The organism is Celeribacter baekdonensis, assembly GCF_900102315.1.
GTDB classification, from domain to species: domain Bacteria; phylum Pseudomonadota; class Alphaproteobacteria; order Rhodobacterales; family Rhodobacteraceae; genus Celeribacter; species Celeribacter baekdonensis.
In genome coordinates this window covers 1-56,659 of record NZ_FNBL01000008.1, presented here as the reverse complement: position 1 = coordinate 56,659, position 56,659 = coordinate 1, and the positions used below count along the sequence as shown (strand labels likewise).

Below are 56,659 nucleotides of genomic sequence, written 5' to 3'. Positions count from 1 at the left end.
TTTCGCACGCGTTTACCACATCTTGCGCCCGGTTCCACCCAACACTTCCGTGACCCAGCGCCGCAGTGGCGCGTTGCGCCAAAGACATCGCCGCTTTGCAATCGCCACGCATCACATGCGCCTCAGAGGCGTTGAGCGCAGCCATGGCGTCCTGGCCCGATTGCGCATAGGCGGAGGCCAGATGACGCAACAGCGCGGGATCATAGCCATCGCGGGCACGCGCCGCCTCAAGCGCCTTGATCGCGGCGGGGAGGTTGGCCTTGTTGGTGGTTGCCAAAAGCGCGCGGCCAAGCCCGGCCTGAATTTGCGCCTCGGAGGGTGCCATTTGCGCCGCCCGGCGATAGGCGGCGACAGCGGCGTCAAACTGACGGCTTTCCAATAGGATCTGGCCCTGAAGCTCGGCATAATAGGGGTCCTTTGGGCGCAGCGCGACGAGGCGGGCCATGGTGGCCATGGCCTCTTTCGGCTTGGGCACGCGGTGCAACGCCACGGCGCGGCGCATCAGCGCGATGTCGGAGCCATCCGAGGCGGACACCCGGCGCAGCGTATAGGCGGGCGGGCGGATGAACGCCTCCAACTTGCCGCGTGCACGGGCGTACCAATAGTTGGCCTCCGGGTCGGGATTGGCGGTGAGTTTCGAGGCGGCTGCATAGCCTTTGAGCGCGCGCAGACGCTCGCGGGTCAAAGGATGGGTGCGCGCGTAAGGGTCTTGGCGGCTTTCGGACAAGACCTCCTGGCCACGAAACATCTCAAGCACATCGAGCATCGCCTGCGGCGGAATGCCCGCGCGCGCCATATAGCGGATGCCGGCCTGATCGGCGGAAGCTTCCTCGGCGCGGGTGTGGCCAAACAGCACCCGCTGTGCCGATCCGGTGACCCCCATGGCGATGCCCGCCGCCGCCTCGCCATTGCCCGTGGCCGCAACCACCGCCCCGGAAAGCAACATGCCAAGGGCCGCCGCCGTCGAGGCGTTTTTCATATTGGCCTGACGCCTGATGATATGGCCGCCGGTGATATGGGCGACCTCATGGGCGATCACCGCCTGTACTTCGGCCGCCGTATCAAGGCGCAAAAGCAGGCCGGAATGGAGGAACACATGCGAGGTATCAGCGACAAAGGCATTCGGTTGATCGTCATGGATGATGACGATTTTCATCCGCGTGGCCGACAGCCCCGCCGCGTCAAAGATCGGACCGGCCAGACGATTAAGCGCATATTCAATATCCGGGTCGCGCAAAATCCCCTTGGCCCAGGCCGACAGCGGCAGGCAGAGCATCACCAAAACAGCCACACATATCGTCACCGCTTGGCGCATCATCTGCCGCATTGCAATTCCTCCCGGGCGCTGGCATTTCAGGCCCTAAACAACCACAGGATATGCCCGATGAAAACCTCCCGCCGCTCTGAAGTCGATCCTTTTATCGTGATGGATGTGATGGAGGCGGCGCGCGCGCATGAGGAGGCCGGGCGGCACATCATCCATATGGAGGTCGGTCAACCCGCCACGGGGGCACCGAAAGCCGCGCGGGCGCGTCTGGCACAGGCGATGGAGCAGGGGCCTTTGGGGTATACCGTCGCCCTTGGCCTGCCGGAGCTGCGCAAAGCCATCGCGGCACTCTATCAGGACTGGTACGGGGTCAGCTTGGATTGGCGGCGGGTGGTGATCACGCCGGGCTCCTCCGGGGCGTTTATTTTGGCCTTTACCGCGCTGTTTGATGCGGGGGCCAAGGTGGGGTTGGGCGAGCCGGGTTATCCGTCTTATCGGCAAATCCTGTCGGGCCTCGACATCACGCCGGTGGGCATTCAGACCCAAATGGAAAACCGCCTGCAACCGGTGCCAAGCGAGATCCCCGATGGTCTGGACGGGCTGATCGTCGCCAGCCCCGGCAACCCCTCGGGCACGATGTTGGACCGAGAGGCCATGGGCGCGTTGATCCAGACCTGTCAGGACCGGGGCGTGTCGTTCATTTCCGATGAGATTTATCACGGCATCCAATATGGCGCACGCCCGGTGACGGCGCTGGAGCTGTCCGACGATGTCTATGTGATCAATTCGTTCTCGAAATTCTTTTCGATGACGGGTTGGCGCGTTGGCTGGATGGTGGTGCCCGAGGATCATGTGCGGGTGATTGAACGCCTCGCGCAAAACTTTTTCATCTGCCCGCCGCATGCCGCGCAGGTGGCTGCCTTGGGTGCGCTTGAAGGCCGCGAGGACTGTCAGGCGCTGGTGGATGTGTACTCCGAGAACCGCCGTTTGATGTTGGAAGAGCTGCCGAAAATCGGCTTTGACCGGATCGCGCCGCCGGACGGGGCATTTTACATCTATGCCGATGTGTCGGAACTGACCGGGGACAGCCGCGCCTTGTGTGCGCGCATTTTGGATGAGGCCGGGGTGGCGGTGACGCCGGGATTGGATTTTGACCCCAAACGCGGCCATCAGACGATGCGGTTTTCCTATGCCCGCTCGACCGAGGACATCCGCGAAGGCCTGCGCCGCCTGTCTGCGTTTATGGCCGCCGAATTGGCACAAAAGTGATCGCGTCTTGGCGGCGCTGATGGCTGTTCAGATCGGCCTTCGGCGGTTACACTGCGCCAAAGGTCGGACACGCGGCCGGTTTTATGAGGTTTCGATGCAGGTTTTCAAAGCTCTGGCTCTTTCTGCGCTCGCCGTCTTTCCCATGGTCCACACAGCTGAGGCGCAAGACGGGCTGACCGCCTTGGCGCGTGCCGACAGTTCGGCCTCGGCGCTGGTCGATCAGGGGGACAGTCTTGAGATGATGCTGCGCCTGTCCCAACCTGTGCCGTTTCGGATTTTCTCTCTCGATGATCCAAGACGCATCGTCGTGGATTTTTCCGAGGTCGATTGGACCGGGTTTGACGCGCAGGCCTTTGACACGGCTGAGGGCGTCACCGACCTGCGGGTCGGCGGGTTTGTCCCCGGCTGGTCGCGCATGGTGATGGATTTGGCCGGTCCTTACGGGCTGGTCCATGCCGAAATGTCGCGCGATGAGGCGGGGGCGGTGTTGCGGCTCAACCTTGATCCGATTGCCTCTGACGACTTCGCTTTGGGGGCCGGGACGCCGTTGGAGGCGCAGCTTGTCCGCCGCTCCAAGCCGGACGATGCGGTGATCCCACGCAAAAAATTTGGCGAGGGGCCGTTGAAGGTCGTGCTGGACCCAGGCCATGGCGGCATTGATCCGGGTGCCGAACGCGATGGTGTGCGCGAGGCGGATTTGATGCTGAGTTTCGCGCGTGAATTGCAGGATGTGCTGATCCGCGCCGGTGGCTTTGACGTCACCTTGACCCGCAATGATGACACGTTCGTGCCGCTCGAAACCCGCCTGACCTTGGCGCGGGAGGCGGGGGCGGAGGTGTTTATCTCGCTCCATGCCGATGCGATTTCCGAAGGCCGGGCCGAGGGCGCGACGCTTTATACTTTGGCCGATCGCGCCTCGGATGCGGCGTCGCAAAAACTGGCCGAACGCCATGATCGGGCGGATTTATTGGCGGGCGTGGATTTGAGCGATCAAGACGATGTGATCGCCGGCGTGTTGATGGACATGGTCCGTAATGAGACCACACCGCGCACCGACCGTTTGGCCGAGGCATTGGTGACGCAGTTGCAAGCCAGCGTGGGGATGCACAAACGCCCGCGCTTGGAAGCCGGATTCTCCGTGCTCAAAGCCCCGGATATGCCCTCTGTGTTGTTGGAGTTGGGCTTTCTGTCCTCGCCCAAAGACCGCGCCAAACTCAATGACCCTGCCTGGCGCACCCGCGCCGCCTGGGCCATCCGCGACGCACTTTATGTCTGGCAGGATGAGGAACGGGTGGCGATGGGAAAATTGCGGAAATGAGGTCGCTTTATGCGCCTCGCGCCCCCGTAACTGAGTTTACGCGGCTCAGATGAATCGTTTCGCCCTGTCATTCCGCGCCGCTTCGCGTATGGAAGGGAGAACCCATACGGAGACATGAACGATGACAGCGTCACAGAGCGTGCCGGACCTGATTGCGGCGGCACAGGCCAAAGCAAAGACATCCGAAGACATCATCTTGGCAGGGCAGACTTCGTCCAACGCACAAGACCTTCGCGCCGCGCAAGTCGCGCTTGAATTGGCCGCCGTGGATGCCTTTACCCTGTTCGAGGCGCGGATGCAGCACCATTTCAAACGCGGCCCGTTTTCACGCAAACTGACCGCCGCGCTCAAAGAAGCCGGACGCGGGGATCTCGCTGAGCGCATCCACATCTATTATCTCGCCATCAACGTGCTCAAACACGGAAAAGGCGCAAGCTATCGGGAGTTGCTTGAAACGCCCACCGCGCTTGTCCATGTGAAGCCCGCCAAAAGCGCGACAACGCAAGACGAAAACGCGCCGTCAGACCTGATAGATATTGGCGTGCCGGGCTTTTTCGACGGCCTCGCCGACAGCCTTTTGGAGGCGCACGCGTTTCTTGAACATCGGTAGGTGTTTGGTGGGATGTCCGGTTTGAGGCCATTGTGCCGGATGCTGCGGAACGATTGAAAGTCGGCTATTGCGTGGTAAGCTATACTGGGATTGCCGTTCATTTGCCTTAACTAAGGACCCCTATGAAGATTGATCTTGAAGATGAAATCTGGAGTCGTCTGTATGGCCCTTACGGCAATCGCTCCGTCAACGTTCAATTGAAAAACCTTTTTAGGGAATGGGACATCTCCGTTGCAAAAGAACTCTTTTGGGAAGAATTGCACCATCAGGATGATGTCTACCCTGCGACTTATGCGTCCTTACCCTGGTTGGTGGCACTCTCACCTTCGACAGATGAAGCGTTCGAAGAAACGTATCTCTTTCTTTCCCACGTAATCCACTGTGCATGCAGCGTTGGCGGAACAGGTTGTGACGGAACAGGGCCAAGGGGGAAATACCGGGGGATATCCACGAAAATCGCTGATCACCAGCATTCGTGGATACCGGAGCGTGAATGGCTGACGGCCGAAGACCTATTGGTTCTTACCAAACTCGAACAGTGGTTTACAGAGAACCACCTGACAATCGCAGAACGTTGCCTTAGTCTTGCGACCTTTGACCTGATGCTTTCAGCCTATGCACTAGAGGGGTTTGCCACAGCAAATGGCAGCCCAAGAATAGCTCACTCCGTGCAAATGTTTGCATATGCTGAACCCGTTGATTTCATTTGTGGGGAATTGGGAGCGTTTGACAACCACGATTCATCGGTCGTGGCGAAGTTGTATCCGCATATCCACGAAGCCAGCCCTAAGTTGGCATCTTTTTTGCTGGACTATCCCGGATGCACCTTTGATCCGGACGATCCCCGACAGGGTAAGATGGGCTGACAGAAAACCGACATTGGCGCAACCGCAGAGAATGTCTCAAAAGTCCCGCTCTACCGACATCTGGCAGCCCCATCACCCCGCCAAACGCGCCATCCATACTGTGTGGAAATCGCATTCGGGGTCTTCGGGGACGTAGCGCAGCACTTCGATGCCTTGCTCAGTCATCAGGGCGCGGTATTCGTCGGGGCCAAGCGAGGCGTGGTAGATGTCTTCGCCTTCGACATTGCCGATCACTTCGCTGTCCTCAGGCCCGGAGGTGAACAACAACACGCCGCGGGGCGCGAGGTGGTGGGCGAAGGTTTTGAACATCGCCCGTTGGTCGTCTTTCGAGAGGTGAAAGAAACTGTCCCAGGCGATCACCGCATCAAAGGTCTCTTGCAGGTCGAGCCCGCGCATGTCCTCGTGAAACACCCGCACATTGGGCAGGTTCTCTTGGAACAAGGCGACCATGGCCGCCGCGCCATCGACGCCCGTGACCTCAACCCGGCGATCCACCAGATATTGCGCAATCGGCCGACCTGCGCCACAGCCAAGGTCAAGCACCCGGCGTTTGCCAGTGCTTTGCGGGGCGTGGGCCAAGAGCCGGTCCAGCCAGACCCGTTCAAACAGGGCCTTGCTGCGGTTGCGATCAAAGCCTTTGGCTTGGCGTTCGTAGGTGGGTAGGATGTTTTCGGGTGTCATAGTGATGAGCAGATAGGCGTGCAGACGGGGCAGGGCAAGCCTCACTGTGCAAGCGGCGATCACAAGCGGCGTCTTTCTGCTCACATTTGCGCGGGGGATGTTTTGACCCGGAGGCCGTGCCTGTATAAGGAGGAGCAAAGATCGGGCGTTGATGCGAGTCAGGGCCGGGTCAGGTGGTGGGAAAGGCAATCAAGTGCTTCGATTTATCCTCTCTTTTTTCGGGACGATTTTCTCGTGGGTGACCACGGGGGCCTTTCTGTTGGCTTTGGCCATTGGCGGGATTTTTTGGATGTATGGGCGCGATTTGCCCAATCACGAAGCCTTGGCGCAATATACGCCGCCGACGATTTCGCGGATTTATTCCGGTGAAGGCAAAATCATCGACGAATTTGCCAAGGAACGTCGCCTGTATACCCCGCCCGAAGAAATCCCCGATCTGGTGAAATATGCGTTTGTGTCGGCAGAGGATAAAAATTTCTTCACCCATCACGGCTATGATCTGCGCGGCATGGCGGCGGCGGCGCTGGATGCGGCCAAAGGCGGCGCGTTGCGTGGTGCGTCGACCATCACCCAACAGGTGATGAAAAACTTTTTGCTGTCCTCGGATCGCTCCGCCGAACGTAAAATCAAAGAGCTGATCCTGGCCACCCGGTTGGAGCAGACCCTGACCAAGGATCAAATCCTTGGGCTCTATCTCAACGAGATTGACCTTGGTGTGCGCTCCTTTGGGGTGACGGCGGCGGCACAGTCCTATTTCAACAAATCGCTCTCAGAGCTGACCGCGGAAGAGGCGGCGTTTCTGGCGATTCATCCGAAAGCGCCCTATTCCTATCACCCGGTGAAGAACTATGATGCGGCGCTCAAACGGCGCAATTTCGTTTTGCGCGAGATGTATGAGAACGGCTATTTGAGTCAGGCGGAGTACGAAACGGCGCGGGAAAAACCGATCAAATCGGTGCAAAACGGCGATTACGAGAGCTTCCGTGCAAGCCTGCCGCCGCGCGATTATTTCACCGACGAAATCCGCCGCCAATTGTCCAAGAACTTTGGCGAAGAGGAGTTCTTTGAGGGCGGCCTCTCAATCCGCGCCACCATGGACCCGGAGATGCAAACCAGTGCTGCGCATGCGTTGCAAAAACGGCTCGAAGAGTTGGACCGGGGCCGGGGCCAATGGCGCGGCACGGGCAAGTCGATTGATGTGGCCACGCTGGAGGATGGCACATGGGAAAATGCGCTTGAGGCTGTGCAAGTGGCGCGCGACGTGACGCTCGATGGCAAATGGTCGGTCGGCGCGGTCAACACCATTGGCTCCTCGGAGATGACGGTGATGGTCGAACAGGTCGGCGAAGTCACGGTGCCGCGTGAGGACATCAAATGGATCAAAGGCGGGTTCAGCGACAATTTTGAGCGTGGCGATGTGGTCCATGTCCGGCGCATGACCACCGGCAACAATGGTGAGGGCGATCTGATCCGCTGGAGCCTGCGGCAGGTGCCGCAGGTGCAGGGCGCGTTCATGGCGATGGACGTCAACACCGGCCGTGTGATCGCGATGCAGGGCGGCTTTAGCTATCAAAACTCGGTGTTCAACCGCGCCACACAGGCCACACGTCAGCCGGGCTCTTCGTTCAAACCCTTCGTCTATGCGGCGGCTTTGGACAGCGGGTTTACGCCCGCGACGATCATCGTGGACGCCCCGATTGAGATCAACACACCCCAAGGTGTCTGGCGGCCAAAAAATGCCTCGCGCACCTTTTACGGGCCAACGCCGCTCAGAACCGGGATCGAACAGTCGCGCAACCTGATGACCATCCGTCTGGCACAAGAGGTCGGCATGGACACGGTGGCGCGTTATGCCGAACGCTTTGGCGTTTACGACCACATGGGGCAATATCTGGCCTCGGCTTTGGGCGCCGAAGAAACCACCGTGTTCAAAATGGTCTCGGCCTATGCGATGTTCGCCAATGGCGGCGAGCGGGTGGAGCCGACGCTGGTCGATCGGGTGCAGGACCGTTGGGGCCGCACCATCTACAAACATGATCAACGCGCTTGCCCTGAATGCGAGGTCGCCACACTTGCGCCGGGCAAAGCCCCGACCATTACGGCCAATCGCGAACGGATGATGAACGCGATCACCGCCTATCAATTGACCTCGATGATGCAGGGCGTGGTCTCGCGCGGCACCGCCGCCGGCAGGGTGCATTTGAACGTGCCTGTTGCGGGTAAAACCGGGACCACGAACGACGGCAAAGACGCGTGGTTCATTGGCTTTACCTCCAATATCGTCGCGGGCTGTTACATTGGCTATGACACGCCGCGGGCGATGTCTGGTGCGTCGGGCGGCGGGTTTTGTGGCCCGGTGTTTGACGCCTTCATGCAAGACGCGGTCAAGAAATACGGTGGCGGCAAATTCAAAGTGCCACCGGGCGGGCATTTCATCAAAATCGACCGCTATACGGGGGCCCGTCTCAATGATGACGCCTCGGGTCCGAATGTGGTGGCCGAATATTTCCGCGATGGCGAAGAGCCGATCTTTGGTCTGATGTATGATGGCGGCTTTGCCATGGGGGCGGATTTGCCCTTGGTGTCGGGTGCGAGCGATGGCAGTGGTCAACGCGAGGTTCAGACCTCGACGGGCAAGGTGATCAAAGTGCCCGAAAAGGCCAAGATCAACTCGCTGTCCTCGGGCGGGCTGTATTAAACCCTTTCGCAAGATCCGCCTGTCCGCCCCCTTGTTTCTTGGGGGCGGTGCGCGTAAATCTCCACACAGGCTGAGCCCCTTAGGCGCTGAGCTCCTGAGACGCTTTGAACGTTGAGACAAGAATAAGGTAAGACACCCGTGCGCGCTGAAATCCAAAACACTGTGGCCAAAATCGAAAAATCCGTGGCACTGCTCAAGCAGCGACTGGATTGGGAAACTGCGCCGCATCGGCTTGAGGAATTCAACGCGATGATCGAGGACCCGACCCTTTGGGACGATCCCGAGCGGGCGCAAAAACTGATGCGCGAGCGCCAGATGTTGATGGATGCGGTGAACACCGCGAAATCCATCGAACAGGATATGAAAGACAACATCGAGCTTATTGAGATGGGCGAGATGGAAGAGGACCAGGAGGTCATCACCGAGGCCGAAGCGGCACTGATGGCGCTGACCAAAACGGCGGCTGAGAAAGAGCTTGAGGCGTTGTTGGATGGCGAGGCCGATGGCAATGACACGTTCCTTGAGATCAACTCCGGCGCGGGTGGCACCGAGTCCTGTGACTGGGCCTCGATGCTGGCGCGGATGTATGTCCGTTGGGCGGAGAAAAAGGGCTATAAGGTCGAATTGCAATCCGAGAGCGCGGGCGAAGAGGCGGGCATCAAATCCGCCGCCTATAAAATCTCCGGTCCCAATGCCTATGGCTGGTTGAAATCCGAGTCTGGTGTGCACCGCCTCGTGCGCATTTCGCCGTTTGATAGCGCCGCCAAGCGCCACACATCTTTTACCTCGGTCAAAGTCTACCCGGTGGTGGACGACAATATCGAGATCGAGGTGAACCCCTCCGACATTCGCATCGACACCTATCGCTCGTCGGGGGCGGGCGGTCAGCACGTCAACACCACCGACTCCGCCGTGCGGATCACCCACTTTCCGACCGGGATCGTGGTGACCAGCTCGGAGAAATCCCAACACCAAAACCGTGACATCGCAATGAAGGCCCTCAAATCGCGCCTCTATCAAATGGAATTGGACAAACGCTCCGCCTTGGTGAATGAGGCGCATGAGAACGCCGGTGACGCCGGCTGGGGCAACCAAATCCGGTCCTACGTGTTGCAGCCCTATCAGATGGTCAAAGACCTTCGCACCAACTTTGAAACCTCCGACACCAAAGGCGTTCTGGACGGCGACCTCGACGGCTTCATGGCCGCCACCTTGGCGCTCAACGTGTCGGGTAAGTCACGGGCGGACGCGCAGGGGGAGTGATCTCTGGCGGAAAGGGATGTCACGTCAAAGCCGCCATTGAGCATGGATGCAGCGAATGGCGGGGTTGAGCCCGAGGTGCTTGATGCTGTGGGAAGCACGAATGTTGGCTCTGTGGTGCCGCATGCACCTGCCGTTAATTGCATTATTCTAGTTTAAGAATGCTGGAAAGCTGCGGCAGATCTGACACATCAAGTAAAAGTACACCATTCTTATGGGCCAACTGCTTGGCAGATCGCGTGTATCCACTTTTCCCGACCACGACTGCGCTATCGCCGTCAAAAAAGGTCCGAGCGGCATCAACTTCTTGAACGGCTTTGTTGCCTACTGCGCTCTTGTACAGCTTACACTGAATGATGCATGTATGATCATGATATTTCGCAACCACATCAGAACCCTGATCGCCGCTGCCTTGAGTAGCTTGAGCGTCCCACCCGCTCTGACACAAAACATCAGCTGTCCAGTATTCAAATTCAAATGGATCGGATGGAATTGCATCCAGATCAACGCCTATTGGCTCCGCGTCTCCCACAACAGAATAGACTGCTGCCACAACGTATTGATAGAACTCCGGAAGCTGTAAGATGCCGCATGAAACATTCATTTCTGGTAGCAAAACATTATGGAAAAAGTAACGGATTTCTTTTTCAAAAGCTTCGAACCGAAGTTCACCATAATCGCCTTTATAGACCTTTTGTCGATGAAGCTTAACAAGTGCTTCTTTGTGTTGATCGACTATCGATAGCACCTGTTTCTGTGCTTCTTCCGCCTGTCTTTCGCCGTGCCGCTTAGACGTAATTTTCCAACCAATCAACAGTGCAATAGCGCCCGCTACGACTGCTATCACTGTAGGGTCCCCTTCAAATATTTTTTGGCCAATAAGGATTGGCCCGCCCACAATGAAACCCAGGATTATGAGGCCAAAGCCACCGCTACTGCGCCTTGCCATTGATCCAGTCTCCAGTTTAAGAAAATAAGTCAAATTTGCATCTTATAGATTTAAAACTAATTAGTGCTTTCAATGGAAGCAGTCATTCGAAAAAGAGGCGTGAAGGTCGGCAAGGTCCGCATTGCCGTCATCCATCCTTGCAGCCCTTAATGCCAGCTTTTCTTTCCGTAGGACTTTGCTTTAATCGCGGCTTCCGGGCCACCAACCGACGTCTGACCGCTCAAAAAGAACGCGCACTCAGCCCACAGTCCACCGTATCCCCCCACAAATCCCCCCATCACCCCTCTTATGTGACAAACTCACCGACAGCAGCGTTTGCGCTCGCATAGACTGGGCGCATACAAGCGGGAAACCCGCGTAGGAGGACATGCACAGATGACATATTGGGCTGATACCAAAGCCCCTCTTTCGGGAGGGCAGACAGAATGATCACGGAATTTTCGCCAACCGAGTTTACGCCATGGGCTTCGCTCATCGGTGGGCTTTTGATCGGCGCTGCCGCCGTGTTGCTGATGGCGCTTCAGGGTCGGATTTTTGGTGCCACCGGGATTTTGGCCGGGTTTTTGACCCCGGCGAACTCGTCGGATTGGGCGTGGCGGGCGATTTTGCTGGCGGGGATGGCTTCGGGGCCTTTGGCCTTTGCGGCGTTGACCGGGCATATGCCGGTGGTTGAGGTGCCGGTGTCGACACCTGCGCTGATCATCGGCGGGTTTATCGTTGGCATCGGCGTGAGCTACGGGTCGGGCTGCACCTCGGGCCATGGCGTGTGCGGCATGTCGCGGCTGAGCCCGCGCTCGATTGTGGCCACGCTGAGCTTTATGTTCGCGACGGCGGTGACGGTCTATCTGATCCGTCATGTGTTCGGCCAAGTGGTGGGAGGGGCGTGATGAAACATCTGTTGACCTATCTCACCGGGCTGATCTTTGGTCTTGGGATTTCCATGTCCGGCATGGCCAATCCGGCGAAAGTGTTGAATTTTTTTGACTTTGCCGGGACCTGGGACCCCTCGCTGGTGTTTGTGATGGGCGGGGCTGTGACGGTGAGTTTCTTTGGCTACCGCGCCCTGTTCAAACGCTATGAGACCCCGGCCTTTGAGCCGCGTTTTATCGTGCCGACGAGCCGGGTGATTGACGCCAAACTGGTGGGGGGCTCCCTGGTCTTTGGCGTCGGTTGGGGCATCGCGGGGTTTTGTCCGGGCGGCGCGCTTCCGGCACTTGGCGCACTGGATGCCAATGTCTGGGTGTTTTTTGTCGCACTTGTGGCGGGGATTTTTGTCGCCAAGTTTATGATGACGTTAACGGCGGCCAAGGCCGCAGGCCGGGCCAATTGAGCGTCCGCGTCGATTGAAATGAAAAGAGGAGAGAGAAATGGCATCGAATTATCCCGTCGATATGTCGGTCAACCCCGAGGTGAAAGCCTTTTTTGACCCGGAAACATGGACGATTTCCTATGTCGTCAAAGACCCGGCCTCCAACGCCTGTGCGGTGGTCGACAGCGTCATGGATATTGACTACGCCGCCGGGCGTATTTCCTACAAAAGTGCGGACGAGATCATCGCCTATATCGAGGAGCAGGGCCTGAAACTCGAATGGTTGATCGAGACCCATGTCCATGCCGATCACCTCTCTGCCGCGCCCTATATTCAGGACAAGCTGGGCGGGAAAATCGGCATTGGCGAAAACATCACCATTGTACAGGACGTGTTTGGCAAAGTGTTCAACGAGGGCACGGAATTCCAACGCGATGGCTCGCAATTTGATCGCCTGTTCAAGGACGGCGACACCTATCAGGTTGGCGGAATGACCTGTTTCGCCATGCACACGCCGGGCCACACGCCCGCCTGTATGACCCACACCATGGGCAACGCGACCTTTACCGGCGACACGTTGTTTATGCCCGATGGCGGCTCGGCGCGCGCCGATTTTCCGGGGGGCGATGCGGGCATCTTGTTTGACAGCATCCAAAAACTGCTGGCCTTGCCGGACGACATGCGCCTGTTCATGTGCCACGATTACGGCCCGAATGGCCGCGACATTGCGTGGGAAACCACGGTGGGCGACGAGAAGGCCCATAACATCCACGTTGGCGGCGGCAAAACCAAGGCCGATTTTGTCAAATTCCGTGAGGAACGCGATGCACAATTGGCGATGCCACGGCTGATTATTCCGTCTTTGCAGGTCAACATGCGCGCGGGTGAGTTGCCCCCGGCGGATAAGGATGGCAAGACATTCCTGAAGGTTCCGGTGAACGGGCTCTAAGACCTCTTTTGATGTCGTGGGGCGCGTTGCCGCTTTGTCGCCAAAAGGCCCGAGAAACGGGCAGGGCGGCCCCACGCACATCAGGAGATCAGACATGGATTTCAACAAGATCAACGACACTTTGACGGTCAGCAGCCAAATCACCCCCGACGAGGTCACACGTTTGGCCGAGAAAGGCTTTAAAACGCTGATCAACAATCGCCCGGATATGGAAGTCGAGGCGGGTTTGTCGTCGGATGTGATGGAAGAGGCGGCAAAGGCGGCTGGGCTGAGCTACCTCTATTTGCCGGTCATGCCGGGGCAATTCACCCCCGATCTGATCGCGGATATGGCACAGGCCTTGGCCGAACTGGACGGTCCTGTCTATGCCTATTGCCGCTCCGGCACGCGCTCTTGCACCACTTGGGCGCTGACCCAAATCGGCATCTTGTCCGCCGATGAGATTGTCGAACAGGCCGCAGGCGCAGGCTATGACCTGAGCGCGATGGTTGATTTTCTAAGGGGCTAAGACGCGCCCATTTGCGTCTCTGTCCCGGCTTTCACGACCCCGAACGGGGTATGTACGGTTTTGGGACAGGTCCGGGCGGGAGCCGGACTCGTCTTGCTTTGCGAGGAGACGCAGCATGGACATTAAAAAAATCACGGATGGATTGTCCGTGTCGGGACAGATTCAGGTCGATGACATGGCGAAATTGGCCCGTCGTGGCTTTCGGGCGGTGGTGTGTAACCGCCCGGATGGCGAGGCCCCCGATCAGCCGGCCCATGAGGAAATGCAGCGCGCCGCCGAGGCCGCAGGTTTGGCATTTCTTTATTTGCCGGTCACGCCGGGCATTGTCACCGAAGAGACGGCGGAGGCCTTTCGCGCCGCTTTAACCGAATTGCCCGGTCCGGTGTTTGGTTATTGCCGCACGGGCACGCGCACCACGACGCTGTGGTCTTTGGCGATGGCGAAAGAGAAATCCGTGGTCGATATTTTGGCCGCGACCAAAGCCGCAGGCTATGACATGTCGGGCGTGGCGCGGCGCATTGCCAATGGCGGGGTGACGCCGACGGACAGTGTCGAAGATGCCAAATTCGACGTGGTTGTCGTCGGTGGCGGGGCTGCGGGGGTGGCGCTGGCGTCGTCTTTGAAGGCGCGCAAACCTGATCTTGAGATTGCGATCATTGACCCGGCGGGCACGCATTATTACCAACCGGGCTGGACCATGGTGGGCGCGGGCGTGTTTGACGCGCAGACCACCGCCAAAACCATGGGCAGCCTGATCCCGCGCGGGGTGCATTGGCTCAAATCCGCCGTGGCGGCGTTTGAACCGAAAAACAACGCGGTGATCTTGGACGGCTGCCGGGTGGTGAAATATGATCGCCTTGTCGTCTGTCCGGGGCTGAAACTCGATTGGACAGGCATTGAGGGCCTGACCGAGACCTTGGGCAAAAACGGCGTGACCTCGAATTATCGTTATGATCTAGCACCTTACACTTGGAAATTGGTGCAGGAGTTGAAGGGCGGCAAGGCGATTTTCACCCAACCGCCGATGCCGATCAAATGCGCCGGTGCGCCGCAAAAGGCGCTGTACCTCTCGGCGCATGAGTGGGAAACGCGCGGCGTTTTGCCCAATATCAAGATTGATTTCATGAATGCGGGCGGCGTGTTGTTTGGCGTCAAAGATTATGTGCCCGCACTTGAGGGGTACATCGCGCGCTACGGTGCCAATGTGAATTTCTTCCACAACCTTGTGGCCATTGACGGGCCGGGCAAAACCGCCACGTTCGAGATCGCCAAACCCGACGCGGCAAAGGAGATGATCACCGTCGATTTCGACATGATCCATGTGGTGCCGCCGCAGGTCGCGCCGGATTTCATCCGCGTCTCGCCGCTGGCCGATGCCGCCGGATGGGTCGATGTGGATCAGGTCACGCTGCGCCACAAAGAGTATGACAACATCTGGTCCTTGGGCGATGTGATGAACGCGCCCAATGCCAAAACCGCCGCCGCAGCCCGGATGCAGGCCCCGGTGGTGGCCGACAATATTGCCGCCGACATCGACGGGAAATCACCGCAATCGGCCTATAATGGCTATGGCTCATGTCCGCTCACGGTTGAGAAGGGCAAGATCGTTTTGGCCGAATTCGGCTATGGCGGGGTGTTGTTGCCGTCTTTTCCAAAATGGCTTTTGGATGGCACGAAACCCACGCGTAAGGCTTGGATTTTGAAAGAACAAATCCTGCCGCCGGTCTATTGGAAAGCCATGTTGCGTGGCAAAGAATGGTTGATCAAACCCGAAAAAGTTCACGCGAAATAAACATTATGCCGGGCAGAATACATCATCTGCCCGGACGTCCTCCCCGATCCTGTGTCCAAGCGAAAGGACAGTCCCTTGTCTGTGACCCGGTCATTTGACCCGCGCAAACTGCGCCGTTACCTTCCCATCCTTGAGTGGGGTTCGAAATACACGCCCTCGACCTTTGCCAATGACGGCATCGCGGCGATCATCGTGACGATCATGTTGATCCCGCAATCGCTGGCCTATGCCTTGCTGGCGGGGCTACCGGCGCAGATGGGGCTTTATGCCTCGATCCTGCCGCTTGTCGCCTATGCCATCTTTGGCACCTCGCGCGCCTTGGCCGTGGGGCCGGTCGCGGTTGTCTCGTTGATGACCGCCGCCGCTGTCGGCAATATGGCACTGCAAGGCACGGCCGAATATGCCGCCGCCGCGATCACATTGGCGTTTATTTCCGGTGTGATCCTTTTGGTGATGGGGTTTTTCCGACTTGGGTTCTTTGCCAATTTCCTGTCGCATCCGGTGATTGCGGGGTTCATCACCGCCTCGGGCATCCTGATCGCGGCGTCGCAGATCAAACATATCTTTGGCGTTTCCGCTTCGGGAGAGACTTTGCCGGAGCGGTTGATCTCGCTCGCCCAACACCTCGGTCAGACCAATTTCATCACGCTGATCATCGGCGTGGCGGCGACGGCGTTTTTGTTTTGGGTGCGCAAAGGTTTGAAACCCTTGTTGATCTCCAAAGGCGTGGGCCCGCGCATGGCGGATATTGCGACCAAGGCGGGGCCCGTGGCCGCCGTTGTGGTCACCACGCTGATTTCATTCGTGTTTTCGCTCAATGATCATGGGGTGAAAATCGTTGGCGAGGTGCCGCGTGGCCTGCCGCCGCTCACGCTGCCATATTTCTCGCCTGAGATTTGGCGCCAGCTTTTTGGCTCCGCCATTCTGATCTCGATCATCGGTTTTGTGGAATCCGTCTCCGTGGCACAAACTTTGGCCGCCAAAAAACGCCAACGCATCGTCCCGGACCAAGAGCTCATCGGCCTTGGTGCCTCCAACATCGCCGCGGCGATTTCGGGCGGCTATCCGGTGACGGGCGGCTTCGCGCGCTCGGTCGTCAACTTTGACGCGGGCGCGGAAACCCCCGCAGCGGGGGCTTTTACCGCCGTGGGCATCGCGCTTGCGGCCTTGTTCCTCACGCCTTTGCTCTATTTCTTGCCCATCGCGACGCTGGCCGCGACCATCATTGTCGCCGTGCTCTCGTTGGTGGATTTCAAAATCCTCAAAACCACATGGGGTTATAGCAAGGCCGATTTCGCCGCCGTTCTGGCCACGATCCTGTTGACGTTGTGGTTCGGGGTGGAGACGGGTGTGTCCTCTGGGGTGATCTTGTCCATCGCGCTGCACCTGTATAAAACCTCGCGCCCGCATGTGGCCGAGGTCGGTCTGGTGCCGGGGTCCGAGCATTTTCGCAACATCAACCGTCATGACGTGTTGACGGTGCCGGAGATGGTGACGATCCGGGTGGATGAGAGCCTGTATTTTGCCAATGCGCGGTTCTTGGAGGATTATATTTTGGACCGGATTGCCGACAACCCGGTGATCAAACATGTGGTTCTGATGTGTCCGGCGGTGAATGATGTCGACTCTTCGGCGCTTGAAACGCTCGAAGAGTTGAACCGACGTCTGAATGACGCCGGGATCAAACTGCACCTCTCTGAGGTCAAAGGTCCGGTGATGGATCGTCTGCAAAAATCGCATTTGTTGCAGGATTTGAGCGGGCAGGTGTTCTTGTCGCAATTCGCCGCGATGAAGGCTTTGGGCGATGTGACAAAGCCTGTGCCGCCCGAGACCCAGTCCGACACAGCCGCCTAAAAAACGCCCGCCACATCCGGCGGGCGTTTTCTTTGGCTGAGATGGTTCAGGCCGGGTTCAGGCCGGGTTCATGCGGCGCGGGGCCTGCGCATATTGGCCCAGATAGACCGAGGCCAAAACCACAACCATGCCAAGCGATTGCAGCGCGGAGAGGTTTTCGCGGGCAATCACCACGCCCAAGATCACGGCGGTGAACGGGCTTAACAGGCCCAAGGGCGCAACGGTTTGCGGGTCCAGCCGGGCAATGCCACGAAACCACAGGAAATAGGTCACAGCCCCGCCGATCAGGCCGAGATAGACAAAGCCGATGATATTTGTGGCGCTTACTTGCGGCATCGGCGGATCAAGCATCAGCGCGATTGGCAAAAGCAACAGACCCCCGGCCACCAATTGCCAGGCCGTGACGGTGAGCGGCGTGGCGGGCAGGGCCCATGTGCGGGTCAAAACCGTGCCGATGGCCATGGACAGAGCGCCGATCAGGGCTGCGATGAGGCCAAGCGGGTCCAATGTGGCGGCGGGTGTGAGCACCAAAAGCGCCACGCCCAAAACGCCGGCAATCCCGGCAAATACCGCCAAGGGTCGCAGCGCCGCGCCCATCCAAACCCGCATCAAGATCAACACGATCAACGGCTGCATCGCGCCCAAAGTGGCCGCCACACCGCCCGGCAGGCGATAGGCGGCAATGAACAGACAGCTCCAGAACAGGGTGAAATTCAGCGCGCCCAAGACAAAGATTTTGCCCCAAAGCGCCAGCGGCGGCAGGCGGCGCAGGATCACCAGCAGCAAAAGCCCCGCAGGCAAGGCGCGTAAAAGCGCGACGCTGAAGGGGATGCCTTCGGGCAAAAAACGGGTGGTGACAAGATAGGTCGAGCCCCAGATGGCGGGGGCAAGGGCGGTGAGCAGGATATCGGAGCTGCGGGAGGAGGGATGTGGCATTGTGCGGCCTTTGGAGGAAACTGAATTTATCTTGACGTTAAGATAAATCGAGAAATCTTGACGTCAAGATGATTTTCTGCAAACTCTGTTGCATGAGCGATGACAGCATTCAGATTGACCACATCCGGGCGCAATGGGCGAAAGCCCGGCCCGATCTTGACACCGCACCGATGGGGCTGATTGGCCGATTGGGGCGGATCACCCGCGTGTTGTCGCGCGAAATGGAGGCGACCTTTGCCCGCCATGGCCTGAACCAAGCCAGTTTCGATTTGCTCGCCACATTGCGCCGCGCCGCGCCGCCGCATGCGCTCACAGCCGGGCAATTGATGGACAATATGATGATCACCTCAGGCACAGTGACCAATCGAATCAATCGGTTAGAGGTCAAAGGTCTGGTGGAACGCCGATCTGACAAAGAGGATGCGCGCCGGGCGATTGTCGGTCTGACGGAGGCGGGATTTGCCCTGATTGATCGGGTGATCGAGGATCATGTCGCCACCCAACATCGCCTGACCGCGCTGCTCACAGCACAGGAATTTGCTGCGCTGGATGCGAGTCTGGCGGGCTATCTGGCCAAGCTCGACGGGCGAGAGGCTGGTTAAATCCGTCGTTGCAAAACCTGCGCGCAAATTCGGGCGTGCTCCGGTTCAATCCCCCAACTGCACGCCACTTCCCAGGCGAGGGCTGCGGTTTTTTCCGTCGCGCTGGCGGTTTCGGGATCAGTGCGGATCAGGTCATAGGCGCGCAAATCCACCCGCGCCTCATCCCAATCTATCAACGCCGGACCGTGCGCGGTGTCGATCAGGTTGCCCGCGTTCAGATCGCCATGGATCACGCCAATCTCGCCTTGTGCCGCCTGCCACGCCCGGCGGCACAGCGCGATGATCTCGGCGGGCATGGCCATCAGATCGACATCGCCACCCGTGGTTGCCTCAATCAGGTCGAGACTGTTCAGAAAGCCCGGACGCTGCGGCAGGGCGCGGGTGTTGCGGTGAAACCTGTCGATCAGAGGCGCGATTTGGGGAATGTCTTCGGGCGCAAAGGGGCGGCCTTCCAGATAGGGTTCGCAGGTCCATCCCGCCGCCGATAAAGCGCCGTCCAACGCCGGGATGAGCCGGGGGACGGTGAACCCTGCGGCCTCGGCGGCGTCCATGACGGGCGTGAGCCAGCTCAGCGCCGCCTCCGTGCGGCGGGTCGATTTGAACACCAAATCGCGCTTGAGACCCGAGGTGCGGAACACCGCATTGCGATGGCCGCCACCGATCGGCTCCAAGGCGGCTTGAACCCCCCAAAGGGGGCTGGGCGGCAGTGCAGGCATCAATAAATCCACCGCACAAGGCCAAGGGTGAGCGCCGGGAAGGCGATCAAAATCCCAACGCGGATCAGGTCGGTGATCACAAAAGGCAGCGTGCCTTTGAAGGTCTCGGAAATTGGTGTGTCCTTGTCCAAGGCATTGATGATAAACAGGTTCATCCCCACGGGCGGGGTGATCAACCCAACCTCGACCACGATCAAGACGACGATGCCGAACCACAGGCCAAATTCGCCATGGGGCAGGCCAAAATCCAAACCCTCCAAGATCGGGAACAGGATCGGGATGGTGAGGATGATCATCGACAGGCTGTCCATGACACAGCCAAAGGCGAGATAAAGCAGCAAAACCGCCGCCAAAATCACCCATGGCGTCAGGCCCAAAGTACCGACCCATGCGGCGGCCTGCATTGGCACGCCGGACAGCGCCAAAAAGTTGTTGAACACTTTCGCGCCGATCAGAATCAGGAAAATCATGCCGGTCGAGGCAGCGGTTTCCAAAATCGCCTCGCCCGTGCCGCGCCATGTCAATCCGCCGCTCGCGAGCGCGACAATCCCGGTGCCTGCCGCGCCCACGGCGGCGGCTTCGGTCGGGGTGAAAATACCCAAATAGATGCCGCCCACGACCGCGACAAAAATCGTCAAAACCGGCCAGACGGCCACAAGCGCGGTGAGGCGCTCGGCCATCGGTGCCTTGTCGCGTTGCCCACAGGATTGGGGCCGGATGCGCACGTAGATCGAGATGCAAATCATATAGCCAAGCGCCGCCAAAAGGCCCGGTATGAAGGCCGCGACAAAGAGTTTGGCGATGTTTTGTTCGGCCAACATGGCGTAGACCACGAGGATCACAGAGGGTGGGATCAGGATGCCCAATGTGCCGCCCGCCGCCAGCGCTCCCGTCGCCAAACGCCCGGTGTAGCCGTATGTTTTCAACTCCGGCAGCGCAACTTTGCCCATGGTGGCGGCGGTGGCTAAGGACGATCCACAGATTGCGCCAAAACCGGCACAGGCGCCGACCGCGGCCATGGCGACCCCGCCTTTGCGGTGGCCGAGCCATGTTTCCGCCGCCTTAAACAACCCCGCCGACATCCCGCCCATCGTGGCGAAATGGCCCATCAACAAAAACAGCGGGATGATGGAAAACGAATAGGACGAGAATTCGCCATAGATCAAATGTTTGAATTGGCTCAACATCATCACGGAGTTGCCACTGAGGAGATAGGCCCCGCCAAAGCCCACGGCAAACATCGCGACCCCGATGGGGATGCGCAAAAAGATCAGCACCAAGAGGATGGGAAAAGACCAAAGGCCGATTTCAAAGCGGCTCATGCGTGGCCTCCGCAGAAGTGGGCTGTGATGTGGGAAAAAGCAGCGCATGGGTCGAGCGCAGCACAGAGTAGAGCGCCACGATCACCGCCACGACACAGGTCGCCATGGCGGCGCGATAGCCCCAGACCACCGGGATTTGCAGGATGAATGAGGTCTCGTGATAGGCCCCTTTGTCAATCATCCCAAGCCAAAGCCGCCATGCCACGAGAGTGGCAAAGCCCAACAAAAACAGATCACCGATCAGTTCCAACAGGCGATTGAGCCGATGCCCCATCAGCGGTTTGAACAGATCGACCCGAGCATGGGCGCGGGCGAATTGGGCATAAGGCATGGCGGAAAACACGGCAAATCCGATGCCAAATTCAACCAGCTCAATATCGCCGGGGATCGGGCCAAAGCCTACGCCATCCAAAGCCCGGCCCAGAATGGAAACGCAGGTCAACGCGATCACGGCCAAAAGGCTCAGCCCGCCAGCATAGGCGGTCAGCCGCGCCAAACGCGCGACCCAACGGGACAGGCTGTGATACATCGTGAGACCCTCGACTGTGGCAGATGCGCGTGATCGGTTTAGCGGGACGCAGGATCAGGTCAACGTAAAAATCAGAGATCGGGTGATGGGGCGTCCAAAGGATCCTGATAGTGCGGAATATCAAGACCGCTCATCCGTGGCCCTTTGGGGTCTTCGATGGCCTGAAGCGCGGCGCAGGCCAATGCCTTGCCAGCCTTGGCGACATCTTCATGAAGCGTCAGCGCCTCGCGACGAAACCGGGTCAAAAGCGGGGTTGCCTCCTTGGCGAAGGCATCAAAATCTCTGCCGATCACCCGTCCCAATTGCTCGGCTGTGTCAATGGCGGTGATGGCGCTCATCGGCGAGGAACAAAGGATGGCGTCAATTTCGGGGGTCTCTTCGAGGGCGGCGCTCACTGCGGTTTCAATCACTTTGGAGGCGCTGTCCGAGGTGGCGCCTTTGAGCCAGAGCGGCGTCATGCCATGGATCTGGCAGGCCTTTGTGATACCCTCAAGAATGTCCTGACCATAAAGCTGATCCAGAGGCGGGGCGACGATCAACACATGACGCCGCCCGCGCCGGGCCAAGGCGGCAATGCCCAGTTCGGCAAAGCGGCGGTTGTCAAAATCAAACCACGCGTGTTGATCCGCCCAGATCGTGCGGCCATGGGTGGCAAAGGGAAATCCCCGCTCCATCAAATAGGCGACGCGCGGGTCTTTGGGCATGGTTTGGTTGAGGATCACGGCGTCGGCGGAACGGGTGCCGATCATATGGCGCAACGGCCGCATCAGATCCTCATTCGGGGCATAGGGGGTGACGACCAGATGATAGGGCGTGCCGTGCAAACCGGAGGCGATAGAGGAAATCAGCTGCGCGGTATGGGACATGATGTCGGGTTCGGTGGGCATCAACAGCGACACGACATGGGTTTTGCCCGTGCGCAGGCGCTGACCGGCACGGTTCGGTTGATAACCGATGTGATCGGCGCATTCACGCACACGCCTTTTGGTCTCGACCGAAATATCCGGCGCATCGGAGAGCGCGCGGCTGACCGTGGCGATGGCCAGCCCGGTGATGCGAGACATGGTCTTGAGAGTGGGGCGCTCGCCCGGAGACAAGAGGGGCGTGGTCACAGGGGCCGTTTTTTCGTGCTCATCCTCACCTGTCATATCCGCTCCTTATGAGGACGTCAGATTCGCCCACCTTGGATCACAGCAGTGTCGCTTGTGCGGTCGCTGGGGTCGAGACAGAACGGTAAGACGTTTCGGGAAAATTTTCCAACATGGAAAAACGCATCGTCGGGCACCTCGGTCAATCACAGTGAAAGAATCGCTTTTGATGCGATACTAAAACGTTTTAGATAGAGTGTGGAGACCGGGATTGTGCTGGGAAGGCTTGTGGTGGAGGGATCATGGCGGAGAGATCATGGCGGAGGGATCGTGGCCGAGATTGAATTGACACAGGGGTGGCGGTTTGCGGATGCGCAGGGCGACTATGATCTGCCGGTCTCGCTGCCGTTTGACAGCGTGTCGACCGTGGTCAACGCGGGCCATGGGCCGGAGCCTTATGCCGGTGACACAGAGGCGGCGCTGCGCTGGATTGCCACGCGCGATTGGGTGTTACGCCGCACGGTCACGCTGACGCAGGCGGATGTTGAGATGGTGCTCTCAGGCCTTGATGGCATCGTCGATGTCTTGGTGAACGGGGTCGCTGTGTTGACCGCCGACAATGCGTTTCGGACCTGGCGGGTGGACCTGTCGCACTGTGCCCATGTGGGTGAAAACCAGATCGAATTGCGGTTCCGTTCGGTGGTCCACGCGGCAGAGGCGCTGCAAACATCCCAACCGTTTTACATCCCCTATCATAAGGGCAATTGCCCGATCTCCAACATCAACATGCTGCGCAAACAGCAATGCGATTTTGGCTGGGATTGGAACGCCGCTTTGGCGCCGTTTGGGGTCAGCGGGGGCGTGAGTATTTGTCCTGCAATGAAGACGCGGATTGCGCATTTACATGTGGCGCAGGAGCATCATGATATTGAGGCCGAGAGCGTGTCGGTCACGGTGACGGCGCATGTTGAACATGGGGACGGCGCGGTGGTTGAGATGCGCTTTGCGGATCGAACGCGTGAGGCCGTGGTCACGGATGGCGTGGCGCAGGCGGTGTTTTTTGTGGAGGTGCCAAGGCTTTGGTGGCCAAACGGGCAGGGCGATCAGCCGCTTTATCCGCTTGAGCTCAGGTGCGGTGAGGCGGTCGCGACGCGCCGGATCGGGCTCAGACGGATTGAGCATGTGACGGTTCAAGATGCGAAAGGCACCGGGTTTAAATTCCGGGTCAATGGCCGCGATGTTTTTGCCAAAGGGGCGAATTGGATTCCGGCGGATGCGCTGCATGGGCGCATTGAGCGCGACAACGTGCGCGATCTTTTACAATCCGCCGTCGACGCCCATATGAACATGATCCGGGTCTGGGGCGGCGGGCGTTATGAGCCGGATTGGTTTTACGATCTCTGCGATGAGATGGGGCTGATGGTCTGGCAGGACTTTATGTTTGCCTGCAATCTCTACCCGGCAGATCGGGCGTTTTTGGCCAATGTGGCGGCTGAGGTGCGTGAACAGGTGCAGCGGTTGCAGCATCACGCCTGTTTGGCGCTGTGGTGTGGTGACAATGAGCTTTTGGGCATGTTGCACGAATTTCCCGAGGCGCGGGCCAACCGCGACCGCTATCTGGTGATGTATGATCGGCTCAATCAGACCTTGGAACATGCGCTTTTTGACACGGACCCAGAGGCCAATTGGTGGCCGTCCTCGCCCTCGCTGGGGCCTTTGAATTTTGGCGATGCCTGGCATGAGGACAGCTCGGGCGACATGCATGTGTGGACCGTCTGGCACGAGAATATGCCGTTTGAGGCCTACCGCGAGATGAGGCCGCGGTTTGTCTCCGAATTTGGATTTCAGTCCTTTCCGTCCATGGCGGTGATCCGCCGGTTCATCGCGCCCGAGGACCGCAATATGGCCTCTGCGGTGATGGACGCGCATCAGAAAAACGCGGGCGGCAATGCGCGGATCGTGGGCACGATGATGCGCGATTTTCGCCTGCCGGAGCGGTTCGAAGACCTCGTATACCTGTCGCAGGTGCAACAGGGGCTCGCGATCAAAACCGCCGTCACCGCATGGCGCGCGCTGAAACCGCATTGCATGGGCACGCTCTATTGGCAACTCAACGACACATGGCCCTGCGCCTCTTGGTCGAGCTTGGATTATGGCGGCGGCTGGAAGATTTTGCACCATATGGCCGCGCGGTTTTATGCCCCGGTTTTGGTCACGGTCGTGCCGCAGGGCGATAAAGATGTGTTTAAACTTATCAATGACCTGCCGAAAGAGGTTGATGTGTCTATTCAGGTTGCCGCTGTCACGCCAAAAGGCGATGTGCGGCCTTTGGCGGAGGTCTGTGTCACGGCGATGACCCACAAAGCCTTTGATGTTTTGGAGTTGGAGCGTAGCCTGTTAAAACAGGATGAACTCTACGTCTTTACATGGCAGTATAAGGGGCAAAATGAGGGCGGCGAAGGCGGCGACAGTCATGCGCCACAACCGTTCAAGACTTATGATCTGATTGATCCTCAGATTGTGATTGAAACCAAGGAGTTGCGCGGAAAAGTTGAGATCACACTTGAGGCCAGAGCGCTCGCGCTTTTTGTCATGCTTGAGGCAGATCAGCCGGGGCGGTTTTCGGCCAATGCTGTGACGCTATTGCCAGACATGCCGCAAAAGATCACCTTTGTACCACAAGATGCAGATATGAAAGCGAATTTTACAGTTCAAAATCTCTATGAGGCGACCTTGGGAGGGGCCAGATGAAACGATCCATTGTCAACGAGATCATCCGAGAGTCGGATGCCTTTATGCGCTCTTTCGGCTTTGTCATGCCGCCCTTTGCCTATCTGACGCCCGAGGCGCTCAAGGCCCGCGTGGCCACAGATGGCGCGATGATCCGCGATCATATGATGGGCTGGGACATCACCGATTATGGTCAGGGCGATTTCGACAGTTTGGGCCTGTTCCTGTTTACCCTGCGCAATGGCAATGCCGCCAATGTGGCGCGGGGCATGGGGCCGCTCTATGCCGAAAAACTGTTGATCTCGAAGGAAAACCAACTTTCCCCGATGCATCACCATATCTACAAGACCGAAGACATCATCAACCGCGGCGGGGCAACGTTGGTGTTGCAACTTTATACCCGGACGGAGGATGGCGTGCTCAATGACACGGCCCCGGTCGAGGTGAGGACCGATGGTCAGATGCGGACCTTGAAAGCGGGCGAACATCTTGCACTGGCGCCGGGGGAAAGCGTGACTTTGGAACCGTGGCATTGGCATGCGTTTTGGGGCGAGGGCGGTAAGGTGTTGATCGGCGAAGTGTCGAATGTGAACGATGACCGCACGGATAATATTTTTCACCAACCGATCGGGCGGTTCAGCCAGATCGAAGAAGACGAAGCACCGCTGCACCTTTTGGTCAGCGATTATGACAGCTGGCTTTGAGCCAAAAGGAGGCCCCGATGACCTATACCCCCGCCAAAGACCGCTATGACACGATGGTCTACCGCACATGCGGTCACTCCGGGCTGAAACTGCCCGCCGTCTCACTGGGGCTGTGGCATAATTTCGGCCATGACACGCCGCATCAGGTCAAGCGCGACATCCTGCGCACCGCCTTTGATCATGGCATCACCCATTTCGATCTGGCCAACAATTACGGCCCGCCTCCGGGCAGTGCCGAAGCGGCCTTTGGTGAGATCCTCAAAACCGATTTTGCCGGACACCGCGACGAGATGATCATCAGTTCCAAGGCGGGCTATCGCATGCACCCGGGACCTTATGGCGAATGGGGATCGCGCAAATATCTGATGGCCTCTTGTGATGCCTCGCTCAAACGCATGGGGTTGGATTACGTCGATATTTTCTATTCGCACCGCTTTGATCCCGACACGCCGCTGGAAGAAACCATGGGCGCATTGGATAGCATCGTGCGGCAGGGCAAGGCGCTTTACGTGGGGATTTCGTCCTATAATTCCGCCCGCACCCGCGAGGCTGTGGCCATTCTCAACGCGTTGGGCACCCCCTGCCTGATCCATCAGCCGAGCTATAATATGCTCAACCGCTGGGTCGAACGTGACGGGTTGAAAGACACGCTCAAAGAGTTGGGTGTCGGCTCCATCGCCTTTACCCCCTTGGCGCAGGGCATGTTGACGGCGAAATATCTCAAAGGCATCCCCGAAGGCTCGCGCGCCACCCAAGGCAAATCCCTGGCCCCGTCGATGGTGTCGGATCGGGCGATCAAAAACCTCAATGCGCTCAATGACATCGCACATGCGCGCGGACAGACATTGGCACAAATGGCGATCGCTTGGGTGTTGCGCGATGAGGGCATCACCACGGCGCTCATTGGGGCGTCAAAGCCGTCGCAGGTTGTCGATTGTGTGGGGGCGGTGAGCAACTTGACGTTTACGGCGGAAGAATTGGCGGCAATTGATGAGGCGGCAGACGAGGAGAAAATCAACCTCTGGGCGCTGTCGTCGGAAAGCGATCAAGATTAGTCTAAGTGGTTGTGATTTAAGTCATTGGCGGCTTCTCTTTGAGGCTGTACTCTAGGTGCAAACACGCTCGGGAGGGGCCGCGATGACGAATGAGACAGCTCAATTTGGCGGGCTTGGCGGACTTGGCGGACTTGGCGGACAATGGACATCGCGTTTGATGATCTTTGACCTTGAGGATCGGATCAGTACGCCCGTGCTTGAAACCGATGTCGAGATTGCCGCGCCCAACTGGACGCCGGACGGTACGGCGTTGATTGTGAATGGCGGTGGCAGCCTGTTTTGGGTTGATCTGGATGCGCCGGAATTGTTGGAGATCGACACCGGGCTGTGCATCAATCTGAACAATGATCACGGCATCTCACCCGATGGCGCGACCCTGTATTTTTCGGATCACACCTATGGCCGCGGTGCGCTGATCTGGCGGCAATCTCTGGACGGCGAGGCCGACCCGGAACAGGTCACAGACAAGCGCCCGTCGTGGTTTCATGGCATATCGCCCGATGGCCAATGGATATGCTACACGGCGGTGCGCGAGGGGTTGTTTGGCATTTACGTGGCCGCAAGCGACGGGTCCGGCGAACATTGCGTGATCGAGGGCGGGCATCATTACGATGGCCCGGATTTCTCCGCTGATGGCGAGTGGATTTGGTTCAACTCGGACCGCACCGGGGCGTCCGAACTTTGGCGGGTGCGCCTCGATGGCTCGGGGTTGGAACGGATGACCCAGGACGCGATGGTCAATTGGTTCCCGCATCCCGCACCCGAAGGCGATGCGGTGGTCTATTTGGCCTATCCCGAGGGCACGGTGGGTCATCCGCCGATGATGCATGTGGAATTGCGGCTGTGGCGGCCGGGTCAACCGAGTGAAACTCTGGTGACGTTGACCGGCGGGCAGGGCACGATCAATGTGCCGTCATGGTCGCCCGATGGGGGGGCATTTGCCTATGTTGAATACGCGGAATAGGGCCGGTGTCTCGGCTTTGATTTTGGCCAGTCTGGCCAGCCCGGTGTTGGGATTTGATCTGCCCGCGCCGGTCACGGATAAAGATTACCTAACGGTCACCATGTCCGAGGTCACGCTGGGTCAGCTTTTGTTCTATGATCCGATCCTGTCGGGCAATGACAATATTTCCTGTTCCACCTGCCACCATCCAAAATTGGGCACCTCGGATGGGCTCTCTTTGGGCTTGGGCGAGGGCGGGGTCGGTCTTGGGCCGACCCGTGTGGCGGACCCGCAAAACCTGCCTGAACATCGCGTGCCGCGCAACGCGCCCGCGCTCTATAATTTAGGCGCGCATGAGTATACGCGGATGTTTCACGATGGTCGGGTCGAGGAGGTCGATGGCCATTTGCGCGTGCCGATTGAGGATGGGTTTTTTGCCACTGTGTCGGGCGTTTTGGCGACCCAGGCGGCATTCCCCGTGCTCTCACCCGATGAAATGGGCGGGCAAGTCAGCGAAAACCCCCTGTCCAAAGCGATCCGCAAAGGCCAGTTTTCCGGCCCCGGCGGCGCATGGGACATGATCGCGGGTAAGGTCGCGGCGATCCCCGCGTATCAACAGCGTTTTGAAGCGACCTATCCCGAAATCGCCTTTGGGCGCGCCATTGCCTTTGCCGATATTTCCAATGCGGTGGCGGCGTTTATGGCGTTTGAATTCCGCTCTGATAACAGTCCCTTTGACCAATACCTGCGCGGGGATCAGGCGGCTTTGAGCGATCAGGCCAAGGCGGGGATGGCGCTGTTTTACGGCGAGGCGGGCTGTGCCGCCTGCCATTCCGGCGCGTTTCAGACCGATCACGCGTTTCACGCCATGGGCCAGCCGCAATTTGGCCCCGGCAAGACGTTGATCTTTGAACAGGGCGCGCGCGACGAAGGCCGGTTCCGCGTCACCGGCCAGCCGCAAGACCTCTACGCCTTTCGCACGCCCGCCCTGCGCAATGTCACGCTGACATCCCCCTATGGTCACACCGGCGCCTACGCCGATCTGCGCGGCTTTTTAGTGGCGCATCTTGCCCCCTCAGAGGCGCTGATGACCTATGATCGCGCACAGGCTGTGCTGCCCGTTCTGCCGGTTGCGGATTGGGAGGTGATGGACACGGAGGCCGATGTGGCGGCGATCCTGTCGGCGATCAAAGTGCCGGACCGGAGCTTGCCCGACGATCAAATCGACGCGTTGATGACGTTTTTGAGCGCGCTTGAAGACAATCCAAATCGGCTGGGCGTACCGGAGACGGTGCCGTCGGGATTGGCGTTTGAGAAGTAGGTCGGGGGAAAGGCTGCTGTCCGCGCCATTTGTCATGAGCGGCCGATTTGAGGACAGGATAACATGACGCGGAACCCCCGTTTTGCTTCCCAAAAGAACAGTTCCCAAAGTGATAGGAAAATCCATGCCAGGGTTTTGTAAAGCCACAATTTTCGTCGAGGACTTTGATGAAGTCCCTGCGCACGATTTTCTTTGGGTTAAGATGTGGCTAGAAAAATGGAACGAAAACATAGCCGTATCGAAATATTCCACTGGGGGATGGGAGCACATCTGGGATGTTTTTGGCCCAAAAGAAGCCATTGAAGAAATTCCTGAAAATCTACTCTGCGGTAGTGACTGGGCCGGAATTTCAGGAAAAAAGACATGCTCGTCTCATTGTCGTACCTGCCGTTCGGTCCAGACATAAAGCCACGACGAAACTTGCGGTGATAGGCCGGTTTGGGCTCGCACAACGCCCGCACCTTACTCCCGCGCCAGCTCGACCCAGCGGTCAAACCGGGTCAGGTCTACCCAATCACTCTCAACGCCATCGGGCCAGGTGACCTGAACCTTCGCGCTCACCGCGTGACCCAGGCCAAAGTGCAACGGCACCGCCTTGCCCGATCCGTGCCCGCCGCCGATGCTCACCTCTTGCACTTGCAAGCCAAGGTTGGTCAGCACCGACACCACCGCACCGACAGCGGTTTTATTCGCGCCGGATTGCACCACGGAGACGTCCAGATATTGCCCGGTATTGGCGGTTACGTTTTCATAAAGCTCCATGTTGGAGCCGCGATTGACCACCACCAGATCGAGCTTGCCGTCACCATTCAAATCCACCAATCCCGCGCCGCGCGATTTTTCCAAGGACGCCACGCCCGCCGCAATCGAGACCTCGCGGAACGTCCCGTCCGGCCTTTGTTGCAACAGGTTGTTGGGGTCGCGCGCGGCGTTTGAGGGCATTTGTTCGACATTGCCTTTGGCGATAAACAGATCGGCGCGCCCGTCATTGTCGACATCGCCCCAATCCGCCTGCCAGCCGGTCGAGGGTCGTCCGTCATCGCCCAAATGCGGCCGATGCGCGTAGGTGCCAATGTCAAAAGGCGCGGCCTCATAATGGCCATCCGCACGGCCAAATTGCAGCAATTGATCGCCCATCGAGGTCAGCATCACATCCGGGATCGCATCGCCATTGATGTCGCGCTCGGCAATGCCCATGCCCCAAAGCGAGACCCGGTCCCAGCCATCGCTCTCATCTAAAAAGCGATTGTTTTGAAGGTCATAGACCTGCTCGTAACCGCCTTTGACATAGTAATGCCGATCATTCGAGAGGCGCAGGTTTTGCACCCCGCGCGCACCTTTGGAGATCAGGGCGGAGAGCGTACAGAACCCCGGCGACAGGATGGTTTTGTCCCATCCTGTCGCGTTTGGGCGGTGTAATTCGTTGGTGTCACAGGCCTCAAATGGCCCATCCGGGTTGTCGCGGTCGACGTAATTGCCGAAAAACAGCGTCGGGCGGGTGTTGTCGCCCTCCCACCCGGCGGCAAAGGCGGTGGTCCAGCGGTCGCCACCGTCAAAGCCCCAAGCCTCTGAGGCCTCCTCAAAGCTGCAATCGCCCAAGCCCTTTAACAGTAGATTTTTGCCGACCCGCAGAACCGCGAGATCAGTGATCCCGTCGCTGTCGATGTCGATCGGATAGGCCCCGGTGACGCCGGTGATCTGGGCGATCTCGCTACGGTCAAAGGCCAATGTCCCGCCACGCTCGGAGCGGTTCACCATCAGGCTGGCGGGGTTTTCACCGCCTGCGGCAAAGAGATCGGTCATCCCATCGCCATTGCAATCAAAGGACGCCACGCCGCCGCCGACAAAATGTTCCCAGCCGCCGCCGTAGACATGCGCGGGCAGGGCGTCGGAGCGATTTTGGAATTGCGGAATGGATTGCGCCATGAGGGTGGAGGGCGCGCAGAGCACACAGAGGGGGAACAAAAAACGGCGGGTCATCCCACAAGCATCTCCGTGGCCAGATCAAGCGCCAATGCGCCCGCGCCCCGCGCCCAGACCAGATCGCCCCAGGCGTGAATTTCCACCGGTGTCGGCGGGCGTCCGGGTTTGTGGGTCAACATGCGGGTCTCGTGCAGCACATCTTCGGCATAGAGAAAATCGTAGCGCAAACGATCGCCGGAGAGAAGGATTAATGCCGGGTCAAACAGGGTCACCACATTGGCCAGCCCTGCGGCCAAATAGCGCCCGGCACGCGAAAAAATCGTCCGCGCCAAGGCGTTGCCGTCTTTGGCCTGGCGATAGAGCGTTTCCAACATGTCGTCGGCGCTGCGGCTTTGCGGGCCGATGTTGAGCGCGGTATGGGCCTCGCGCACCAAGGCATAGTCGGCGACATAGGCCTCAAGACAGCCGCGCTGACCACAGCGGCAGAGCGCGCCATCGAGTTGCACTTTGGTGTGGCCAAGCTCCATCCCGTGCCCCATGCCACCACGGTGCAACTGGTGCCGGATCACAAGACCCATGCCCAGCCCGTGTTCGATCGAGACCACGGCAAAGTTGTCCAAGCCGCGCCCCGCGCCAAACCACAGTTCGGCCAGCGCCAGAAGGTTGGCATCATTGTCGATCCGCACCGGCACGCCCAAACGTTCGGCCAAGAGGTTGCGCAGCGGGATATCGGCGGCTTCCATGAAGGGGCACCACAGCACATGGCCGGCGTCGAAATCGACCATGCCGGGCAGGCCAAGGGCCACGGCGGTGGGGCGCGTGCCGGTCAGGTTCGCATCCTTGAGACCTGCCGCAACGATGACCTCGGCTTCGATCAGTATCTCGTCGGTCGAGCGTGCCATTGGGGGCGCGGGCAGGGTGGCCGAGCCCAAAAGATTGCCCGCCAAATCCAGCACCACGGCAGAGTTGGAGCGATCCGAGATTTTGATGCCGACGATGATGCCAGATGTGGTGTTGATTTTGAGTCCGACGCGGGGACGGCCACGGGTGGAGTCCGTGTCGCGCCGGGGCAATTCGGTTTCCTCGATCAACCCCGCGCCGATCAGATCCGAGGCGATTTGGGTGACGGTTGCGGGCGAGATGGCAAGTTGGCGCGCCAGATCAACGCGGGCAATGGCGCCCGCTGCGCGCACCGCCTCAAACACTTGGCGCTTATAGGGTTTTGCGCCGGTGTCTGCGCTTGGGAACAGGGGGCCGCAGCCCGCCTTCGGGTGGGGCTGGGTGAGTGGATCGGCCGGCGTATCCGTCGGGATGTCTGTTGTTACGTCAGGGATCATAAAAATTCGCCAATCTAATTTAATAGACGATTTACGCACCTTTTCGCCTAAGGTTTCAGCGATTAATGCATGGTTTATTTTGAATATCCATCAGAAAGTGAATGTTGGGCGTTATTATTATTTTGACACTCAAATTAAATATGCCATGATTTCGCCATCCCGACTGCGAGTCGGGACCCGTCGGCACTTATCTGTAGGAGGAGTGAGACCGGCGTGGTTATTTGGGAGGATATTCATGCGTAAATCCATGTTGATGGCGGCCACCATTGTGGCTGCTGGCTTTACAACTTCGGCGTTCGCCGCCGATCTCACCGTTGGTGTGAGCTGGTCCAATTTCCAGGAAGAGCGTTGGAAAACCGACGAGGGCGCGATGAAAGCAGCGCTTGAGGCGGCTGGGGCCACCTATGTCTCCGCCGATGCGCAATCGTCGTCGGCCAAACAGCTCGCCGATATTGAAAGCCTGATCGCACAGGGTGTGGATGCGCTCATCGTGTTGGCGCAAGACACCCAGGCAATCATTCCGGCCGTTGAAATGGCGGCTGACGAAGGCATTCCGGTCATCGCCTATGACCGCCTGATCGAAGATTCACGCGCCTATTACCTGACCTTTGACAACATTGAAGTCGGTCGTCTTCAGGCCAAAGCCGTGTTCGATGTTCAGCCGACCGGCAATTATGTCATGATCAAAGGTTCGCCGACCGATCCGAATGCCGACTTCCTGCGGGGCGGTCAGCAAGAGGTGCTTCAGGCGGCGATTGATTCCGGTGCGGTGACCATCGTGGGCGAGGCCTACACCGATGCCTGGCTCCCGGCCAACGCACAGCGCAACATGGAATCCATCCTCACCGCCACCGACAACAAAGTGGACGCGGTTGTCGCCTCCAATGATGGCACCGCAGGCGGTGTTGTGGCCGCTTTGGCCGCACAAGGCATGGCGGGCATCCCGGTGTCCGGTCAGGATGGCGATCACGCCGCTTTGAACCGTGTGGCTTTGGGCACCCAGACCGTGTCCGTGTGGAAAGACGCCCGTGAACTTGGCAAAAACGCCGCCGAGATCGCAGTTGAATTGGCGGGCGGCATGATGGCGGCCGATGTGGATGGCACCGTCGATTTCACCACTCCGGGTGGCAATGACATGAACGCCAAATTCCTGGCCCCGATCCCGATCACCAAAGACAATCTGTCGGTGGTTGTGGACGCCGGTTGGATCACCAAAGACGCGCTGTGTCAGGGCGTTGAAAACGGTCCGGCCCCCTGTAACTGATTGGTTTCAGGACTAAAATCCTCCCGGTTCGCCGGGCATTTAGGACTGTTCCTGCCGGGTTCGGCGGGGGCGGTCCGCCTCATCACATCTGCTGTCGCGTTATCCGACACGCGCAGGCAGAGCAGAGATCAAGACATAAAGATCGGGACATGAGGCACACGAGGCGCAGACCTCGTTCAGACCTAGGGGAAGGCGACAATGGCGGACCAATCACAGACAGCGGCGACACAGGCAGACACACAGGCGGGCCCACAGAGTTCCAGCAACAAAGGGTTTTTCTCCCTGTTGGAGATCGACATGCGGCTCTTGGGCATGGTGGGGGCGTTTATCCTCATCGCGCTGGCGTTCAATATGTTCACCGATGGGCGGTTTGTCACACCGCGCAATATCTTTAACCTGACCGTGCAAACCGTTTCGGTTGCGATCATGGCGACGGGCATGGTCTTTGTCATCGTCACCCGCCACATCGACCTCTCAGTCGGGGCTTTGTTGGCGATTTCCTCGGCCATTGGCGCGATGATGCAGGCGCGCTGGTTGCCACAGATCGTGGGTCTTGATTACGGCAATCCGCTGATCGCGCCGATCGCGATTGTGACCTGTCTGGCGGTCGGCACCCTCATCGGCGCGTTCAATGGCTGGCTGGTTGGCTATCAAAAAATCCCGGCCTTTATCGTCACCTTGGGCGGTCTGTTGATTTGGCGCTATGTCGGCTGGTACGTCACCGATGGTCAAACCATTGCGCCGCTCGATCAAACCTTTACCGTCCTGGGCGGGGCCGAGGGCACATTGGGCGTCACCCTGTCCTGGGCGGTCGGCATTTTGGCCTCAGCATTCACCATCTATGCCCTTTGGAACGCGCGCAACGCCCGGAAAAACCACGGTTTTCCGATCAAGCCGCTCTGGGCCGAAGTCACCATCGGCGGTGTCGCCGTGGTTGCGATCCTTGGCTATATCGCCACGCTCAACGCCTATGACATCCCGGTGGGCAAACTCAAACGCCTGTTTGAAGCGCGCGGCGAGATCATGCCCGCGGGCTATTCCGAGGCTTACGGCCTGCCGATTTCGGTGATCATTTTGATCGTCGTCGCCATTGCCATGACCCTTGTGGCCAAGAAAACCCGCCTTGGTAAATACATCTTTGCGACGGGGGGCAACCCGGATGCGGCGGAACTTTCGGGCATCAACACCAAACTTTTGACGGTTAAGATCTTTGCGTTGATGGGCTTTCTCTGTGGTCTCTCTGCGGTGATCGCTTCGGCCCGTTTGCAAAGCCACGCCAATGACATTGGCACGCTTGATGAGCTGCGCGTGATTGCTGCGGCGGTGATCGGCGGCACGGCCTTGTCCGGCGGGATCGGCACCATTCACGGGGCCATTCTGGGCGCTTTGATCATGCAATCCCTGCAATCGGGCATGGCCATGGTCGGTGTCGATGCGCCGTTGCAAAACATCGTGGTTGGTTCGGTTCTGGTCTTTGCTGTCTGGATCGACATTCAGTATCGCAAACGCCTTGGCATGAAAATTTAAGGGGGAATGAGCATGGAAAAGAGTGCAGACACAACCATGGGCAAGAACCCCAATACCGGCACGCCGCTGGTGGAACTCAAAGACATTTCGATCTCTTTTGGCGGGATCAAGGCGGTGGATCATGTGTCCATCGACTTGCACCCCGGCGAGGTCGTGGGTCTGTTGGGCCACAATGGCGCGGGCAAATCGACGCTGATCAAATGCCTGTCTGGCGCCTATCAAAAGGACGCGGGCGAGGTCTATATCAATGGCGAGAAGGCGGAGATCCGCAACACCCGCGATGCGCGCAAATACAATGTCGAAACCATCTATCAAACGCTGGCTTTGGCCGACAATTTGGACGCCGCCTCCAACCTGTTTTTGGGTCGCGAATTGGTCACACCGTTTGGCTTTGTCGACGAACCGGCAATGGAGGCCGAGACGCGCAAGATCATGGGGCGGCTGAACCCGAATTTCCAGAAATTCAAAGAGCCGGTGAGCGCGCTCTCAGGCGGTCAACGCCAATCGGTCGCCATTGCCCGCGCGGTCTATTTCAACGCCAAAATCCTGATCATGGACGAACCCACAGCCGCGCTTGGTCCGCATGAAACCCAGATGGTCGCCGAACTGATCGAAGAACTCAAAGCGCAGGGTTTGGGGATTTTCCTCATTGAGCACGACATTCACAACGTCATGCGGCTCTGTGATCGCGCGATGGTGATGAAAAACGGCCAAAGCGTTGGCACGGTCAACGTCGGCGAGGTCACGGATGAGGACATTCTGGGCATGATCATCATGGGGAAAAAGCCACCGCAGGCGTATTGATCTGGCCCATTCCCTTTTCTCACCCTTTTCTCACGGTGGGCGCTGATCCAAAGCGCCCGCCGACAACCAAACGGATATCTCATGTATATCGGACTTGATCTCGGGACCTCTGGTCTCAAAGCCATCCTGATCACAGAGGCGCAACATGTCGTCGCAGAAGCCAATGTGGCCCTGACCAATGAGCGCCCTCATGATGGCTGGTCGGAACAGGACCCGGCGACATGGCTTGCCGCCTGTGATCGCGTGATGGCCGAGCTTGGCACCAAGGCCGATCTCTCAGCGGTCAAGGGCATTGGTCTTTCGGGGCATATGCATGGTGCGACCTTGTTGGACGGCGCGGATCAGGTGCTGCGTCCTTGCATCCTGTGGAATGACACCCGCTCCCATGTCGAGGCGGCGGAGATGGACGCCGATCCACGCTTTCGTGCCATCACTGGCAATATCGTGTTTCCGGGATTCACCGCGCCGAAACTTGCCTGGGTCAAACGCCATGAGCCGGAAATTTTTGCGCAGCTCAAAAAGGTGCTTTTGCCGAAAGATTACCTGCGGCTCTATCTGAGCGGGGAGCATGTGGGCGAGATGTCCGACAGCGCCGGCACCGCCTGGTTTGACACCGGCGCGCGCGATTGGTCGGATGACCTTTTGGCCGCGACCGACATGGACCGGTCCTTCATGCCGCGTTTGGTCGAGGGCTCTGAGGTCTCTGGCACGTTGCGCGCCGAACTGGCCGCCAAATGGGGCGTCTCGCCCACCTGCGTCATCGCGGGCGGCGGTGGAGACAATGCCGCCTCGGCCATCGGGGTGGGCGTTGTGAAAGCCGGGCAGGCCTTTGTGTCCTTGGGCACCTCCGGCGTGCTCTTTGCCGCCAATGACGGCTATCAACCGGACGCCGACACCGCCGTTCACAGCTTTTGCCACGCGTTGCCAAACACCTGGCATCAGATGGGCGTGATTCTGGCCGCGACCGATGCGCTCAATTGGTATGGGCGATTTGTCGGCCAAGACGCGGCCACGCTGACCCGTGCGCTTGGCGGGCTTGAAGCCCCCGGAAAAACCCGGTTTTTGCCCTATTTGGGCGGCGAGCGCACGCCGTTGAACGACTCCGCCATTCGCGGCGGTTTTATTGGGCTGGAACATGCGACGGACAGTGCTGCGGGCACCCGCGCCGTGCTTGAGGGCGTGACCTTCGCGATCAAAGATTGCGCCGAGGCGTTGGCCGCGACCGGCACCAAAATTGACCGGCTTTTGGCGGTCGGTGGTGGGTCGAAATCCCACTACTGGGTCGAAGCCATCGCTACCGCGCTGAATGTCGCCGTGGACCTGCCCGTGGCGGGGGATTTTGGCGGCGCTTATGGTGCGGCGCGCCTTGGCCAAATGGCCGCAACCGGGGGCGGGGCCGAGATGGCCGCGACGCCCGCCATTGAGACAACACTTGAACCTAACCAAAGCCTGAGCGCTGCGTTTGAAGACGGGTTCGCCCGGTTCAAATCGGCACAGGTTGCCATTAAGGGGCTGACATGACTGAGTTTTTCAAAGGCATTCCACAGATCCATTACGAAGGCCCGGCCTCGCATAATGAGTTCGCCTATAAATATTACAACCCCGATGAGGTTGTGATGGGCAAGCGGATGGAAGATCACCTTCGCTTTGGCGTCGCCTATTGGCACAGCTTTGCCTATGAGGGCGGCGACCCGTTTGGCGGGCGCACCTTTGATCGCCCGTGGTTTGGCGAGGGCATGGACAAGGCGAAACTCAAGGCCGATGTGGCCTTTGAGATGTTCGACATTCTGCAAGCGCCGTTTTTCTGTTTTCACGACCTTGATGTCCGTCCCGAGGGCGCGACATTCGCGGAAAGCAAACGCAATCTTGAAGAGATCGTCGATTATTTCGCCGCAAAAATGGAGACGTCGAAAACCAGGCTTTTGTGGGGCACGGCCAACCTGTTCACCCACCGCCGGTTCATGGCCGGATCGGCGACCAACCCGGACCCGGACGTGTTTGCCTACTCCGCCGCGACGATCAAATCCTGTATGGATGCGACGATCAAACTGGGCGGGGCCAATTACGTCCTTTGGGGCGGGCGCGAAGGCTATGAGACGCTGCTCAACACCGATCTGACGCGCGAGGCGGACCAAGCCGCGCGGATGTTGGAAATGGTGGTCAATTACAAACATAAAATGGGCTGGGATGGCACGATCCTGATCGAACCGAAGCCGCAGGAACCGTCGAAACACCAATATGATTTCGATGTCGCCACCATCTACGGATTTCTCAAACGCTACGGGTTGGAGAATGAGGTCAAGTTGAACATCGAACAGGGCCATGCCATTCTTGCCGGTCATTCCTTTGATCACGAATTGGCGCTGGCGGGTTCATTGGGCATCCTTGGTTCGATCGACATGAACCGCAACGATTACCAATCCGGCTGGGACACGGATCAGTTTCCGAACAACCTGCCCGAAGTCGCACTGGCCTATTACGAGGTCTTGCGCGTCGGCGGTTTCGCCACGGGTGGCACCAATTTCGATGCCCGCATTCGCCGTCAATCTCTGGACCCGGAAGATTTGATTTTGGGTCATGTCGGCGCGATGGACATCTGTGCGCGCGGGTTCAAAGCCGCAGCAAGGATGTTGGAAGATGGCAAATTGGAAGCGGCCCGTCAGGCGCGCTATGCCGATTGGGATTTGCCCGCGAACCAAGCGATGCTGAAAGACGGCGATCTGGACACGATCCAAGCCCGCGTTCTGGCCGAAACCGTCAACCCGGAGCCGCGCTCAGGGCGTCAGGAGCGGTTGGAGAACCTGGTGAACTCTTACCTGTAAGGGTTTGATTTATAATGTGGAAAGGGCGGGGTGATCCCGCCCTTTTTTATTTCTGATTTGAGTATTTGGGCTGCAATGAAGCGCCACGAAGCGCCACTTTTTGATCTTATCTCTTTGATAATGTGCGGTGGATCGCGTCGGTCCAGCCGTCATATTTTTCCTTGCGCAGCGCCGCGTCCATCTGTGGGCTAAAGGTCGCATCCGCCCGCCAGACCTTGGCAAATTCTTCAGGCGGGGGGCACAGATCGACCGCAAGCCCGGCCAAATAGGCGGCCCCCAAGGCGGTGGTTTCCAAATTGGCCGGGCGGTCCACCGGCGCGCCCAAAATGTCGGACAGGAATTGCATCGCAAAGGGATTGGCCGACAGGCCGCCATCGACGCGCAGGGTGGTGTCCTCTGGCGTGGCACTCCAATCGGCATGCATCGCTTCGATCAGATCGCGGGTTTGATAGCCGATGCTTTCCAGGGCAGCGCGGGCAAACTCCGCAGGCCCGGTGTTGCGGGTCAGACCAAAGATGGCCCCGCGCGCCTCGGCGTCCCACCAAGGTGCTCCGAGGCCGGTGAAGGCGGGGACGAGGTAGAGGTTTTGTTCGGGATCGGCCTGTTGTGCCAGTTCAAGCGTTTGCTTGGCGTCCGTGATGATGCCAAGCCCGTCACGCAGCCATTGCACCACGGCCCCCGCGACAAAAATGGACCCTTCGAGGGCGTAGGTCGGTGTGCCGTTCAATTGATAGGCGATGGTGGTGAGCATCCGGTTTTGCGATGTCACCGGGGTGGTGCCGGTGTTCAACAGGGCAAAACAACCGGTGCCATAGGTGGATTTCATCATGCCGGGGCGGAAACAGGCCTGACCGACGGTGGCGGCCTGTTGATCGCCCGCCACGCCGCGAATGGGGATTGGCGCGCCAAACAGTGTGGTTTCACCAAAGTCAGCGGAGCTGTCGCGCACCTCGGGCAGCATCTCTGTCGGGATGCCGAGGCGGTCGCAAATGGTGGCGTCCCATGCGCCTTCATGGATGTTATAGAGCATGGTGCGACAGGCATTGGTGGCGTCTGTGGCATGGACCCGGCCCCCCGGATTGCCCTCTGTCAGGTTCCAGATCAGCCATGTGTCGACGGTGCCAAATTTCAACCGACCCGCGCGCGCCATCTCGCGGGCATCCTCGGTTTGATCGAGGATAAAGGCCAGTTTGGTGGCGGAAAAATACGGGTCTAATAAAAGCCCGGTGCGCTTTGTCACCTCCGCCTCAAAGCCCTCTTCGCGCAGTTTGGCGCAGGTGTTTGACGTGCGCCGATCCTGCCAGACGATGGCGGGGGCGATGGGCTTACCGGTCTCGGCGTCCCAGACCACGGTGGTTTCGCGTTGATTGGTCAGACCCAAGGCGGCTGGGTATGCGCCAGAGTCCGTGACCGTGTCCGTGAACACGTTGCGTATCACCCGAACGGAGGTCTGCCACAGGTCCATCGCGTCATGTTCGACCCAGCCCGGATGCGGGTAATATTGGGTGAATTCCTCTTGGGCGCTGGAAATTGGCCGCAGGTCCGCGTCAAACAGAATGGCGCGGGTCGAGGTCGTGCCTTGGTCCAGGCTTAAAATCGTGTTGCTCATATCGCCTCCCTTGACCCAAACGATAGGGTGCGGATCACGTTTCGACAAGCAGGGGATCGACAAGCTGGGGATCGACAAGAAGGGGCGGCCCCATCGTCATATGTTTGCCGATCTTCGCCAAAGCCGCCGCCGATGATGAGGTCATAGGCGCTGTGGTGCGATCAGGGGGGCGGAAGGGGAGTTGGTATCGCCCTCTTTGCTAAATGAAATGCGCAGAGCACGCGTGCACGCCCTTGTCATTTGGCCGCCAATCAGGGAGTTTTGCCGAAAGACCCAATAGCACCAAGAACCCAAACCAAGAGGTCGCGTCGATGAAATTTTTTCCCATGTTCCTTCGGGTGGCTGAGCGCGATGTTGTGATCGTGGGCGGCGGGGAAACGGCGGCGCAAAAAGCGCGGCTGATGTTGAAAACCGAGGCGCGGTTGATTTTTGTCGCCCCCGAACTGGACCCAGAACTGGCCGCTTTGGTCGATGAGGGCCGCGCGACCCATCACAGCGGAATGATCTCGCCGGAGCTGTTTCGTGGTGCTGCGCTGACGTTCATTGGCACCGGCTGTCCGGGGATAGATGCCGCGTTGCATGCCTTGGCGCGTGAGGCAGGGGCTTTGGTCAATGTGGTCGATCAACCTGCGCTCTGTGAGGCGACGACGCCCTCGATTGTGGATCGCGATCCTTTGGTGGTGGCGATTGGCACCGAAGGGGCGGCACCGATTTTGGCACGTCAGATCAAAACCCGGCTGGAAAGCATTTTGGAGCCGCGTTTGGGCGATCTGGTTGGCTTGGGCGGGCGGCTCAGGGGCGCGGTGGCGCAGCGTGTGCCGCGCGAAAACCGCCGCGCGTTTTGGCGCTGGGTCTATGATGACGCGCCGCGCCGGCTTCATGCGCGCGGCGCCGAACGCGAGGCGGCGGAACTGATCAAGCACGCGATTGAGGCCGGGGGCGCGCCAAAAGAGGCGGGCACCAAGGGGGCCGTGACGCTGTTGCCCGTCAGCAGCCTTGAACCCGACCTGATGACCCTGCGCGCGGTGCAGCGGTTGCAGGAGGCGGATCTGGTGCTTTGTTCGGATGCGAGTTTTGTGCCGATCCTGGAATTGGCGCGCCGCGATGCCGCGCGTATCGTGGTGGGGCGCGATCATGGCACCGAAGACTGGCTGGTGTCCGATCAGCGCAAGGTGATTTTGGACGAGGTCGCGACGGGCGCACGGGTCGTCTGGCTCGTGGCGCGCCGCGATGCGGAACGGGCCGCGCTTGGCCTGCCGGAGGATATTGAACGGGTGCCCGCAGTTCGGGTTTAGTCCAAGTGGGTTTAGGAGATGAGCATGAGTGATCTGGAACATCGTATTGCCGTGGCGCGGGGCGAGGTCCCGGCGGATATTGTCCTGAAAGGCGGGATGATTTTTGATTTGATGACCGGCGAATTGATCGCGGGCGATGTGGCGATTGCCGGGGATCGGATCGCGGGCGTCTATGAGAGCTACGAGGGCGCGCGCGAGATTGATGTCAGCGGCCAGATTATTGTGCCGGGCTTTATCGACACGCATTTGCATATCGAAAGCTCTCTGGTCACGCCGTTTGAATTTGACCGCTGTGTTGCGCCGCGCGGTGTGACGACAGCGATTTGTGACCCGCATGAGATCGCCAATGTCATCGGTCTGGATGGCATCCGCTATTTTCAAGCGGCCTCTGAGCACACGGTGATGGACATCCGGGTGCAGCTCAGTTCTTGTGTGCCTTCGACCCATATGGAAACCGCCGGGGCGGTGCTTTTGGCCGATGATTTGGCGCAGGTCATGGGGCATAGGTCCGCCATCGGTCTGGCCGAGTTCATGAATTATCCGGGCGTGATCCACCGCGACCCGGAGGCGATGAAAAAGCTCGCGCTGTTTGAAGATGCGCATATTGATGGCCATTGCCCGCAGCTTTCAGGCCGCGATCTCAACGCCTATATCGCTGCAGGCATTCGCACCGAACATGAGGCGACGACGGCGGATGAGGCGCGTGAAAAGCTGCGCAAGGGGATGCGGGTTTTGATCCGCGAGGGTTCGGTGTCGAAAGATTTGCACGCGTTGCAGCCGCTTTTGTCCGATCTGACCGCGCCTTACATGTGCCTGTGCACCGACGATCGCAACCCGTTGGACATCTTTGAGTATGGCCATTTGGACTACATGATCCGCACCTTGATTGCATTGGGCAGTTCGCCTTTGGCGGTCTACCGCGCCGCAAGCCTGTCCGCCGCCGAGGCCTTTGGCCTGAAAGATCGTGGCATGATCGCGCCGGGCAAACGTGCCGATATTGTTGTGCTGGATAGTCTTGAGGGCTGCCATGCCACGATGGTGTTTGCGGGTGGGGTTGAGGTCACGGAGGCCGCCTTTGCCGCGCGCGGCTCTGTCGATCCGATCGGGCGGCACTCGGTCAAAGCGCGCAAAGTGACGGCGGAGGATTTCCGCACCACCGGCAACCGCGAGCAGACCGATGTGATTGGCATCCTTGAGGGCAAAATCATCACCGAACACCTGCACGAGACCATCCCGATTGTCGATGGCGACAAACGCCCCGATCCGGCCCGCGATCTGACCCGGATCACCGTGATCGAACGGCACGGCAAAAACGGCAATATCGCCTCGGGTTTTGTCAAAGGCTTTGGCGTCAAGGCGGGGGCGATTGCCTCGACCGTTTGTCATGATCACCACAATATCGTGGCTGTGGGTGTCGATTACGATGATATGGCCGTGGCCGCGAACCGCCTGTCCGAAATCGAAGGCGGCTTTGTTGTGGTCCGTGACGGCGTGGTGCTGGCTGAACTGTCACTGCCCGTGGCGGGGTTGATGAGCCTCTTGCCGTTTGAACAGGTGCGCGATCATTTGGTCGATCTGCGGGCGGCTGCGGCGTCCTTGGGGGTGACTTTGGAAGAGCCGTTTTTGCAATTGGCATTTTTGGCGCTGCCGGTCATTCCGGCGCTCAAAATCACCGACCGCGGCATGGTCGATGTGACCAAATTCGAAATCATTGTCTGATTTTTGTGCGGTTTTTGACCCGCGCGCCCTTTGGGGTGGAAGGGGGATGTGTGTGCTGCGACAAAGTGAACCGATCAGTTCGTTTTTGGCGAATCTACAATTGAAAAAACTGTCAATTCGGCACATTTGAGAGATAGCAAAGGGCGCAAACGCGTCCTGCTGTCTCAAATCAGGAGGTTCATTATGACCCGTTCCATTTTGGCTGTTTTTGCACTGACGCTGACACTTGCCGCCTGTGAATCGGTGGATAAATACCCCGTGTCGCAATGCACGACCGCCGATCATTATCCGGTCGCCTGTCAGCCGATTTCTTCGACCGATCATCCCGGTGATTTGGCCATCACCGCCGCCCCGGATATGACGGGCGCATAAACGGGCGTTAAAGCGTCACGCCTTTAACCTGAGGCAGGGGAAAGGCGTGACGCTTTAGGTCACAGTTTCCCCGGCTTGGTTGCGCAATATGGCGCGGCCAAGGCGGATCGAGCCATCGCGAATGTCGCTTTCAAGCGCCGAACACAGCGCCGTCACATCGCGCGCCTCCATGGCCGCCAACATCTCTTTGTGGCGGTCGATCATGGCGCTGACTTTGATGGTTTTGATCACTTGGCGCTGAAAGGGCCCAAGCTGTAACCACAGGCTTTCGATCATCGGCATCACCGCTTGATGCGGGTTGAGCCCGTAGAGGTCTTTGTGAAAGGCCTGATTGATCCGGGTCAGCGCATCCAAATCGCCCGCGGCCAGTGCCACATCCATCTGATCATCAAGTGCGCGCATTTTTTCGATGATGACGGTGGAGATATAGGGAAACGCCCGCTCTGCGGCGTGGGTTTCCAAACTGATGCGCAGATGCACCAGCTCCTCAAACCGCCCAAGGCTCATGTCGGGGACTCTGAGGCGGCGGTTGCCCAACACCTGAATGGCATTTTCCGAACTCAACCGGCGCACCGCCTCGCGGATCGGGGTGGGGCTGAGGTTCAATTCCTGTGCCAGCCCGCGAATGGTCAGCGCGGTTCCGGGCGCGAAAGCACCGACAATGATGGCATTGCGCAAGCGGCTATAGGCATATTCCTGCGTGGTGGTGCCGTGATCCCCCGTAAATTCAGGAATAGCTGATGCCGCCATGGGTGTCGGACCTTGCTGTTGTCTCAATATCGCGAGAATGGCGCGTGTTTGAGGTTGACACAAGCCTAAAAGAGATCACAAAGGAATAAATGGTATCACATTTAGGGGCGCGATATGACATCGGCACAGACAGGATCGGTAACAGCTTCGGAACAGGCAGAGCTTTGGCGCTCTGAGAACCCGGAAATCGAGACGATATTCGCCTGTATTTGCGATCTTAACGGTGTGATGCGTGGCAAACGTGTGCCGGTTGATCAGCTTGATAAAATCTTGGAGGGCGGGTTACGGATGCCGCTCTCGTTGCTCAGCATGGACATTTGGGGCGAGGATATTGAGGGCAACGAATTGGTGTTCGACACCGGCGATGCCGATGGGTTGTGCGATTTCACCGGGCGCGATTTAAGCCCGGTCGATTGGATCAGCCGCCCGGCGGCCTTTGCCCAACTTTGGATGCGGCAAGAAGACGGGTCGGTGTTTCCGGGCGATCCGCGCCGCGCCCTCGACACGATCACAGCCCGGTTCAAAGCGCTGGGTCTGACGCCGGTTGTGGCGACCGAATTGGAATTCTATGTTGTTGACCCCTCCGAGGCCGCACCGCAACCGCCGTGCTCGCCGGTCACTGGCAAGCGCCTCGATTCTGACGGCGCGCTCTCACTCGATGAGTTGGAGCATTTCGACGCGTTCCTCAATGAAATCTATGACGGCTGTAAGGCCCAAGGCATCCCGGCGGATGCCGCCATTTCGGAAAACGGGGCAGGGCAGTTTGAGATCAATTTCATGCATGTCGCTGACCCACTAAAGGCGGCGGATGATGCGGTTTTGTTCAAACGTCTGGTGCATGGCATCGCCCGCAAACACGGGTTTGCCGCGACCTTTATGGCCAAACCTTACGGCGACCGCTCCGGCTCGGGCATGCATGTCCATTTCTCGCTGGTCGATGAAGAGGGCAACAACGTTTTTGACGATGGCGGCAATGACGGCACCGAAGTGATGCGCCAAGCGGTTGCGGGTCTTTTGGAAACGATGCAGGAAAATGCCTTGGTGTTCGCGCCGCATGAAAATTCGTTCCGTCGGCTTTTACCCGGTGCCCATGCGCCCTCGACCGTGTCGTGGGGCTATGAAAACCGCACCGCCTCGATCCGTATCCCCGGCGGGAGCCATAAGGCGCGGCGGATCGAACATCGGGTCGCGGGGGCGGATGCCAACCCCTATCTGGTGCTTTGCTCGATCTTGGGCGGCGCGCTTTTGGGCATTGAAAACAAATGGGTGCCAAGCGCGCCCATCGTCGGTGATGCCTATTCGCAAGACCTGCTTCACTTGCCCTATGACTGGGCCTCGGCGATCGAAGCCTTTAGCCGCGGACGCCATGTCGAAGACATCTATTCCAAGCGACTCAAGCGCATGTTCGTGCAGTGCAAACAACAGGAGCTGCGCCGCTTTGCCCGTCATGTCACTGATTTCGAATATCATTCTTATCTGGAGGCCGTGTGATGACTCATCCTTACGCGGGCACCGGCGCGCATACGACAAGCTATTATGCCGCCTCAGCCAACCCTGCGCCGGACCGTCCGGCGCTGACCGGCGATCATGAGATTGACGTCTGTGTTGTGGGCGCGGGCTATTCCGGCCTCTCGACCGCGCTGCATCTGATTGAAAAAGGCTATAAGGTTGCGATCCTTGAAGGTGCGCGCGTTGGTTGGGGCGCGTCAGGGCGCAACGGCGGTCAGATCGTCAACGGTCTGAACGCCAGCCTTCAGACCATCGGCAAGCGCTACGGGTCTGACACGGCCCGTTTTGTCGCCGGTTTGGTGCAAGAGGGCGGTCAGATCATCCGCGAGCGGATCAAGACCTATGACATTCAATGCGACCTCAAAGAGGGCAATGTCTTTGCCGCTTTGACGCCGAAACATATGCAGGAACTCGAAGAACGCCGCGCGCTTTGGGCCGGGTATGGCATTCACAATCAGGACATGCTGAGCCGGGATGAGATGCGCGCCCATGTCAAATCGGACCTCTATGTCGGCGGCATGATTGATCATTCCGGTGGCCATATGCACCCGCTCAACCTCGCGCTTGGCGAGGCGGCGGCGTTTGAATCCTTGGGTGGTGTGATCTATGAAATGTCGCCGGTGATCTCGGCGGATACAGAGGCGGCGCGGCCGGTTGTGCGCACGGCTGAGGGGTCTATGACCTGCAAAACCTTGGTGCTCTGCGGCAATGCCTATCTGGGCCATGTGGTCCCGGCACTGACCGCGCGGGTGATGCCGGTGTCGACGCAAGTGATGGCGACGAAACCGCTGGGCGAGGCCTTGGCAGCCGAGTTGATGCCCACCGATGTCTGCGTTGAGGACGTGCGCTATATCCTTGATTATTATCGTATGTCTGCCGATAAGAGGTTGTTGTTTGGCGGTGGCACGGTCTATGGCGGGGCCGATCCAAAGGACATCAAGGCCAAGCTCAAGGGCAACCTTGATAAGGTCTTTCCGCAGCTCAAAGACGTCGAAATCGACTATGCATGGAGCGGCAATTTCGCGCTGTCCTTCTCGCGGGTGCCACAGATGGGCCGCCTTGGTGCCAACACCTATTTCGCCCACGGTTATAGCGGTCACGGCGTCACCGGATCGCACACTTTTGGCCGCATCCTGTCCGAGGCGATCCATGGCGATCTGACCCGGTTTGACGTGTTTGCCGCCTTGCCTTGGATTCCGTTCCCCGGCGGGCGGGCGTTGCGGGTGCCGTATTCTGTGATCGGATCGTGGTGGTACGCGCTGCGCGACAAATTGGGGGTTTGAGACCTCTGTGATCCGCGCCCTCAGGCCGCGGGCATGTCCTATGCCGGCCTTTGGGTGCTGATGACGCTCGTGCGGCGCGCCAGAAAAACACTGGCGGCCAGAAAACACTGATGGAAAGCAGGCGGCCGAGGCGGTGGCGGCGGTGTTTTCCAGTCCTTGTGTCCGGTGACGAGGGCAATTTTCTCAGGCGTGGCGCTTACGAGCAGAGTCCTCCGTTATCGGACCGAAGAAATCCTTTGCCATGTCCTCAGCCACTGGGCCAAGTTCAAGGCGATCAACGTCGATGCGAGCGCGCGGCGGTGCGCAATATGCGCAACGAGGTTGAGCACAGCCGGTTCGATCCGGTCAGGTCGCAGGTCGAACTGTGGCTTTCGTTCCGCCCGATGCCAGAAACCATTGCATGGCGTCGCCTGGTATCGCGCCAACGGCATGTTGCCCGCCGGGTCGGCGACCTGACGGGGTGGGGGCCGTTGTTGCCGCCCTCCAGCGTCGCCCTTCGGAAATGCGCATGATCCTCTATTCGAAATCCCTAAGTCTGATCTGACGACCGTCACTTTGAGGTTTCTCGGAAACGGTCTTGACTCAGTTTTAAAATGATCATTATAAAACACGCATATTAAAATTGGAGGCAAACACATGGCCCGTCCCCGCGAATATGATCAAACCACTGTGCTGACGGCTGTCATGCATGCATTCCGGCGACGCGGTTTTGCCGCCACTTCAGTGCGCGATCTTGAAACGGCGACGGGTGTGACCTCGGGCAGCCTCTACAACAGCTACGGCGACAAGCGCGGCCTGTTTCAGGCAGCGAGCGAACATTATAACCGCGCGGTGCTTGAGCGACGGATCCGGGACCACGCGCCGGAGGGGTCCGGCATAGCGGGCCTGCGACAGCTGTTCCTGTCGCTGCTGGATGAGCCGGGTGGCGGAACCGCAGGGTGCCTCATCACGAATTCCGCGATCGAATTCGGCGAGACGGAAATGCCGGGTTTCGTGGGCGAGGCGTTCGTCACCCTTCGGGATGTGTTTAGCGATCGCCTTGGCGGCGACGAGGCGAAAGCCCTGGCCACACTGGCCCTTTACCAGGGTGTTCTGGTTCTGGTTCGCGCCGGTTACGAGACCGGCGGACTCGGCAAGATGATCAACACCCATTTCGACACATTGGAGAAGCATGATGAACGCTGAAACCCTTTGGCATCGTTACGCAAAAATCTGGTCGTCCGATGCGGCCATGCGCGAAAGCGAGTTGCAGGACTGCCTTGCGCAGGACGCGACCTATTGCGATCCCGGCAATGCATTGTCGGGGCGCGCGGCGCTGTCCGACCTCATGGGCGGCTTTCAGAGCCAGGTCCCCGGCGGGCGGTTCGAGATCCTTCAGGTGATTGATCATCATGACAGGTCTCTGGCGAGATGGGCGCTTTTGAACGGCGATGGCGTGACCCTGCAACTTGGCGCCAGTTTTGCCACCCATGATGACAAGGGCCGGCTGAAATCCATCAACGGCTTCTTTCCTCTCGCACCTGCGGAAGCGTCGTGATGACTGCGCAAACGCTGTCTCAACGCGTGCTCGCAGAGGGTTTCGCCGAGCAAATCGAGGGCATCGGCGAAATATCCGTTCACCGCTATTTCGGCGGCGCGGGATTGCGCGCGGACGGCGTCCAGTTCGGCTTTGTCATGAAGGGCGTTCTTTACCTGAAGGTGGATGATGCCAGCCGAATGGCCTTCAAAGCCCGTGAGTGCGCGCCGTTTCGCTACAGCGGTGCGTCGGGGGCGGTCACGGTCGCCGCCTATTACGAAGCGCCCGATGACATCCTTGACGATGCGGACATGCTCTCTGTCTGGGCGTCGGAGGCTCTTCGGGCCGCGCGTCCCTCCAAGAAGAAGGCGCGCGGTTCCGCATGAAACAGGTTCAATTCGAAAAGACAGGCCGCCCGGCGGAGGTCGCATTCTGGGCCGACGTGCCGGAACCGATCCTGTCCGCCGACGATCAGGTGCTTGTTCGTATCGAGGCATTCCCGATCAATCCCTCCGATCTGTTGCTGTTTCGCGGGGTCTACCCGCGCACACCCGTTAACGGCGATGCGCTTGGCAATGAGGCAACGGGCATTGTCGAAGCGGTTGGTGCAGGTGTCGGCGGCGTGAAACCGGGTGATCGCGTCATCTCCCTGCGCACGGACAACTGGCGCGAACGGCAAGTTTTGCGGGAAAGCGAGCTCATCAGACTCGCGCCCGGACTTGGAACCGAAACAGCCGCGGTTCTGAAAGTGAATCCGGCCACAGCCTTTCTGATGCTCAAGGATTTTACTGCTCTGTCTCAAGGTGACTGGATCATCCAGAACGCGGCGAATTCTGCCGTCGGGCGTTCGGTGATCGAGATTGCCAAAAGGCGCGGGCTTCGGACGCTCAATGTCCTGCGCCGGGGGGGCGCTGCCGACGACCTCCGGGCGCTTGGTGCTGAGCATGTCATTGCCGATAACGACAGCCTGCCCGGTCGCGTGGCCGAACTGATCGGCGAGGGTGACATAAAGCTGGGTCTCGATGCTATCGGCGGTTCATCCACCGGTCGCCTTGCGCAGGTGATCGGGCCATCCGGAACGCTCGTGATCTACGGCGGTATGAGCGGGCAACCATCCCGGTTCGATGCCGGCCAGTTCGTGTTCAGGGATCTGCGCCTTCGGGGCTTCTGGCTGACCAAGTTCCTGTCCGAGGCTCCGCGCGAGTCCATCGTCTCGCTTTACGACTCCCTGGTCACCCTGGCGCTGGACGGCGCCTTCAGACCCGAAATTTCCGGTCGTTTCCATATCTCGCGGCTTCGGGAGGCCTTGGGCCATGCCGAGGCGACGATGGGGCGCGGCAAGACACTCGTGACATTCGACTGAACCAATCCCGCGCCAACTGAAAAAGGAACTGATCCTCATGACCTCGAATAACATACTTCTTTTTGTGACCTCCCACGACGCATTGGGCGGCACCGGCAACAAGACCGGTTTTTGGTACGAAGAGCTTGCCGCGCCTTATTATGTCTTCAAGGATGCTGGCCTCACGCCCGTCATCGTGACGCCGAAAGGCGGTCGCCCGCCAATCGACCCCGGAAGCGAGGGTGCCGACTTTTGCACCGAAAGCGTGGAACGTTTCGCTGCGGACGCGCAAGCGCAGGCTGCGCTCGACAAGACGGTCGCTGCCGATGCCGCCCCGGCGGATTTTGCCGCGGTGTTTCTGGTTGGCGGTCACGGCACGATGTGGGACTTTCCCGAATGGTCGGAGTTGGCGGACGTGCTTGGCCGCGCGGTCAAAGGGGACAAGCCGGTGGGGGCCGTCTGTCATGGCGTTGCCGGGTTGCTTGGCTGCCGGGCCGAGGGCCGTCTCCCGCTGGTCGACATGAAGACCCTCACCGGCTTTACCAATCAGGAGGAAGCCGCTGTCGGTCTGACCGAGGTGGTGCCCTTTCTGTTGCAAAGCAAACTTGAGGAAGCGGGCGCGTCCTTTTCCGATGGCGGTGCCTTTTCGGAACATGTCGTCGTGGACGGGCTGCTGGTGACCGGGCAGAATCCGATGTCCTCACACAAGGCCGCCAAGTCCCTTCTCGCCCTGCTGGGCAAGGAATGAACGATAAGGAAAGCAAGGAGCTGTCTGGACTTGAAAGGGTCTGGACAGACGTCCTGTTCGGCCTGGCTGTCGCCGGTTTCGGCCTCGCTTTTCTGTTCAACAATATGGCGGCCGTGACTTACCCGCCCCAACTTGCCGCGTTCTGCCGGGCCTTCCTCGCCGCTTCGGCGCTTGGGATGCTTGCCGTTGCCTAGGGCGAAAGATGGCCGACAGACCTTCGGCGTTGTCGGGGCTATCTGCTTGTCGGCATCCTGACCACAGCCGTTCCTTTCGCCGCGATCGCTTGGGGAGAGACCCGCATTCCCAGCAGTCTTGGCGGCGTGCTTTTCGCCTCCATCCCGCTGTTCACCTTGCTCCTGAGGCTGGCGCTGGCGACACGTCCAAGGCATCGACCCGACCGCACGCGGTTGCGGGGTGCTGTCATCGGTTTGCTGGGCGTTTCAATTGCCGCACAGGTGATCTGGACAAAGGCGACCATGTCACCATGCTTTATGCCAAGAAATGAGTCCGGCCAGATCATGCCCTCTTTCGGGGCATGCTCGGATATGATCTGAAACCTGTCATCCTCGGGCACGTTGAACATGTCGACCATGGCGCTGTGACCACCCTGCGAGACCCGTTCGGACAGGTCATTCGGCCGGTTGGCGGGACGTGTGAGTCTGACGAGGGGCCTTTGAGTTCCCACTGTTTTGAGGGGTGCTGATAGATGTCAGGGGTCTTTTGAATAGGCGGATCACGCTCGCTTGCGTTCGACGAGTTCGATGCGGTAGCCGTCGGGATCGGTGATGAAGGCGATCATGTCGCGCTGACCCGTCTCGACCGGCGCATAGCGCATTGGACCTGCTGGTCGTATGACAGGGACGCCAGCCTGCGTGAGGTCTGAGCAAAGTTTTTCGACGTCCGGGACCTCGATCGCGATATGTCCGAAGCCGGTGCCATGCGTATAGGCATTCTCGTCCCAGTTATGGGTCAGTTCGATCACCGTGTTGTCGGCCTCTTCGCCGTAACCGACGAAGACCAGCGTGAACCGGCCCTCTGGAAACGTCTCACGGCGGATTTCCCGCATGCCCAGGGCAGTGCAGTAGAAATCGAGCGCGCGGTCGAGGTTGCGGACACGCAGCATCGTGTGCAGGAGACGTGCCGGACTGTTTTCGAAGTGGGACATCATGGACATGGCCTTTGCTGATTGGTGGTGAACCGGCAGGACACGATTGCCCCGCCGGCCTGTTTGCTTCATTGGCGTGCAGTCAGGGGCGCCATGATCACCGCAGGTGATAGGTGACCACGCGGGCCTCCACCTCGCTCGACCCGTTGCCCAACTCGGCACTTGCGCCCTCCTCAATCAGGGCAAAGGTGTTTCCCTCGACGAGGCGCGTGGTCTCGCCGCCATCAAGGCGCAACTCGACAACCCCCTCGGCCACGATCCCGATCAGCGGTTCGGATGCCGTCAGTTCAGCGCTGGCGGAGGCCGGTAGGTGCCGCGAATAGACATCCACATGCCCGACAGTACGCCCGCCAAGGTCGATGGTCGGCAGTGACGTCCGGTCGATCGGTTGCGCGGGTTCCTCGTCCAGGGCGATGAACGGCTCTCCCTCGCGCTGAAGGCTGAAGTCGATGAACACCGCCGATTCCGTGGCCGACATGTTGTCGAACCGCAGGATGCTGGGCCCGGCGGGTTCGTAGAAGGCTTCGCCCTCGTTCAGGATGCGGGCCGGTTCGCCCTCGGCCTGATAGAGGATACGCCCGCTGGACACGAGGCCGATGGCAGGAGCGAGATGGTGGTGCACCGGCGCGACCTGGCCCGGAACGAAGCGAAAATATCCGAAGTCGGCCTTGGCCACGGGGCGCGCTTCAAAATCGACCTCCATGACTTTGACGGGGCCGGGAATCGTCAGTTCTGCGCTGGTTTCGGCCTGAGCCATCGCGACGGCTCCGAGGAGGGCTGCGATACATGTGGCGGCTCTGATGCCGCGGAGGGCGGAGGGTCTCATGTGACGTGATCCTTGCAAGAGAGTGGTTCTGACACGAGGTCGTGCGGACGATCCGTTCCGGCGCGTCAGAAAGATTGGTTGGAAGGGAGAGATGCCTTGCTGCCGACGGCGGTCGGTCTGTCGTCAGATCGGGATGCCGCTGGCGACAGCCTGGCCGAGGGCCGCGTTGTCATAGGCGACACCGGCGATGCCCCAGGCACCGTCAAGCGCGTGGACGACGTTGCCGTAGATCCGGTTCGCCGGGACACGACCCTGTGCCGCCTTTTCGATGATCTCTGTGCCTCTGGCGATCCAAGCCTTCTGCAGCCCCGGATCAGCGAGCACGAAGGAGGGCGCTTTCAGTTCGAACACCGCAATGTCGGCGGGCGCGCCGCCCGAGAAACTGCGACCTTTCTCCACCACCACAACTTCGCCGATGATGTTGGGCGTCATGAAGGCATTGTCGGAAATGCCGTGCAATTCCAGAAGCAGATGAGTGAGGTCGTGAAAGACGGAGTGTTCCGCCTCCGGGCTGAGCAATCCTTCGGTGACGATAACCTGCAATGGCATAGTTTTATCCTTTCCATGAGCGCTCTGCGCTTGGCGTTGAAGTTTGATACCGATCGTTATATAACGCTCGTGATGACAGGTAATATAACGATCGCTATATCGTCAAGTGAAAAATAACGATCGTTATTTTAATTAAAGGATCTGAGACATGGCTCGACCAAAAGGAACGGGAGCGGACGCGCGTGACAGGCTTGTCGCGGCGGCAGGCAGGGGCTTTAGAAAAGGCGGGTTCGGGGGGATCGGCGTTGACGCTCTCGCCAAGGAGGCGGGCCTGACATCGGGCGCGTTCTACGCCCATCTTGGCTCCAAGGCCGGAGCCTTTCGCATGGCTGTCGACGATGGGCTGGGTTTTCTTCTGAACGGAATCGAGGACTTCCAAGCCCGGCACGGTGCGGACTGGCGGGACAAGTTCGTCGATTTCTACCTCGGTGACAGGATGGCCACAGGTCTGGACGAGGCTTGCGCCCTGCCAACCCTGACCGCCGATGTCGCGCGCGCGGATGACGAGACGCGGCACGCCTATGCGGAGGGTTTGACGGAGATCGTGGACAAGATTGCAAATGGACCCGGCCAGCGGATGTCGCGCGATCAGGTCTGGGCGCTTGTTGCGGTGCTGTCGGGTGCGGCGGGCATGGCGCGCGCGGTGACGGACCCGACGTTGCGCGAGGAGGTCCTCGCTGCGGCGGCCCAGGCCGCGAAAGCGATCTAATCGGCGGATCCGGCGTTGGACTGAGTGCCGCGTGACCGAGTTGGATTTGGGTGGTGAACAGCCGCAGCTGTTTCGGGGTCAAGAACAACACGCGCCGCGCCGGGCATCGAGACCTGCGGCAGGCTTGATCGGTCGAGCACACCGGCCTTTGGCAACACGCCATTCCGGTAGAGAATCCAAGCCGTCACAGCATAGATTTCGTTGTCCGTCAGGGTGCCGGGCGCGCCATAGGGCATCGCGCGCCGGACATAGGCGAACAGGCTTGTCGCATGCGGCCACATGCCGCCTGCGGACAGGATCAGGATCGGGTGACTGTTGATGCGCACAGGTCGCAGCGGGTCGCCGAAACCGAACACTCCATCCGACCCGATCAGCCGCGCGTTCGGCCCCTCGACACCCGTCGCCCCATGGCACGAGGCGCATTGCTGCGCATAGACTTGCGCGCCCTCTGCCACGCCGCCGCGCCCTTCGGGCAGATTGCGCCCATCGGGCCAGATTGTGCGGAGCGCTTCGGGCAGGTCAACCTCTTCGAACGGCTGGCCAAGGGCGGGGGTCGGGGACCCTGTGATCGCGGGTTGATCGGACACCTGCGACAGCGCGGCGTTGACGGCGAATACTGCGGTGGTGAAAGCGATGAGGGCCAGGAGGGCGATCTTAGGCATAGTGGTTTTTCACCTCGCCGGATCGGTTGATCGACCAGGCCTGAATAGCGTTGAAGTGGTTGAAGGAATGCCCGGCGAAAATGTCGTGCCAGATGTCCCGTGTCGGTTGCATGTCTCCGGTCTCGTCTGTGGCGCGGCTCATCAGGATGGCGCGCTCGTTGTGCCAGTCCCACGGCAGGGAAAAGCGCGTCAGTGCTTTGGGCTGCACCGGGGCCTGTAGCCTTGCCTCGGTCCAAGTGCGCCCGCCGTCGACCGACAGTTCCACCCGCGCGATCCGCCCGCGCCCGGACCAGGCCAGCCCTTCGATCTGGCGCGGTCCCGGCGCGATCACCTGTTGCCCCGAGGGCGCGGTGATGACTGATTTGACCGACATCGCAAGGCTCATCATGCGCAGTTTCCCGTTTGCAAGCGGATCGGCATAGAGACCGGATTCGTCCTTGCTCCATGCTGGACGGTCGGCCAGTTCAAGACGGTGGAGCCACTTGATCTGCGCGTTGCCTTCCCAGCCGGGCATCAGGATGCGCATCGGATACCCCTGCGAGGGGCGCAGCGGTTCGCCATTCTGATAGAGGGCGAGCATTCCTTCCGCGACGAGGGGGCGCAGCGGCAGGCTGCGCATATGCCGGCCGCCATCGGCCCCCTCGGCGATGACCCAGGTGGCGGCCGGATCAATCCCCGCCTCGTCGAACAGAATGCGAAGGGGGATGCCGGTCCATTCGGCGGCGGAAATTTGCCCTGACACGTCACCCAGCGTCATGTCGCGGGCCCATGGCGATACGGCATTGGTGGCCGAGTTCCCCGCGCATTCGATAAAGGCCGTGCGGGTCACCAGCGGATAGCGGGCGAGGCTGTTCAGATCAAAGCTCAGGGGGCGCGCGACCATGCCGTGGAGGACCAGCCGGTGCTCTGCCGGGTCGATGTCGGGAATGCCGTTGTGATGCACGGCGAAATGCAGGCCATTCGGCGTGATCGTGCCGCGCAGGTGTTCCAGCGGCGTATGCCAGATTTCAAAACCGGGCGAATCCGCCGCCGGGCGCCGAACGACATTGGCCACGCGGGGGCCGGGCAGGCCATAGGGCAGGTCGTCATCGCCGAGGGTTTGCATCCACGGCATCAACCCGTCCTGAGCGGCACTGGTTTGTGCCGTCACCGCGGCTCCGGTCAGCCCGGCCAGAAGGCTCCGCCGGTTCAGCCGTAGTTTGTTTGCATATGGACGCATGAATGCACCTATTTGGTCAAAAAAGTCACTCTTCAGGACAGCAGGCCGCGACGACGGCGCGCATCTGCTCGGTCATCGCTTCAAGCCGTCGCAGGATCGCCGGGCCATCGACGTCGCAGAGCGTTTGTCGCCCGACATTTTCGCAGCTGACGATGCCCGCTTCGCGCAGAATGCGGATGTGGCGCGAGATGACGGAACGGTCTTGCGGGAATCCTTCGGCAATGGACGAAATATCGGCCCGACCAAGCGCAAACATGCGCCGCAGAATCGCGACACGCGCCGGGTCCTGAAGGGCGGCGAACATCCGGTCGTCCAACATATCGGTACAGCTTTGGATATAGGATTCGGTCTGCATGGCCCTGCTCAGTCAATTTTCATCGCCCAGTATATATGTGCATAAATATGCACACGTCAAGCCTGCGCTTGGACCGCG

The 56,659-nt window shown here is 59.4% G+C and carries 54 protein-coding genes (1 of these 54 cut by a window edge); 36 read left to right on the top strand and 18 right to left on the bottom strand.

Annotated elements, in window-relative coordinates:
- Positions 1-1,327, bottom strand: partial view of a M48 family metalloprotease gene (locus tag BLT54_RS13815; protein WP_074645893.1) — the 5' portion only. It extends 20 nt beyond the left edge of the window; 1,327 of the gene's 1,347 nt are visible here — the first part of the coding sequence; the start codon lies at positions 1,325-1,327; its stop codon lies off the left edge, out of view.
- A 57-nt stretch (positions 1,328-1,384) separates the two neighbouring features.
- Between BLT54_RS13815 and BLT54_RS13810 the strand changes: the two genes are divergently transcribed.
- From BLT54_RS13810 to BLT54_RS13795, 4 genes are all read left to right on the top strand, one after another.
- Positions 1,385-2,536, top strand: coding sequence for a pyridoxal phosphate-dependent aminotransferase (locus BLT54_RS13810; protein WP_074645892.1), 1,152 nt, complete (start codon positions 1,385-1,387; stop codon positions 2,534-2,536).
- A gap of 19 nt (positions 2,537-2,555) precedes the next feature.
- Complete coding sequence (locus BLT54_RS13805) at positions 2,556-3,854, top strand: N-acetylmuramoyl-L-alanine amidase (protein WP_083351827.1); 1,299 nt, start codon at positions 2,556-2,558, stop codon at positions 3,852-3,854.
- Between the two features lie 121 nt (positions 3,855-3,975).
- Positions 3,976-4,464: a hypothetical protein gene (locus tag BLT54_RS13800; RefSeq protein WP_074645891.1), complete on the top strand. Its 489-nt coding sequence runs from the start codon at positions 3,976-3,978 to the stop codon at positions 4,462-4,464.
- Between the two features lie 122 nt (positions 4,465-4,586).
- A complete protein-coding gene (locus BLT54_RS13795; protein WP_074645890.1) occupies positions 4,587-5,330 on the top strand; it encodes a hypothetical protein in 744 nt (247 codons plus the stop codon).
- Between the two features lie 72 nt (positions 5,331-5,402).
- On the opposite strand, the gene BLT54_RS13790 is transcribed toward BLT54_RS13795, so the two are convergent.
- On the bottom strand, positions 5,403-6,074 hold the full coding sequence (locus BLT54_RS13790) for a class I SAM-dependent methyltransferase (protein ID WP_083351821.1): 672 nt from the start codon (positions 6,072-6,074) through the stop codon (positions 5,403-5,405).
- Between the two features lie 130 nt (positions 6,075-6,204).
- Between BLT54_RS13790 and BLT54_RS13785 the strand changes: the two genes are divergently transcribed.
- Entirely contained in the window at positions 6,205-8,709 is a 2,505-nt protein-coding gene (locus BLT54_RS13785) for a penicillin-binding protein 1A (RefSeq protein ID WP_074645889.1), read from the top strand.
- Between the two features lie 138 nt (positions 8,710-8,847).
- Positions 8,848-9,972, top strand: coding sequence for a peptide chain release factor 2 (prfB, locus tag BLT54_RS13780; RefSeq protein ID WP_074645888.1), 1,125 nt, complete (start codon positions 8,848-8,850; stop codon positions 9,970-9,972).
- Positions 9,973-10,114: 142 nt separating this feature from the next.
- Here prfB and BLT54_RS13775 read toward each other — a convergent pair whose 3' ends face one another.
- Positions 10,115-10,951, bottom strand: coding sequence for a restriction endonuclease (locus tag BLT54_RS13775; protein WP_245708009.1), 837 nt, complete (start codon positions 10,949-10,951; stop codon positions 10,115-10,117).
- Positions 10,952-11,343: 392 nt separating this feature from the next.
- Here BLT54_RS13775 and BLT54_RS13770 point away from each other — a divergent pair, with 392 nt between their 5' ends.
- From BLT54_RS13770 to BLT54_RS13745, 6 genes are all read left to right on the top strand, one after another.
- Positions 11,344-11,805 carry a YeeE/YedE family protein gene (locus tag BLT54_RS13770; protein WP_074645886.1) on the top strand — a complete coding sequence of 154 codons (462 nt, stop codon included), beginning with the start codon at positions 11,344-11,346 and terminating at the stop codon, positions 11,803-11,805.
- Positions 11,805-12,248, top strand: coding sequence for a DUF6691 family protein (locus tag BLT54_RS13765; protein ID WP_074645885.1), 444 nt, complete (start codon positions 11,805-11,807; stop codon positions 12,246-12,248). The genes BLT54_RS13770 and BLT54_RS13765 overlap by 1 nt, the downstream gene beginning before the upstream one ends.
- A 37-nt stretch (positions 12,249-12,285) precedes the next feature.
- Positions 12,286-13,176, top strand: coding sequence for an MBL fold metallo-hydrolase (locus BLT54_RS13760; RefSeq protein WP_074645884.1), 891 nt, complete (start codon positions 12,286-12,288; stop codon positions 13,174-13,176).
- A 94-nt stretch (positions 13,177-13,270) separates the two neighbouring features.
- Positions 13,271-13,684: a protein tyrosine phosphatase family protein gene (locus tag BLT54_RS13755; RefSeq protein WP_074645883.1), complete on the top strand. Its 414-nt coding sequence runs from the start codon at positions 13,271-13,273 to the stop codon at positions 13,682-13,684.
- Positions 13,685-13,799: 115 nt separating this feature from the next.
- Complete coding sequence (locus tag BLT54_RS13750; protein WP_074645882.1) at positions 13,800-15,476, top strand: bifunctional protein tyrosine phosphatase family protein/NAD(P)/FAD-dependent oxidoreductase; 1,677 nt, start codon at positions 13,800-13,802, stop codon at positions 15,474-15,476.
- Between the two features lie 75 nt (positions 15,477-15,551).
- Positions 15,552-17,330, top strand: a complete 1,779-nt coding sequence (locus BLT54_RS13745; RefSeq protein WP_074645881.1) for a SulP family inorganic anion transporter — start codon at positions 15,552-15,554, stop codon at positions 17,328-17,330.
- A 57-nt stretch (positions 17,331-17,387) separates the two neighbouring features.
- On the opposite strand, the gene BLT54_RS13740 is transcribed toward BLT54_RS13745, so the two are convergent.
- A complete protein-coding gene (locus BLT54_RS13740) occupies positions 17,388-18,266 on the bottom strand; it encodes an EamA family transporter (RefSeq protein ID WP_074645880.1) in 879 nt (292 codons plus the stop codon).
- A gap of 92 nt (positions 18,267-18,358) precedes the next feature.
- Here BLT54_RS13740 and BLT54_RS13735 point away from each other — a divergent pair, with 92 nt between their 5' ends.
- Positions 18,359-18,868, top strand: coding sequence for a MarR family winged helix-turn-helix transcriptional regulator (locus BLT54_RS13735; RefSeq protein WP_074645879.1), 510 nt, complete (start codon positions 18,359-18,361; stop codon positions 18,866-18,868).
- Here the strand turns inward: BLT54_RS13735 and BLT54_RS13730 are convergent.
- From BLT54_RS13730 to BLT54_RS13715, 4 genes are all read right to left on the bottom strand, one after another.
- A complete protein-coding gene (locus tag BLT54_RS13730; RefSeq protein ID WP_074645878.1) occupies positions 18,865-19,584 on the bottom strand; it encodes a phosphotransferase enzyme family protein in 720 nt (239 codons plus the stop codon). The genes BLT54_RS13735 and BLT54_RS13730 overlap by 4 nt on opposite strands.
- Entirely contained in the window at positions 19,584-20,906 is a 1,323-nt protein-coding gene (locus BLT54_RS13725; protein ID WP_074645877.1) for a TRAP transporter large permease, read from the bottom strand. Before BLT54_RS13725 ends, BLT54_RS13730 begins: the two co-directional genes overlap by 1 nt.
- Positions 20,893-21,435: a TRAP transporter small permease gene (locus BLT54_RS13720; RefSeq protein ID WP_074645876.1), complete on the bottom strand. Its 543-nt coding sequence runs from the start codon at positions 21,433-21,435 to the stop codon at positions 20,893-20,895. Before BLT54_RS13720 ends, BLT54_RS13725 begins: the two co-directional genes overlap by 14 nt.
- A 71-nt stretch (positions 21,436-21,506) precedes the next feature.
- Positions 21,507-22,583 (bottom strand): LacI family transcriptional regulator, encoded by a 1,077-nt coding sequence (locus tag BLT54_RS13715; RefSeq protein ID WP_074645875.1) that lies wholly within the window; start codon positions 22,581-22,583, stop codon positions 21,507-21,509.
- A gap of 270 nt (positions 22,584-22,853) precedes the next feature.
- On the opposite strand from BLT54_RS13715, the gene BLT54_RS13710 reads away from it, so the two are divergent.
- The 5 genes from BLT54_RS13710 (at position 22,854) to BLT54_RS13690 (ending at position 29,276) form a co-directional block, all read left to right on the top strand.
- Positions 22,854-25,274 carry a beta-mannosidase gene (locus tag BLT54_RS13710; protein ID WP_074645874.1) on the top strand — a complete coding sequence of 807 codons (2,421 nt, stop codon included), beginning with the start codon at positions 22,854-22,856 and terminating at the stop codon, positions 25,272-25,274.
- Positions 25,271-25,957: a D-lyxose/D-mannose family sugar isomerase gene (locus BLT54_RS13705; RefSeq protein ID WP_074645873.1), complete on the top strand. Its 687-nt coding sequence runs from the start codon at positions 25,271-25,273 to the stop codon at positions 25,955-25,957. Before BLT54_RS13710 ends, BLT54_RS13705 begins: the two co-directional genes overlap by 4 nt.
- Before the next feature lie 17 nt (positions 25,958-25,974).
- Positions 25,975-27,012, top strand: coding sequence for an L-glyceraldehyde 3-phosphate reductase (mgrA, locus tag BLT54_RS13700; protein WP_074645872.1), 1,038 nt, complete (start codon positions 25,975-25,977; stop codon positions 27,010-27,012).
- 82 nt (positions 27,013-27,094) lie between these two features.
- Positions 27,095-27,976 (top strand): TolB family protein, encoded by an 882-nt coding sequence (locus tag BLT54_RS13695; protein ID WP_245708008.1) that lies wholly within the window; start codon positions 27,095-27,097, stop codon positions 27,974-27,976.
- Entirely contained in the window at positions 27,957-29,276 is a 1,320-nt protein-coding gene (locus BLT54_RS13690) for a cytochrome-c peroxidase (protein WP_074645871.1), read from the top strand. Before BLT54_RS13695 ends, BLT54_RS13690 begins: the two co-directional genes overlap by 20 nt.
- A 462-nt stretch (positions 29,277-29,738) precedes the next feature.
- On the opposite strand, the gene BLT54_RS13685 is transcribed toward BLT54_RS13690, so the two are convergent.
- Positions 29,739-31,256 (bottom strand): CRTAC1 family protein, encoded by a 1,518-nt coding sequence (locus BLT54_RS13685; RefSeq protein ID WP_074645870.1) that lies wholly within the window; start codon positions 31,254-31,256, stop codon positions 29,739-29,741.
- A complete protein-coding gene (locus tag BLT54_RS13680; RefSeq protein WP_083351820.1) occupies positions 31,253-32,536 on the bottom strand; it encodes an ROK family transcriptional regulator in 1,284 nt (427 codons plus the stop codon). The genes BLT54_RS13685 and BLT54_RS13680 overlap by 4 nt, the downstream gene beginning before the upstream one ends.
- A gap of 235 nt (positions 32,537-32,771) precedes the next feature.
- Between BLT54_RS13680 and xylF the strand changes: the two genes are divergently transcribed.
- The 5 genes from xylF to xylA all read left to right on the top strand — a co-directional run bounded on the left by xylF (position 32,772) and on the right by xylA (position 38,953).
- Entirely contained in the window at positions 32,772-33,800 is a 1,029-nt protein-coding gene (gene xylF, locus BLT54_RS13675) for a D-xylose ABC transporter substrate-binding protein (RefSeq protein WP_074645869.1), read from the top strand.
- A 198-nt stretch (positions 33,801-33,998) separates the two neighbouring features.
- Positions 33,999-35,327, top strand: a complete 1,329-nt coding sequence (locus BLT54_RS13670) for a sugar ABC transporter permease (protein WP_040402168.1) — start codon at positions 33,999-34,001, stop codon at positions 35,325-35,327.
- A 36-nt stretch (positions 35,328-35,363) separates the two neighbouring features.
- On the top strand, positions 35,364-36,131 hold the full coding sequence (locus tag BLT54_RS13665; RefSeq protein WP_074646035.1) for an ATP-binding cassette domain-containing protein: 768 nt from the start codon (positions 35,364-35,366) through the stop codon (positions 36,129-36,131).
- 81 nt (positions 36,132-36,212) lie between these two features.
- Entirely contained in the window at positions 36,213-37,652 is a 1,440-nt protein-coding gene (gene xylB / locus BLT54_RS13660) for a xylulokinase (protein ID WP_074645868.1), read from the top strand.
- Positions 37,649-38,953 (top strand): xylose isomerase, encoded by a 1,305-nt coding sequence (xylA, locus tag BLT54_RS13655; protein ID WP_074645867.1) that lies wholly within the window; start codon positions 37,649-37,651, stop codon positions 38,951-38,953. The genes xylB and xylA overlap by 4 nt, the downstream gene beginning before the upstream one ends.
- A 106-nt stretch (positions 38,954-39,059) precedes the next feature.
- On the opposite strand, the gene glpK is transcribed toward xylA, so the two are convergent.
- Positions 39,060-40,562: a glycerol kinase GlpK gene (glpK, locus tag BLT54_RS13650; protein ID WP_074645866.1), complete on the bottom strand. Its 1,503-nt coding sequence runs from the start codon at positions 40,560-40,562 to the stop codon at positions 39,060-39,062.
- 311 nt (positions 40,563-40,873) lie between these two features.
- Here glpK and BLT54_RS13645 point away from each other — a divergent pair, with 311 nt between their 5' ends.
- The 3 genes from BLT54_RS13645 to BLT54_RS13635 all read left to right on the top strand — a co-directional run bounded on the left by BLT54_RS13645 (position 40,874) and on the right by BLT54_RS13635 (position 43,948).
- Positions 40,874-41,857: a siroheme synthase gene (locus tag BLT54_RS13645; protein ID WP_074645865.1), complete on the top strand. Its 984-nt coding sequence runs from the start codon at positions 40,874-40,876 to the stop codon at positions 41,855-41,857.
- Between the two features lie 24 nt (positions 41,858-41,881).
- On the top strand, positions 41,882-43,576 hold the full coding sequence (gene ade, locus BLT54_RS13640) for an adenine deaminase (RefSeq protein WP_074645864.1): 1,695 nt from the start codon (positions 41,882-41,884) through the stop codon (positions 43,574-43,576).
- Positions 43,577-43,759: 183 nt separating this feature from the next.
- Positions 43,760-43,948 (top strand): hypothetical protein, encoded by a 189-nt coding sequence (locus BLT54_RS13635; protein ID WP_074645863.1) that lies wholly within the window; start codon positions 43,760-43,762, stop codon positions 43,946-43,948.
- 54 nt (positions 43,949-44,002) lie between these two features.
- Here BLT54_RS13635 and BLT54_RS13630 read toward each other — a convergent pair whose 3' ends face one another.
- Complete coding sequence (locus tag BLT54_RS13630) at positions 44,003-44,698, bottom strand: GntR family transcriptional regulator (RefSeq protein ID WP_074645862.1); 696 nt, start codon at positions 44,696-44,698, stop codon at positions 44,003-44,005.
- A 114-nt stretch (positions 44,699-44,812) separates the two neighbouring features.
- Between BLT54_RS13630 and BLT54_RS13625 the strand changes: the two genes are divergently transcribed.
- The 9 genes from BLT54_RS13625 (at position 44,813) to BLT54_RS23090 (ending at position 51,650) form a co-directional block, all read left to right on the top strand.
- The gene (locus BLT54_RS13625; RefSeq protein ID WP_083351819.1) at positions 44,813-46,189 is read left to right on the top strand and encodes a glutamine synthetase family protein; all 1,377 of its coding nucleotides are present in this window, start codon (positions 44,813-44,815) and stop codon (positions 46,187-46,189) included.
- Positions 46,189-47,490 carry an NAD(P)/FAD-dependent oxidoreductase gene (locus tag BLT54_RS13620; protein WP_074645861.1) on the top strand — a complete coding sequence of 434 codons (1,302 nt, stop codon included), beginning with the start codon at positions 46,189-46,191 and terminating at the stop codon, positions 47,488-47,490. Before BLT54_RS13625 ends, BLT54_RS13620 begins: the two co-directional genes overlap by 1 nt.
- A 636-nt stretch (positions 47,491-48,126) precedes the next feature.
- The gene (locus BLT54_RS13615; protein ID WP_074645860.1) at positions 48,127-48,675 is read left to right on the top strand and encodes a TetR/AcrR family transcriptional regulator; all 549 of its coding nucleotides are present in this window, start codon (positions 48,127-48,129) and stop codon (positions 48,673-48,675) included.
- On the top strand, positions 48,665-49,027 hold the full coding sequence (locus BLT54_RS13610) for a nuclear transport factor 2 family protein (RefSeq protein WP_074645859.1): 363 nt from the start codon (positions 48,665-48,667) through the stop codon (positions 49,025-49,027). The genes BLT54_RS13615 and BLT54_RS13610 overlap by 11 nt, the downstream gene beginning before the upstream one ends.
- A complete protein-coding gene (locus BLT54_RS13605; protein ID WP_074645858.1) occupies positions 49,027-49,392 on the top strand; it encodes a TfoX/Sxy family protein in 366 nt (121 codons plus the stop codon). Before BLT54_RS13610 ends, BLT54_RS13605 begins: the two co-directional genes overlap by 1 nt.
- On the top strand, positions 49,389-50,369 hold the full coding sequence (locus tag BLT54_RS13600) for an MDR family NADPH-dependent oxidoreductase (RefSeq protein ID WP_074645857.1): 981 nt from the start codon (positions 49,389-49,391) through the stop codon (positions 50,367-50,369). Before BLT54_RS13605 ends, BLT54_RS13600 begins: the two co-directional genes overlap by 4 nt.
- A 37-nt stretch (positions 50,370-50,406) precedes the next feature.
- Positions 50,407-51,096, top strand: a complete 690-nt coding sequence (locus BLT54_RS13595) for a type 1 glutamine amidotransferase domain-containing protein (RefSeq protein WP_074645856.1) — start codon at positions 50,407-50,409, stop codon at positions 51,094-51,096.
- Entirely contained in the window at positions 51,093-51,290 is a 198-nt protein-coding gene (locus tag BLT54_RS13590) for a hypothetical protein (protein WP_074645855.1), read from the top strand. Before BLT54_RS13595 ends, BLT54_RS13590 begins: the two co-directional genes overlap by 4 nt.
- A 42-nt stretch (positions 51,291-51,332) precedes the next feature.
- Positions 51,333-51,650, top strand: coding sequence for an EamA family transporter (locus BLT54_RS23090; RefSeq protein ID WP_143026830.1), 318 nt, complete (start codon positions 51,333-51,335; stop codon positions 51,648-51,650).
- Positions 51,651-51,829: 179 nt separating this feature from the next.
- On the opposite strand, the gene gloA is transcribed toward BLT54_RS23090, so the two are convergent.
- From gloA to BLT54_RS13570, 3 genes are all read right to left on the bottom strand, one after another.
- Positions 51,830-52,264 (bottom strand): lactoylglutathione lyase, encoded by a 435-nt coding sequence (gloA, locus tag BLT54_RS13580; protein WP_074645853.1) that lies wholly within the window; start codon positions 52,262-52,264, stop codon positions 51,830-51,832.
- Between the two features lie 94 nt (positions 52,265-52,358).
- On the bottom strand, positions 52,359-53,105 hold the full coding sequence (locus BLT54_RS13575; protein ID WP_143026819.1) for a cupin domain-containing protein: 747 nt from the start codon (positions 53,103-53,105) through the stop codon (positions 52,359-52,361).
- Positions 53,106-53,210: 105 nt separating this feature from the next.
- On the bottom strand, positions 53,211-53,636 hold the full coding sequence (locus BLT54_RS13570; protein ID WP_074645851.1) for a hypothetical protein: 426 nt from the start codon (positions 53,634-53,636) through the stop codon (positions 53,211-53,213).
- 148 nt (positions 53,637-53,784) lie between these two features.
- Here BLT54_RS13570 and BLT54_RS13565 point away from each other — a divergent pair, with 148 nt between their 5' ends.
- Positions 53,785-54,345, top strand: coding sequence for a TetR/AcrR family transcriptional regulator (locus tag BLT54_RS13565; RefSeq protein WP_074645850.1), 561 nt, complete (start codon positions 53,785-53,787; stop codon positions 54,343-54,345).
- Here the strand turns inward: BLT54_RS13565 and BLT54_RS13560 are convergent.
- Genes BLT54_RS13560 through BLT54_RS13550 form a run of 3 tightly spaced genes read right to left on the bottom strand, consistent with a single transcriptional unit; the run spans position 54,342 to position 56,581 of the window.
- Positions 54,342-55,007 (bottom strand): c-type cytochrome, encoded by a 666-nt coding sequence (locus BLT54_RS13560; protein ID WP_074645849.1) that lies wholly within the window; start codon positions 55,005-55,007, stop codon positions 54,342-54,344. The two genes, BLT54_RS13565 and BLT54_RS13560, sit on opposite strands and share 4 nt — an antisense overlap.
- Positions 55,000-56,226: a sulfite dehydrogenase gene (soxC, locus tag BLT54_RS13555; protein WP_074645848.1), complete on the bottom strand. Its 1,227-nt coding sequence runs from the start codon at positions 56,224-56,226 to the stop codon at positions 55,000-55,002. Before soxC ends, BLT54_RS13560 begins: the two co-directional genes overlap by 8 nt.
- Before the next feature lie 25 nt (positions 56,227-56,251).
- Positions 56,252-56,581: an ArsR/SmtB family transcription factor gene (locus BLT54_RS13550; protein ID WP_074645847.1), complete on the bottom strand. Its 330-nt coding sequence runs from the start codon at positions 56,579-56,581 to the stop codon at positions 56,252-56,254.
- Positions 56,582-56,659 lie beyond the last annotated feature (78 nt).

Bases quoted from the DNA above. Each gene is read 5' to 3' on its own strand.
- BLT54_RS13810 (WP_074645892.1), top strand. From the start codon at position 1,385: ATGAAAACCTCCCGCCGCTCTGAAGTCGATCCTTTTATCGTGATGGAT.
- BLT54_RS13805 (WP_083351827.1), top strand. From the start codon at position 2,556: ATGGCTGTTCAGATCGGCCTTCGGCGGTTACACTGCGCCAAAGGTCGG.
- BLT54_RS13800 (WP_074645891.1), top strand. From the start codon at position 3,976: ATGACAGCGTCACAGAGCGTGCCGGACCTGATTGCGGCGGCACAGGCC.
- BLT54_RS13795 (WP_074645890.1), top strand. From the start codon at position 4,587: ATGAAGATTGATCTTGAAGATGAAATCTGGAGTCGTCTGTATGGCCCT.
- BLT54_RS13770 (WP_074645886.1), top strand. From the start codon at position 11,344: ATGATCACGGAATTTTCGCCAACCGAGTTTACGCCATGGGCTTCGCTC.
- BLT54_RS13765 (WP_074645885.1), top strand. From the start codon at position 11,805: ATGAAACATCTGTTGACCTATCTCACCGGGCTGATCTTTGGTCTTGGG.
- BLT54_RS13760 (WP_074645884.1), top strand. From the start codon at position 12,286: ATGGCATCGAATTATCCCGTCGATATGTCGGTCAACCCCGAGGTGAAA.
- BLT54_RS13755 (WP_074645883.1), top strand. From the start codon at position 13,271: ATGGATTTCAACAAGATCAACGACACTTTGACGGTCAGCAGCCAAATC.
- BLT54_RS13750 (WP_074645882.1), top strand. From the start codon at position 13,800: ATGGACATTAAAAAAATCACGGATGGATTGTCCGTGTCGGGACAGATT.
- BLT54_RS13740 (WP_074645880.1), bottom strand. From the start codon at position 18,266: ATGCCACATCCCTCCTCCCGCAGCTCCGATATCCTGCTCACCGCCCTT.
- BLT54_RS13735 (WP_074645879.1), top strand. From the start codon at position 18,359: ATGAGCGATGACAGCATTCAGATTGACCACATCCGGGCGCAATGGGCG.
- BLT54_RS13730 (WP_074645878.1), bottom strand. From the start codon at position 19,584: ATGCCTGCACTGCCGCCCAGCCCCCTTTGGGGGGTTCAAGCCGCCTTG.
- BLT54_RS13725 (WP_074645877.1), bottom strand. From the start codon at position 20,906: ATGAGCCGCTTTGAAATCGGCCTTTGGTCTTTTCCCATCCTCTTGGTG.
- BLT54_RS13720 (WP_074645876.1), bottom strand. From the start codon at position 21,435: ATGTATCACAGCCTGTCCCGTTGGGTCGCGCGTTTGGCGCGGCTGACC.
- BLT54_RS13715 (WP_074645875.1), bottom strand. From the start codon at position 22,583: ATGACAGGTGAGGATGAGCACGAAAAAACGGCCCCTGTGACCACGCCC.
- BLT54_RS13705 (WP_074645873.1), top strand. From the start codon at position 25,271: ATGAAACGATCCATTGTCAACGAGATCATCCGAGAGTCGGATGCCTTT.
- mgrA (WP_074645872.1), top strand. From the start codon at position 25,975: ATGACCTATACCCCCGCCAAAGACCGCTATGACACGATGGTCTACCGC.
- BLT54_RS13695 (WP_245708008.1), top strand. From the start codon at position 27,095: ATGACGAATGAGACAGCTCAATTTGGCGGGCTTGGCGGACTTGGCGGA.
- BLT54_RS13690 (WP_074645871.1), top strand. From the start codon at position 27,957: ATGTTGAATACGCGGAATAGGGCCGGTGTCTCGGCTTTGATTTTGGCC.
- BLT54_RS13685 (WP_074645870.1), bottom strand. From the start codon at position 31,256: ATGACCCGCCGTTTTTTGTTCCCCCTCTGTGTGCTCTGCGCGCCCTCC.
- BLT54_RS13680 (WP_083351820.1), bottom strand. From the start codon at position 32,536: ATGATCCCTGACGTAACAACAGACATCCCGACGGATACGCCGGCCGAT.
- xylF (WP_074645869.1), top strand. From the start codon at position 32,772: ATGCGTAAATCCATGTTGATGGCGGCCACCATTGTGGCTGCTGGCTTT.
- BLT54_RS13670 (WP_040402168.1), top strand. From the start codon at position 33,999: ATGGCGGACCAATCACAGACAGCGGCGACACAGGCAGACACACAGGCG.
- BLT54_RS13665 (WP_074646035.1), top strand. From the start codon at position 35,364: ATGGGCAAGAACCCCAATACCGGCACGCCGCTGGTGGAACTCAAAGAC.
- xylB (WP_074645868.1), top strand. From the start codon at position 36,213: ATGTATATCGGACTTGATCTCGGGACCTCTGGTCTCAAAGCCATCCTG.
- xylA (WP_074645867.1), top strand. From the start codon at position 37,649: ATGACTGAGTTTTTCAAAGGCATTCCACAGATCCATTACGAAGGCCCG.
- glpK (WP_074645866.1), bottom strand. From the start codon at position 40,562: ATGAGCAACACGATTTTAAGCCTGGACCAAGGCACGACCTCGACCCGC.
- BLT54_RS13645 (WP_074645865.1), top strand. From the start codon at position 40,874: ATGAAATTTTTTCCCATGTTCCTTCGGGTGGCTGAGCGCGATGTTGTG.
- ade (WP_074645864.1), top strand. From the start codon at position 41,882: ATGAGTGATCTGGAACATCGTATTGCCGTGGCGCGGGGCGAGGTCCCG.
- BLT54_RS13635 (WP_074645863.1), top strand. From the start codon at position 43,760: ATGACCCGTTCCATTTTGGCTGTTTTTGCACTGACGCTGACACTTGCC.
- BLT54_RS13630 (WP_074645862.1), bottom strand. From the start codon at position 44,698: ATGGCGGCATCAGCTATTCCTGAATTTACGGGGGATCACGGCACCACC.
- BLT54_RS13625 (WP_083351819.1), top strand. From the start codon at position 44,813: ATGACATCGGCACAGACAGGATCGGTAACAGCTTCGGAACAGGCAGAG.
- BLT54_RS13620 (WP_074645861.1), top strand. From the start codon at position 46,189: ATGACTCATCCTTACGCGGGCACCGGCGCGCATACGACAAGCTATTAT.
- BLT54_RS13615 (WP_074645860.1), top strand. From the start codon at position 48,127: ATGGCCCGTCCCCGCGAATATGATCAAACCACTGTGCTGACGGCTGTC.
- BLT54_RS13610 (WP_074645859.1), top strand. From the start codon at position 48,665: ATGAACGCTGAAACCCTTTGGCATCGTTACGCAAAAATCTGGTCGTCC.
- BLT54_RS13605 (WP_074645858.1), top strand. From the start codon at position 49,027: ATGACTGCGCAAACGCTGTCTCAACGCGTGCTCGCAGAGGGTTTCGCC.
- BLT54_RS13600 (WP_074645857.1), top strand. From the start codon at position 49,389: ATGAAACAGGTTCAATTCGAAAAGACAGGCCGCCCGGCGGAGGTCGCA.
- BLT54_RS13595 (WP_074645856.1), top strand. From the start codon at position 50,407: ATGACCTCGAATAACATACTTCTTTTTGTGACCTCCCACGACGCATTG.
- BLT54_RS13590 (WP_074645855.1), top strand. From the start codon at position 51,093: ATGAACGATAAGGAAAGCAAGGAGCTGTCTGGACTTGAAAGGGTCTGG.
- gloA (WP_074645853.1), bottom strand. From the start codon at position 52,264: ATGATGTCCCACTTCGAAAACAGTCCGGCACGTCTCCTGCACACGATG.
- BLT54_RS13570 (WP_074645851.1), bottom strand. From the start codon at position 53,636: ATGCCATTGCAGGTTATCGTCACCGAAGGATTGCTCAGCCCGGAGGCG.
- BLT54_RS13565 (WP_074645850.1), top strand. From the start codon at position 53,785: ATGGCTCGACCAAAAGGAACGGGAGCGGACGCGCGTGACAGGCTTGTC.
- BLT54_RS13560 (WP_074645849.1), bottom strand. From the start codon at position 55,007: ATGCCTAAGATCGCCCTCCTGGCCCTCATCGCTTTCACCACCGCAGTA.
- soxC (WP_074645848.1), bottom strand. From the start codon at position 56,226: ATGCGTCCATATGCAAACAAACTACGGCTGAACCGGCGGAGCCTTCTG.
- BLT54_RS13550 (WP_074645847.1), bottom strand. From the start codon at position 56,581: ATGCAGACCGAATCCTATATCCAAAGCTGTACCGATATGTTGGACGAC.